This is a genomic window from Pseudomonas sp. B329, from assembly GCF_023127835.1.
Classification (GTDB): domain Bacteria; phylum Pseudomonadota; class Gammaproteobacteria; order Pseudomonadales; family Pseudomonadaceae; genus Aquipseudomonas; species Aquipseudomonas synxantha_A.
On sequence record NZ_SPKP01000046.1, the window covers coordinates 19,436 to 61,999 of the forward strand.

A 42,564-nucleotide genomic window follows, 5' to 3' on the forward strand; every position below is an offset into this window, starting at 1 on the left:
TGGAACGAAAAAAGGGCCTAAAGGCCCTGATTTCAATCACTTACAGAATTCAATGGAACTCTGCAGCGCAATATTTGGAGCGGGAAACGAGACTCGAACTCGCGACCCCGACCTTGGCAAGGTCGTGCTCTACCAACTGAGCTATTCCCGCTTGGTGATGCGCATTCTATAGAATCCTCAGCACCCGTCAACCCCTTGATTCAAAAAAGTTTTATTTCTTTTCAACCGTGGTTCGCAGATGAGGCCAGGCGGCGCGCAGGTATTGCAGCATGGACCACAGGGTCAGGCCGGCGGCGATGAGCAGCAAGGCGTAGCCGGTGAGTACCCAGAATGTGAAGTCCGACGGGTTGGCCAGCAGGATGACCAGCGCGAGCATCTGCGCGGCGGTTTTCCATTTGCCCATGTTGGAGACGGCGACGTGGGCGCGGGCGCCGATTTCGGCCATCCACTCGCGCAAGGCCGAGACGACGATCTCGCGGCCGATGATCACGGCGGCTGGCAGGGTCAGCCACAGGTTGCCGTGTTCCTGTACCAGCAGGACCAGGGCAACGGCCACCATGAGTTTATCGGCCACAGGATCGAGGAACGCGCCGAAGGGCGTGCTCTGCTCCAGGCGGCGTGCCAGGTAGCCGTCGAGCCAGTCGGTGGCGGCTGCGAAGGCGAATACCGAGCTGGAGGCGACGTAGCTCCATTCATACGGCAAATAGAACAACAGAATGAAAATCGGGATAAGCAGGACGCGTAGAACGGTAATCAGATTAGGGATATTCATCGGCACAACTGGCTACGAGGTGAGAAGGCATTCTATTCGCTGTGCAGGTTTGCATAAATCAGCTCAGCGAGCTTTTTACTGATACCGGGTGCTTTGGCTATCTCGTCAATGCTGGCACGGGACAGCTCCTGCAAGCCACCAAAATGTTTAAGCAAGTCGCGACGGCGGGTCGGGCCTACCCCCGCAACCCCTTCCAGGGTTGAGGTTCGCCGGGTTTTGCCACGGCGGGCGCGGTGGCCGGTAATGGCAAAACGGTGCGCTTCGTCGCGGATTTGTTGAATCAAGTGCAGTGCGGGTGAGTCGCCCTTCAAAGTGAACTCATGGGCGGCATCATTCAAGTACAACGTTTCAAAACCAGCCTTGCGCGTGGTGCCCTTGGCGACGCCGAGCAGGATCAGGTCGGGCACCGCCAGTTCGTTGAGCACGTCACGGGCCATGGACAACTGGCCCTTGCCGCCGTCTACCAGCAGGATATCGGGCAGCTTGCCCTCCCCGTCCTTCAACTTGCTGAAACGCCGCGTGAGTGCCTGGTGCATGGCGGCGTAGTCATCGCCGGCGGTAACGCCTTCGATGTTGTAGCGCCGGTAGTCGGACTTGATCGGCCCTTCCGGCCCGAATACCACGCAGGAAGCAACCGTGGCCTCACCGCTGGAGTGGCTGATGTCGTAGCACTCCAGGCGCTGGGGCGGCTCGTCCAGGTTGAGGACCTCGGCCAGGGCGTCGAAGCGTGCAGCGACGTGCTGTCGGTTCGCCAGCCGCGCGCCCAGGGCCTGTTCGGCGTTGGTCACGGCCAGTTGCTGCCAGCGGGCACGGGTGCCGCGTACGCGGTGGCTGATGTCCAGCTCGCGGCCGCGCAGCTCGTGAATCGCTTCGATCAAGGTGGGGAAGTCTTCATGCACCACGTTGACGATCAGCTCCGACGGCAGATCGCGCTCAGGGCTGCTGACGTAATAGTGGCCAAGGAACGCAGCCATGACCTCTGCCACGTCTTCGTCGATACCAGTCTGCGGAAAGAAGTTCTTGCTCCCCAACACCCGCCCGCCACGCACGCTGATCAGGTGCACACAGGCGCCGCCCGGGTTGACGAACGCGGCGATAACGTCGACGTCACCGGTGCCGCCTTCCATGCTTTGCTGGTCCTGGACGCGACGCAGCAGAGAGATCTGGTCACGTAGCTCGGCAGCCTTTTCGAAATCCAGGGTGCTGGCCGCCTGCTCCATGGCCCCGGACAGCTCATCAGTGAGCGCATTGCTGCGCCCTTCGAGGAACATCACCGAGTGGCGCACATCCTCGGCGTACTCTGCCGGCTCAACCAGGCCCACACAGGGCGCCTTGCAGCGCTTGATCTGGTATTGCAGGCACGGCCGCGTGCGGTTCTTGTAAAAGCTGTCTTCGCACTGGCGCACAAAAAAGGTTTTTTGCAGCAGGCTCAGGCTTTCACGGATCGCCCCAGCGCTGGGATAAGGCCCGAAGTACTTGCCCTTGAGCTTTTTAGCCCCGCGATGAATGCTCAGGCGCGGGAAGTTGCCATCCGATAAAAACACGTAAGGGTAGGATTTATCGTCACGCAGCAGGATGTTGTAGGGCGGCCGCCATTCCTTGATCAGCGTCTGCTCAAGCAGCAGCGCCTCGGTTTCATTGGCGGTAATGGTGGTTTCGACCTGGGCGATACGCGCCACCAGGGCGGCGGTTTTCGGCGCAAGGCCGGACTTGCGAAAATAACTCGCCAGCCGGTTCTTGAGGTTCTTGGCTTTGCCCACATACAGCAGGCGTGCCTCGCTGTCGAACATGCGGTACACGCCGGGGCGGCCACTGCAGGTCGAGAGAAAGGCACTTGGATCAAACGGCGTAGTCATGTCAGGCGCTGGCGTCCACCATGCCGTGGCGCACCGCGAGCAGGGTCAATTCAACATCACTGCTGATGGCGAGCTTCTCGAAGATGCGATAACGGTAGGTATTGACGGTCTTGGGCGACAGGCACAGCTTGTCGGAGATCGACTGCACTTTCTGGCAACCGACGATCATCAAGGCGATCTGGATTTCCCGCTCCGACAGCGTATCAAACGGCGAATCGCTGGTGGGCTGGAAGGATTTGATCGCCAACTGTTGGGCGATCTGCGGGCTGATGTAACGCTGGCCGGCAAAGACCAGGCGAATGGCCTGCACCATCTCCGCCAAGCCCGCGCCTTTGGTCAGGTAGCCCGCAGCACCGGCCTGCAGGAGCCGCGTCGGAAACGGGTCTTCCTCGCACACCGTCACCACCACGACCTTGATGTCCGGGTGGCTGCGCAACAGCTTGGTCGTGGCACCAAGACCGCCGATCCCGGGCATCTTGACGTCCATCAACACCACATCGGGTTTCAATTCCCGAGCCTTGATCAGAGACTCCTCCCCTGACTCAGCCTGGCCGACTACTTGCAGGCCGTCGATGTCAGCCAGCATTCGTGTAATGCCTGTACGAACGAGATCATGATCATCGACTACTAGCACCCTAATCAAGCAGACACCTCGCGATATGGTCTTATAGATTGCTGAACACCTTAGCAAAAAAGCTGGGCGCAGACCTAGCCGCAAGCGTCATATATATGGAGTTTGCCTGCTCGGTAGTCGTCCACCGGCTGGCGGACGACCGGATTTATTGGGCAAAAGGTCAGGAATCCTGGGGCGCACGCCCGCCGTTTTCATATTTGCCTTGAGCGTTGGCTTCAACGCCTCCGATTTCACCAAAAACTTTTTGCGGCAGGCCGAGTCGCTCTCTTTCTTGCCTTAAACGCGAACCGATTCCACTCATTTGGATGCATGATCCCATTTTGCACACATCAAGAGGTGACACACTCATCTCTTCGTTGAACGAACTTGAGCGGTTTTGAACCATGCCCGGAATCCGCACCGCTGCACAAGCCAAGGCCTGGCTGGAACATCAAGGGAAGTCGGTTCCTGAATCAGTATGCGCTTATTAGGATTTTGTACAGGGTTTAGCGTACGCGACAGACACGCTCCATCCGCCAGAAACCATCCTCCTCGCCAACAATGCTGAACCCCATGCGTTGATAGAGCCTTCTGGCCGGATTGGTCTTGAACACGGTCAACCGCAACAGCCCAAGCGCCTGCGCCTTCAGCGCTATTTGCTCCAGCACCCAGGTGCCTGCGCCCTGCCCGCGATACGCCTGGAGCAAATGCAACTCGCGGATGTATAGAGCGCCACCGTCACGGCTCAGGCTGATAAACCCCAACGTGTCGTCATCTCGGCAAATCAGCCAGTTTTCCCGACCGGCCCAGGCCGTGTCGAAGCCGGCATTGGACCAAATCAGCTGGTTTTGCACGTAGTAGCGGTTCATCGCCTGGTGGGTCAGGGCTCGCGCAAACGACAGGTCCTGTTCTGTGGCGGCACGCAGGTGAAAAGCCATTTACACGGCCACCACTTGGCCCACCCAATGCTCGTCGTCGCGGCGGGCAATCACCAGCGCTTCGCCGACACCGGGCACCGCTGCAAGCAAACGGCCATCCGCGGCCCAGATCGCACTGCGACCTGCACAGGCCCAGCCACCCGAGGGGCCACCGTGGTTAGCCATCAGCACCAGCAGACGATGCTCCGCGGCATAGCCCTGCAGCAGCGCGCTGTCTTTTGCGTAGCCGCCTTCGCTGATCAGTACGCCTGCTGCGTAGACATTGGCGCCCGCTTGCGCCGCATGACGTGGATGACTGGCGTGGGAGAAGTCGGCGCAAACCGCCAGGGCAATACGGTCATTGCCCCATTGGAGTGCCTCACCACCCTGCCCGGCCGCAAACGCCACGTCTTCGCCTGGATGCAGATGCTGCTTGGTGTACACCGCCAGTGAGCCGTCGGCCCCCAGCACCAGGGCGCCAATCAAAACATCCGCTTGCGGGGCCAGTCGGATCGGCATACCCACCACTGCCGTCAGCTGCAACTCGCGCGCCATCTCGCGCAGGGGCGCCAACACTGGCGCATCGGGAGCGATGGCCAAGTCAGCGGCCAGCGCAGGTTCATAACCGGTCAAAGACAGCTCCGGAAACACCAGCAATTGCACACCCTGCTCTGCCGCAGCCTGCATGAACACCCGGTGCCGTGCGATATTGGCTTCAACATCGCCAGCAATGGAAAGGGTTTGCGCCGCAGCAAGGGTCAAGGCAGTCATGGTCGCGTCCTGGCAATCATCGTTTATGAGCCACCAGCATAGCGACACTCACCCCATAGCCGTAAGTACCCTCAAGCAATAGAAATTACTGATTGAATCCACCCGTGCGCCTCTAGTAAGCTCCCCCCATCATTTGGAGAGCCACCATGTTGCAACTCACCCACACTCAGGTTTGCCCTGCTGCCAGCGCCTTGCGCTTGGTGTCGGCTACCCGCGTGAACGGTTCGAGCGCACTGGCCGGCTTTTATTTTGGGTATTGGTTTAGCCACTGGCGCGCCTGATACCTGAAATCGGCGCCCACTACTCAAGGGGTCGCCTACCAGAGAAATCTAAACCCCCGGTCGGCTCCCCGACCGGGGGTTTTGTTTTTCAGCCGCTAACCATTTTGTTTGTTCAAGAACACTTAAAGGAATCACGCCATGAACTACGCCACTTATTACCGCTTCGACACTTGCACTGCATGGCGATTTAGCCAGCTCCGTTCGGGACAGCCTGCCGCCTCCGATCGGTCACCTATTGGTGGCAAACCAACACACCTCGCCAGTACGGCCAATTGTCGAACACCCCAGTAGGCCAAGCGCGCGGGAACAACCCGCCGCTTGCCCAGGAAGCCTTGAATATGAACTCCTCCGTCGCCGCTTTGCCCGTCTGCACCCTCAACAGCGCCAATGAAGCCCTGACCCAGCGCCTGCCCAGCTCCCTTGAGCTGAAACACCAGCTGCCCCTCAGCCCGTTCCTCCATGAACAGATCCACGCCCATCGCCAGGCCGTGCGTGCCATCCTCAATGGCGAAGACTCGCGCTTACTGGTGATTGTCGGCCCGTGCTCGATCCACGATCCGCAATCGGCCATGGAATACGCACGCAACCTGAAGAAACTCGCGCTTGAAGTCAGCGACCAGATGCTGCTGGTGATCCGCGCCTACGTCGAAAAACCGCGTACCACCATCGGCTGGAAAGGCCTGGCCTACGACCCGCACCTGGACGGCAGCGATGACATGGCCGCCGGCCTGACCCTGTCCCGCGAACTGATGCGTGAAATGCTGCGCCTGGGCCTGCCGGTCGCCACCGAGCTGTTGCAACCCATGGCTGCCGGCTACTTCGATGACCTGCTCAGTTGGGTCGCCATCGGCGCACGCACCACCGAGTCGCAGATCCACCGCGAGATGGCCAGCGGCCTGGGCATGCCCGTAGGGTTCAAGAACGGCACCGACGGCGGCGTCGCGATTGCCTGTGATGCAATGCGCTCAGCGTCCCACCCGCATCGCCATTTCGGTGTCGACAGCCAAGGCCATCCCGCCATCATCCAGACGCCAGGCAACCCCGACACACACCTGGTACTGCGCGGCGGTCACCGTGGGCCAAACTACGATGCACAGAGCGTGGTCCAGGTGAAACATGACCTGGCCAAGGCCAAAGTGGCGGCGCGGATCATGGTCGATTGCAGCCACGCCAACAGCGGCAAGGACCCACTGCGCCAACCGGCAGTGTTCAATGACGTACTGGAGCAGCGCTTGCAGGGTGATACGTCGCTGATCGGCATGATGCTTGAGAGCCACTTGTTCGAAGGCTGTCAGCCGCTGAGCGCGTCAATGCAATACGGCGTGTCGGTAACCGATGGTTGCCTGGGTTGGGACGGAACCGAGCAGTTGCTGCGCAGTGCGGCCGAACGCCTGCGCGCCTCTCACAAAACCAACTGACGGGTGTGGATCAACATGCGGCAGCAGCGTTGAAGCGAAGCTAGGCCCGGGCCACCCGCGCCCGGGACAACTCCCGTAGCCACGGCAGTACCCGCAGGCCATGGGCAGCCTCGGATGGGTCGACGATGTCCATGAAGTGTTCGAGGCTGACGTTGTCTGGCACGCCCGGCAGACGCACCCGCACCGTCGCCCATGAACTGGCAGGCTCGCCCAGGTCGATGTGCTCGTATACCAACACGTGGTGCACTGACTGCTGGAGCCCAATGGCATGGTCCAGCAACCCGGCATTGATGATGAGCGCATCGAAGGGTTCGGCTGGAATGGAGGTCAGAATCTGGACTTCTTCGAGCGTTTGCACCGGCACGATCCGGTAATACCCCAACTGGTTGAGCATTTTCTCGATGTACAGGCGTTGCAGATGCTGTTCATCGGCAATCAGGATGGTCAGTGCTTTGTTTGGCATGGCAAACCCCTGGGGCAGGCAGTGCTCGGCAGTGAGCGTCGCCCATTTTCCAGACATATGCCGACGACAAAATCAGGCATTTTCCCCGTTTACGTAAGAGTTTTCCCAAATCGCCTGAATGGTGATCAACCGCGGTCAAGGCCGATTGCAATACGCGTTCAAGCCTTGCTGCAAAATACCAATCGCTTCACTGACGCCATCAACCGCAGGGCCCAATGCCAGGCGGTCCCGCTGTTCACACACCGCCTCCAATGTTTCACAACACGCGACCAACCCCTGCGCCTTTACCATCCGTGCGCCACCCTTGGCGCGATGGGCCAGGTCGTGCAGCTTGGCAAAGTCGGCCTGGCTTGACAGCTGTGAGAGCAAGGCACGGTCCGTTTCCAGGCTGTCGAGCAACGGCACCAGCAACTCGATAAGCGCGGGGCGATCGTCCCCCGTCAATGCGACCAGGGTGCTCAAGTCAAACGCCTGCATTTGTGGCGGGCCCAACTCGGCTGAACGCGAAGCCAATGCCGAGCGCAAGTCGTCCAGCCCGGTGGGTTTGAACAGGCAGCCGTCCATGCCGGCTTGCCGACAGCGCTCGGTTTCCTCCGGCTGGGCGTTGGCGGTGAACCCCAACAGCAGGCAAGGTGCCTGACCCCGTTCACGTTCTTGCGCACGAATCTCGCGCGCCAACTGGTAGCCATTCTTGAACGGCATATTGCAATCGGTGATCACACCGTCGAATTGTCCCGCCCGCCACTGCTCAAACCCTTGGACGCCATCTTCGGCCGTAGTGATCTGGTGGCCCAGGAAGGTCAACTGGCGCGCCAGCAGCAAGCGGTTGGCCGGGTAGTCATCCACCACCAGGATGCGCAGTGCGCGGCCCTCTGGCACGGCATCAGCAGTGTGTGCGGCATGGGTCGGCAAGCTGTCCGTCAGGGCCAGCGCCAGTGTCACATCCACCCGGGTGCCCTGCCCCAACACGCTGCTCAAGTGCAACTGGCCGCCCATCATTTCGCACAAGCTGCGGCTGATCACCAACCCCAGGCCAGAACCGCTGCGGGCCGACTGCTGGTTATTGCTGCCCTGGATAAACAGGCTGAACAATCGCTGCTGATCTTTGACGCTGATCCCAATGCCGGTGTCTTGCACCCATAGCTGCACATTCAACCGGTCGCCCTCGACTACCGCCCGCGCCCCGAGGCTTACCTGGCCGCTGGCGGTAAACTTGATGGCATTGCTCAACAGGTTCGACACCACCTGTTTGAAGCGTAGCGGGTCGACCAGCACCGTCCGCTCAACCAAGGACTCCAGCTGGACTTGCAGCGCCACCCCCTTGGCTCGCGCCAATCCCTCGAACACGCGCGCCACCGATGCCAGCAGCTCACGCAGATTGGCCGGCTCCAGGGTCAGCGACAAATGCCCGGACTCGATCCGCGCGATATCGAGAATGTCGCCAATCAACTCCAGCATGCCGCGCGATGCCACGGATGCCACTTCCAAGGCATCACGGTCGGCCCGCCCCTGTTCGGCATTTTTCAAGGCCAACTCGATCATGCCGATCACGGCGTTCATTGGCGTGCGGATTTCGTGGCTCATGGTCGCCAGGAAGGTAGTCTTGGCGCGGTTAGCGGCGTCGGCATCGTCCTTGGCTTCCTGCAATTGGCCCAGCAAGCGATGACGCTCGCTGACATCCACCCAACCGGCAATCATGCCCACCACCTTCTCGTCGCCGTCGCGATACGGCAACATCCATTGGTAAATGGTCAGCACGTCGCCGTTGGGCACCTTGAGTATCCGGTCATGAATCTGCGGTTCACCGGCGGCCATCAAGCGCAGGTAATCCTCATGAAACGACTGGGCCTGTGGAGGATTGTTGACGTCGGTTTCCATCACCGTCTTGCCGATCACGTCTTCAAGCTTGTAACCAAACACATCGAGGTACGCATTGTTACAGGCCATCAACCGACCCTGGCGGTCGCGTACATAAATCGGATGCGGGGTGCCGTCGATCAATACGCTCATGAACCGCATCTGATCGCTGAGCGCCCGCTCGGCCTGCACGCGCTTACGAATCAGGCTGCGCAAGTAGATGATCCAACCCAGCGTGACCACCAACAACAGTGCGGCCAACCCGAAGCCCTGAATGATCACGTTGCGATAACGCAGCCAGTAGCTGTCCTCGATGATGACTTCGCTGCGCCATTGGCCAATCAATTCATCCATTTCCTGCGGTGTGATGCTCAGCAGTGCCTTGTCCAGGATCGAATACAGCTCCAACTGACTGCGGTTGACCCCGAAGGTCACGCGCGCCGGTTCAGTGCCGACCGTACTGGTGATACGCAAGCGGTCACGGTAATGCCGGGTGATCAGATAGCGCGCACTGATCAGCGAGTTCACGGCGCCCTCGGCGTCGCCATTGGCCACCAGCGCCATGGCTTGCAGCGGGTTTTCCACGTCGATAAACGCAACCCCTGGAAAGTTTTGCGCTATCTCATCATGCAGGCCATTGCCGGTCACCATGGCCAAGCGTTTACCAACCATATCCTCCAGCGTGAGCGGGCTATCAGGGCTGTCGCGGGTCACCAGCACAAACGGGCTGGTCAGGTAGGGCCGGGTAAAGCGCACTTTGTCGGCACGTTCCGTACTGGGGGTAACCACCGCCAGCATATCCGCCGTGCCCGCACTGACAATATTGACCTGGCGCGGCAACGAACTGCCCGGTACCACATCGAACTTCAAACCGGTGCGCAAGCTGATGCGCGACAGCACCTCCGCACTCAGCCCTTCGAATTGCCCCTTGTCACCGATAAAAGACAATGGCAGAAAGTCGTTTAGCACCGCGACTCTGACCCGTGGATTTTTCTGCACCCAGCGTTGTTCATTGGCACTCAAGTGCAGCCGGTCGATGCCCACGATGCCCAGGTTGCCACCGCTCCAGCGGCGCAGGATTTCCATGTGCTCACTGGCGGGAATGGCCTCCAGCGCCGCATTGATGATCTGCAGCAGCCGCGTATTGTCCCGGGTGACAGCAAACGCAAACGGGTTGACCTCCAGGGTGGAAAAATCAGCCATGCGTACATTGTTCAGGTGGTTGCGATTGATCAGGTAATTGCTGCTGATGGCATCGCCCAGGTATACATCGGCGCGACCAAACGCCACGGCGCCAATGGCCTCGAAGGTCGAGGCAAAAAGCTCCAACTGTGCACGGGGGTAAAATGCCCGGACAGCGTCGGGCTGCATATAGTGATACAGCATTGCCACCCGCTTGCCTGCCAGGTCGTCACTCAACGCTTGGCTGTCACCGCTGCGAGTCACCAGGGTCGGTTGATCGTTGGCGTAGGAACGAGACAACTGCAATTGCTTGTCGGCAGCCTCATAGCCATTGGCGGAACCGAGAAAATCCACGTCACCCTGCTTCAGGGCCTGGACCACATCATCACGGGTTTCGTAACGCCGAACCTCGATGGAGATATGCAGGGCCTGGCCAATCAGCGCGGCAAAGTCGGCCGTGATACCTTCGAGTTCGTCGTTGTTATTGGTCAGGTCAAAAGGCACGTAATCGGGGGCAGAAATCCCCATGACCAATGTGCGCCGCTCGCGTAGCCAGCGCCAATCAGCCTCGGTCATCTCTACTTTGGGGATTTCGAGGTGGGAGTGCCCCAACAGTTGCAAAGCCTGGGGCTCTTCAAAGGCCACCGCGATCAGGGGTAATAGGCTCATCCAAAGGATCGCGACGAACCTGGTCAACGCGGTGGTGATCATTTGCAGCTCAGATCAGATGGTTGCGCTGGGCAAACTTGGACAAATGCACCACCGAGGACATACGTAACTTCTCCTTGAGTCGAGTCTTGTAGGTGCTGATGGTCTTGTGGCTCAGCAGCATTTTCGCGGCCACTTCCTTATTGCCCAGCCCCAGGGCCAGCATCTGCAATACGGTCAATTCACGGTCCGACAATGACTCGATCATTTGTCGTTCCGTTTCCTGCAGGTCATCACGGCGTACCGAACTGGTCGGCAAACTGGGGAAGCAGCTGTAGCCCGACCTGATCGCCCTGATGGCTTTGATCAACTCGTCCAACTCCCCGGTCTTGGCCACGAACCCCATCGCTCCGGCACGCATACAGCGGGTAGAAAAGAACACCGCCATGTAAGAGGTGAGCACCAGAATCTTGCACGGCAGGGCCAGTGCCTTGACCCGGCTGATAACCTCCAACCCACCCAGTTTCGGCAGCGCAAGGTCGAGAATGATCAGCTCGGGACGTTGCTCCCTGGCCAACTGCATTGCATCTGCCCCATCCCCTGCTTGGTAGATTTCAGTAAACCCTTCCGATTTCAGAAGGTGTTTGACCGTCGCGCAGATAAATGGATGGTCATCCACAATTAATGCTTTGCTCATAAAACTTCCCTATGTGGACAAAATACCCTTACACATAACACCGGGACTGGATACCTGTGAGAAATGACAGTTCCGACGAGCGGCACTGCATACCCTCATGGCGATAACCAGGCGATGTCTGGCCCCTTCAATTAACTCAGCATAACCACGGACGCCGGACCACAACGACCCAACAGCCGCAAGTGCCCAACCTTACCAACGCCAAGATGTTTCAATTGAAGGGATATTCCGGACTATATGTAGGATTTTTCCACAACTAAGCTTAGCCAATCCTGGCGTGCCCAGAGGGATCAGTCGGTGGTACTCGGGCTCCAGAAGGCCTGTACCACCAGGGTTGACGTGGAGATGCGCGTCACCAGTGCATCCAGCTCATCGCCATCGACCGACGTTGCGGCCAGAGTGGCCTCGATTTCCACTTCTTCACTGCCGAATGGTCGCACGTCGACATCGCTGGCCGGGTAGTTACAGCGTGCCAGCTCGGCTTCCAACAGGACCATCACTGCCTGTTGCTGGCTGCGCCGCGCAATCACGTAAAGGATGTTGGTGACCTCTGCCGATACCACGTCCAGTGGCTGACGGTTGATGTTGTTGACGATCGGTCGCAGCAAGGTATTGGCCGCCAGCACAAACAGCGTGCCCAGCAATGCCTCAAGGATCAGGTCGGCACCGGCACAGGCGCCCACCGCCGCCGAAGCCCACAGGGTGGCCGCCGTATTGAGGCCGCGCACGTTGCCTTCTTCACGCATGATCACACCGGCCCCCAGGAAGCCGATGCCCGACACCACGTAAGCGACTACACGCACAGCGCCTTCCGCACCACCGAGGCGGTTGGCCATGTCGACAAAAATCGCCGCGCCCACCGCCACCAGCACATTGGTACGCAAGCCCGCGGTGCGCTGGCGGTACTGGCGCTCGAAGCCGATCAAACCACCCAGAATAAACGCCGCGCTGAGGCTGACCACGGTATCGATCAGGGAGTTGAGGTTGATGTTGTTGATTGCCTGCATAAAAAATCTCCATGAATACAGCGGCAAATTGGAAGCACCGCAGGTCCCTGTGGGAGCTGGCTTGCCTGCGATAGCGGCGCGCCAGCCAATGAATCAGGCGACTGATACACAGTCATCGCGGGCAAGCCCGGCTCCCACAGGTTTTTGCGGTGTTGCATAAAACGTATTACTGCCAGCCAAACTTGCGGATGTAGTAGCCCTTCACCGCTTGGATCAGCACCATGTACGCCAGCAAAATCGCGGGCAAAAATACGAAGTACAGCGACGCCAGCGCCTGCAATGTGAAGTAGTGCGCCAGGCTGGGCGGTACTTCGCGGCTGACACTGGCGTCAGTCACAGTCTCAAGCATCTCCAGGCGGAGAAAATGGCCCGCCGGCCGTAAAAGGCAGGCGCGTCTGTAGCATCCAGGCGTTACCCCGGTGCTGGTCAGCGTCGATGAGAGGGATTCAGGCAGGCGCCAGGACGGGCCACTGCCGGGATACCGCTTCTCGCTTTGTGAGGCGAGACAACGGCATCTGGAAAATGCGCGTTACCTTGCCAAGTAGATGCCGGTTACCGAAACCGGCCGACGACTGTCACTCGAACAAGTACCCACTGAGGGTCTCCGCTATTAATGAAAACGCGCGAAGCTTACGCCCCGATGGTGGCCGAGTAAACCGTAGGAAGGTGCCCACATGGAGAACACGAAAATTCTTCAGGATGGGTTCAGGAATGCCTTTCTCAACCCCATCTGCCAGCAAATGTGGGAGGGGGCTTGCTCCCGAAGAGGTGTGTCAGCTACGCATTCACTGCCTGACACACTGAATTCGCAGATACGCCCCAGCTATGGGCCAGGTGCTGTGCTTTCATTCATGAGCTTGCCTGCTATCGTCCGGCGCTTGGACACGATCTTCGAGACTGTAATCGCGCACTACCTGAGCAATACGCAGGTGGTAGTCAGCAAAAACCTGCCGACGGCCTGCTGATTGAGCGGCTCGATGTAGCTCAAGGCTGCGCCACTGCTGGATTGCTTCCTCGTCACGCCAGAATGATAGCGACAGCAGTTTTCCAGGTTCACTCAGGCTCTGGAAACGCTCAACTGAAATGAAACCATCGATTTGAGCCAGCAGGGGCTTGAGTTCGGCAGCGAGCTCGAGATAACGCTGGTAGTGCTCCTCGTGCGGCCAGGCTTCAAAAATAACAGCGATCATTGTTGAGTCTCCTCATCACGGCAGAACTGTGGGATACGGCCATTCAGGGAAGGCAAATAACGCCAGCGATAATCACGGGCAGAAGCGTTGGGCTGTCGATGCAAGAATGCCGAAATCACTTCTGAGGCAATAGCCAATGCCAAGGGTTGGCCTGGACATTGATGTCTGCCTGAGCCGAAGCTGAAGGTTCGTCGTCGCGCCCGCTTGAGCAAGAAGCTGTCGGGGTCTGGGTTGGCGCAGGGGTCTCGGTTGGCAGCAGCGAGCAATAATAAAATGGTATCGCCCGCCTCTAAAACGCTGTCGCCAATCTTGCATCGCCTGGCAACAAACCGCCGAGTGTTTTGTACCGGTGAATCGTGGCGCGCGACCTCTGCCGCCCACTCAGCGACAAGCGTCGGTGTGGCTTGCATGCCTTCAAACAGCTCAGGCTTACGTTGGAGCGCTATAAGGGTGTTGCCGATCAGCCCGGCGGTGGCTTCGCAGGTCTGTGACAATAGCCCGATCAGATTCGCGATCAATGCATCATCGTCTTCCCAGGCTGAAGCGTCGTAATCGCTATAAAGACGGCCCAACGCACCACTACCTTTATCATCGTTACTCAGCAGCGTTTGGAACATTTGGCTCAGCCGTGCCGCCGCGCAATGGGCTTTACCGAGTTGAGCCTCGTCACTTAACGGCGACAGACAGGCAACAAAATCCCGTGTCAGCGGCACGACTTCCTTTAGCTGGCTGGATGTGAAACCTATCAAGGATGCAATGACCGAAACCGGCAACGTGAACATCCACTCATTCGGGTTATCGCCCGAGATATCAAATGTCTCGACGACCTGCGCCACGAGGCCTGCGATGTTTTGCGTGCCCATCGAGGCCAGGATGGGCTCGATAACCCTGCGCGGGCACTGATGTTGCGTCCCCTCGTTCATGCGCATCAAACGACCGAAAACATGGCCTGCGGCGCCTTGCGCAAGGGCAGTTGGAATCGGCTCGTGCAGTGGACGTACAAGGCAGTCGGGATGTTCCAGAATGGCCTCGACAACGCCGGCGCCACTGGCAATCCATACACCAAGATCTGCATCGAACAACAGTTCCCTTTGCTGCCTGAGGCATGAGTAATAAACGTAGGGATCGACATGAGTAGCGGCTTCAAACGGCGTCATTTTGGCAGTCCTTTTCACAAAGAACGGCTACTATCGAGCAATCGTCCCCCCCACAATTCGCTCAGGAACGAAATATGGATTCCCAAAGCAATGACACTGCTATTTCCCGTGTCGCAGGCGCCATTGCGGAGCCCGCGAGGACGAAAATGCTTTGTTCGCTGATGGACGGTCACGCCCGTACCAGCACCGAATTGGCAGTCATCGCCGATGTCAGTGCATCCACGGCGAGCGCGCACTTGGCAAGGCTCAAAGAGGACGGTTTGATAAAACTGCACACGCAGGGCAGGCACCGCTACTTCAGCCTGGCAGACGCGCACGTGGCCCAAGCTATTGAAGCTCTCATGGTGATCAGCCGAAACGCGCAGACCCAGTTCGTTTCGACGGCCCCCGGTCGATTGCAGTTGGCGCGGACCTGTTATGACCACATGGCAGGATCCCTGGCTGTACAACTGCACGACTATTTCATCGACGCCGGCTGGTTGAGCATGCCAGTCACTGGTGACGGTACGTATCAGCTCAGCGTGGAGGGCGAAAAAGCGATGACAGGGCTCGGTGTCGAGATAGAAACCGTAAGGGCACAGCGACGTCGTTTCGCTTGCTCATGCCTGGATTGGAGCATGCGCCGCCCTCACCTCGCCGGCGCACTCGCGGCCGCTGTTCTACAAGCCGTTATAAGCCGCAAATGGGTGATCCAGGACCTTGATAGTCGAGCATTGGCCTTGACGCCCAAGGGGCGAAAGGAGCTGTACGGCAGATTTGGGATCACGGTTGAAAGCAAGGAGCTGGAGAAATCAGGCGCCGCCTCCATATGAGGCCATATTCAATCTCTTCAATCATCCCGCGTCAGCACTTCCAGCAATTCAATCTCGAAACGCAGGTTGCTGTTTGGCTTGATATGCACGCCCATCGAGCGTTCGCCATAGGCCAGGTGCGCCGGTACGTACAAGGTGCGCAGGCCGCCAACCTGCATGCCCATCAAGCCCTGGTCCCAACCCTTGATCACGCGACCGGTACCGATAACACACTGGAACGGTTTGCCCCGCTCCCAAGACGAATCGAACACCGTGCCATCTTCCAGGGTGCCGGTGTATTGGGTGGTGATCAGCGCGCCCTTGACCACGGTTTTGCCGGTGCCCAGGCGGATGTCAGTGACTTGCAGTTCGTCGTTGCTCATGGGGGGCTCATTGAAGGGTGAAAGGCTGGGGTTTTCCCAGATTCGGCTGGGTTTGGCAAGCGTAGGAACAGTCGGAACAATGACATTTCCCTTTAACTTGCAGGACGCTTCCGAGAGAATCCCAACCGCTTGCGCCGTTCGAATCACGTGGCTAGTCTTCGTCGGTCACTGCCAATTAGATAGCCGTCCGCTGTCAGGCTGCCAACAGCCTCGCCACAGAACCAGCGCCGTACCGCAATCTACTGTGGGAGGGGGCTTGCCCCCGATGGCGGCGCATCAGCCCCTGCATCATTGACTGACACCCTGCTATCGGGAGCAAGCCCCCTCCCACATATTGATTTGCGTGCAGCCCCGGTTTCTACAACCAATGCCAGAACCGGCTCCAGAAGCCTCGCCCCAACTCATCCTTGCACCCGGCATATTGCCGCGCATACATCTGCGAACGCGCCTGCACCTTGCTCGCCACCGGTAGCAACCAGGCTTTGCTGGCGTAGGTGCGCTGGCGGTAGCCGCCCCAACCTTCGTGGTAGTTCAGGTATTGACCATAGGCGTCGTATTTGTAGACGCCATTGATGGTGTAAGTCTTGTCCATGTACCAGCCGATAAAATCGATGGCGTCGTCGAAGTCTTCGCGATCAGCGCCGCTGCGGCCGGTGGCTTTGCGGTAGTCGTTCCACACTTCATCCTTGGCTTGGGCGTAGCCCGCAGCGGTGGACACTCGGCCCCAGGGGATGATCCACAACAGGTATTTACGCGGGGTCTTGGCGTCGTAGCGAAAGCCCGACTCCTGATACATGATCGCAAACGGCACCTGGATCGGCACGCCCCAGCGCTTTTGCGTGACCTTGGCGGCGTCGTACCAGTCATCTTTTTCGCGAAAGATGCCGCACAGGTCATTGGGCGTGCGTGGCGGCGAGGTGCCACACGCCGCCAACAGAGAAGTGAGTAATAACAGTCCAACGGCTTTGCCTGCGCTCAAGGGGCACCTTTGCGGGATACGGGTAAAAGGCCAGCATTTTACCCGTTCCCACAGACGGCGTCCTTGCCGCAGACAGTTTTACGCCAAAGGCACGCGACGGGTAGTCAACGCGATACGACCAATAAAGAAGCTCAAAGCCGCGCCCAACAGCAGCATGGCCAAGGTGCTCCATGCAGCGCGGGACAATTGCTTGGCGGCCACTTCACCGGCTTCACGGGCTTTTTGTTCAGCCTGTTTTTTCAGCTCATCGACCTTCTGCATGGCTTGCTGATAAGCCTGGGCATAGTTGTCGACAATCTGGGTGGCTTCTTCTTTGCTCTTGCCGGTACGGGCCGCGACGATGTTGACCAGGGCCTCTTTATCCGCTGCATTCAAGGCTGGCTCGCCGGACGCTTTCACGCGCTCGAACCACTGCTTGAGCTCGTCACCGGCCTGGGCAGGGTTGGTCGCTGCATCGGTGGCCGATTGTTTGCCATCGGCAGCCGCCTGGTCGGCTTTTTGCTCAACGTTGGCCGGGTCCAATTCCGCCTTGCCGCTTTGCTTGAGCAAGGTATCGAGTTGGCCTTGCAGGCTGTTCCAGTCCAGCTCGATCCCCTGCTCGTTCAACTGCTGCTTGATGCTGTTGCCGATCCCCGGCGCTGCGGCCGCAATGCCACTTCCGGCAGCAGACAAGCCTTTACCCACGACGTTGCCGGCGGTGCCGACGACGCTGGAAGCCAAGCCTGCCAACAGCCAGGTGGTCAGCAAGGTGGTCAGGGTCCAGGTCAGCACCCCGTGCAGGCCGCCACGATCCGGCGCCGTGCGTCCAGCCACAAACGCACCCAACGCAATGGCGACCAAGGTCGAGACAAACAACCAGATACCCGCACCCGTGCCGAAGCCGCTCAACGGGTTACCTGCTTCCATCGGGTCAACGGCGCTGGCGCCGATAGCCGTACCCAACACACTCAACACCAGGTAGGTCACCAGTGCGATTGCACTACCGGCCAATACCGAGCTCCATGACACACGAAATAGCGATCGATTGGTTTCATAGACAGTGGTCATACAAAGGTCCTTTTCAAATTTAGAAGCAAGGCAATGCGCCTTGTTGAGTGTGAGTGTGGCGAAACGACATACGTTCAGTCCTGGCTCATATGCACCAGGCCGTGTGGTGCATTCGCACTCCTCCCAAGGCAAATTCTCTGCACTATCCTGAAGCCGGGATGTCGTATTCGAATGCACTCAAGCCTCGCCCCTTCGGAGACGTTATGACCCACGATGTTCTCGCCAAAGAAACCAATCGCCGCCAGTTGCAGCAGATCATTTCCGGGTTGTCCGACGGTGTGATTCTGGCCGAGGTCGACCAGACCATCCTCTGGGCCAATGACGCTGCCTTGACCATGCACGGGGTCAGCGCCGTCGAGGACCTGGGCGCCAATACCGAGGCCTACGCCGAGCGTTTCGCCTTGCGCTATCGCAATAACCATCCTTTACAGCTGGACAGCTACCCGTTAAGCCGCGTGGCCGCTGGTGAAGAGTTCAGCGATGTGGTGGTGGAAGTCACCCCTGCCGCCGACGAGAGTCGCTACTGGGTGCACCGCTTGCGTAGCCTGGTGCTGACCGACGCGCAGGGTGAGCCGGAGTTGCTGGTGCTGATCCTCAGCGACGCCACCGAATGGGCGAGCGCCGAGCAACGCTTTGAAAAAACCTTCAACGCCAACCCCGCACCCGCCGTGATCTGCCGCCTCAGCGACCTGCGCTACATCAAGGTCAACCAGGGTTTTCTGGAGATGACCGGCTACAACCGTGACCAGGTCATCGGCAAATCCGTGTATGAACTGGACGTGCTGGAACAGGCCGAGCGCAAGGACCTGGCGATCCAGCGCCTGGGCGAAGGCGCAACTATTCCGCAGATGCAGGCCGAACTGAGATTGCCCGAAGGTGGCAGCAAACTGGTGATCGTCGCCGGCCAACCGTTGGACATGAACGAGGAAGACTGCATGTTGTTTTCCTTCACTGACCTTGAGCCGCGACGCAAAGCGGAAATTGCCTTGCGACAGAGTGAAGAGCGCTTCGCCAAATCCTTCCGCCTGACGCCGGTGCCGACCCTGGTGTGCAGCGCCGACAACCGCCAGGTGGTGGATGTCAACGAAGCCTTCATGACCATCACCGGCTACATCAGCGAGGAGTTGATCGGCAAATCCATCGAAGACATCAACTTTATCGACAGCCCCCAGGCCGGCGCGCAGTTGTTCGCCACCCTGGAAAAAGCCGGCAACCTGGACGGCCAGGACCTCAAGGTGCGCAAGAAGGGCAACGAGGTGATCGACTGCGTGGTGTCAGCCGACACGGTGATCATCCAGGACGTGCCCTGCTACCTGATGGTGCTGATGAACATCACCGAACGCAAACGTTCGGAGCTGGAACTGGTGGCGGCCATCGAGGAAGTCATGCAGGACGCGTCCTGGTTCAGCCAGACCCTGATCGAGAAACTGGCCAACGCCAAGAGCGTCAACAGCCCCAACCTGCCGAATGTCTCATTCACCGACCTGACCGCCCGTGAGCGTGATGTGCTGGGCCTGATCTGCGAGGGCCTGGCAGACAAGGAAATCGCCTCGCGCCTGAAACTGGCGCCCAATACCGTACGCAACCACGTGGCCACGGTGTATTCCAAGCTGGGGGTGCACAGCCGCAGCGCGGCCATCGTGTGGGCCCGTGAACGCGGGCTGTTCGCCGGTGAATTGCGCCTTAAAAACAAACCCTGACCCTTGCAAATGCACTAGTGCACCTAGTGCGAATTCGCCTTATGGCGCGAGGGTGCACGCCATAACCTTCAAGGGATCGTATTTATGCCTTGAAGGAACCTGCATGTTTACCCTCTCTCAACTGCGCAACTGCATCGAAGAAGGCCTGTCACCGCTGACGTGCGAATTCACCCTGTGCCGGGATGCGTCCTTGACCCTCAAGGTCTACGACGCAGAAACCGGCCGTGTCGACCTGGTGGTTACCGGCATCAGCACCAACCGCCTGCAAACCCCGCAGGAAGTGGCGAAGATGGTGGATGAGTTGCGCTACGAACTGCAAAGCAACAACGTCGGCAAGCTCACGCTGGATGATTTGCCTTCATCGCCGCTCCCATGAAATAGAACACCCCGCCGCCAATGATAAACGCCCCCAGCATATAGAACATGTAGTGGGCCGGCAGGCTGGCCAGCACCAGCCCACACAGCACCGGCCCCAGCGCGGCACCGAGATTGGACAGGTTCTGCGCCCCGTAATACATGCCCCGCAGGTGGTCCGGGGCGATTCGGTCGATAAACATGTACTCGGCCGGGAACACGATGATTTCCCCTACGGTAAACACCGCCATTGCCAATACCCACCACAACACGCTGGTGGACAGCGCGAAACCGATCAACCCCAGCATGAACATGCTCAAGCCCGCGATCAGCCATTGGCTGAGATAGCGATGCGAAATGCGCCGACCAATCAGGTACTGCAAGGCAATCACCAGCACGGCGTTGGTGGTCAGCACTGCGCTGATCACGGTGTAGGTGTATTCGGCGGTGGTGGTGGTTACCAGGTATTGAGACAGGTAGGCCGTGAACTGGCCGAACACCACCGCACTGAGCAAACCGCCGAGGGTGAAACACACCAGGCGACGATCTTGCAGCAGCACACGGGCGACGGCCAGAAACGGCACCGGTTTTTGCGTGGCATCCACAGTGGCCAAGGTGCGGTCGCCCCACCGCCAATACAGCAGGAAAAAACCGAGCCCCAACAGCGCCGACAGAATAAACGGCAGGCTGATATCCAGCTTGGCCACCATCGCCCCGAAGGCCGGCCCCACGGCATAACCGATATTGGTGAGGGTATATTTGATTGAAAACACTTCACTGCGTGCGTCTTCGGGCAACAGGCTGGCGAAGCCGGCTTTCACCGCAATGTCGATGACCGCGTAGGCCAGGTTGATCAGGATCAGGCAGCCATAGAACGCCCAGATATCCTGCGCCAACAGCGTGCCGATAAACCCCAGTACAAACACCAGGCTCAATGCGAGCAACAGCCGATAGCTGTTGATGCGGTCGACCAGGAAGCCGCCGTACACGCTGAGCAGCGAGCCGACGATCAGCGAACTGCCGATCACCAGGCCAACCTGGGTAATGTCCAGGGCGAAGTGGCTGGTGAGGTAGATCACCAGGTAGGGAAAGGTGATGGCCTTGGCCAACGTCAGCAGCAAGGTGGCGCACAGCAGCAGATTCACCGTGCGGGGGTAGGTTCTTATTGTGGCAAGCATCCTGCTTCTTTCCTGTGAAGGTAACGCGACCATTGCGGTCGGTTACCTTAACGCATGAACCACGAAACGAGCAGGTGACCCGGCAGAATTATTTCTTGACCGGCGTAATTTCAAGGATGGTGCCGTTGGTGGTTTTGAGCAGGACGTACTTGTCACCTACACGCGCCCATTGGCTCTCATCCTCAGGCTGTTTGAGGCCGCGCTTTTTCCAGTCTTTAATCGCTGATTCCTCGCGCATCAACATGTCCGGGGCGCGATCACCTTCTTTCAAATCACGGGCGTTGATGTTTGAAGGTTGCACGGTTTCCTGAGGGGTATCGCCGGCCTGCACTACAGCGCTGGCGGTGGAAAAGCTGGCAGCGACCAGCAGGCAAGCGGCTAAGGTTTTCGACTTCATGGGTGCTCCTTCAATTAATGGTGCGTACCCAGGTTCCGACCGCGGCGGCGCAGAATCATTCAGCCCGCTCAGTTTCCCCTGTGGCCAGCTCGGCCTTGCTGACCCATAAAGTCCGGCCAACAATTGTCCAACCCGATCCGCATCCGATCGCGTGCTACACCCCTGCAGCTCCTGTTCCAGCAAGAATAAATACGCTTCAAACTCCCTCCCGATTGCCTCCATGAAATTAATCATGTAATTTTTCATGAAATTATTCGAACTAAATTTCATGAACCAGCAACAAGAACTCGCCACTCTCGCGACCCTGATCCACGACCTGCGCAAGCACAAGAAACTCACCCTGGCGCAATTGGCGCAAAAGATCGAGCGCTCGGTGGGTTTTCTGTCCCAAGTGGAACGCGGGTTGTCGCAACCCACCGTCGCCGACCTGACCGCCATCAGCCACGCCCTCGATGTGCCCACCACCTATTTCTACAGCCTGCCCAAACCCAAGGCGGTGGACTGGGTGACACGCCCCAACGAGCGGCGCACGGTGTATTACGCCAATGGCATCACCGACATCCTGGTGTCGCCGAGCATGAACGGTGCTTTCTCGATGCTCGACAGCTTGTTGGCCCCCGGTGCCAACAGCGGCGAGCAGAGCATGAGCGATCGCGCCGAGCAGGCTGGCTTTGTGCTGGAGGGCGAGCTGACCCTGTGGGTTGAGGGTGAGCCCGATGCAGTCACCCTCTACGAAGGCGACAGTTTCCACTTGGCCAGTTTCGCCCACTGCCGCTACGCCAACCTGACCGACCTGCCCGCCCGCGTCCTGTGGGTTTACAACTAGGAGCTGCACCCGTGAAAAGCCCATCTGCAACGTTGCTGGCCGAAGTACGGACCTTTCGCCAGAACCACCCCGACGTGCGTTATGTCGACCTGATCGCCCTGGACATTCCCGGGCATTTCTACGGCAAGCGCTACCCGGTGGAGATGCTTGAAAAAGTCGCCGCCGGCAGCCCGTTGAAGTTGCCGCAGAACGCGGTATTGCTGGGGGCTCAGGGCGGGTTGTTCAAGATTGGCGACTACTGCTTCAACGACGGTGACCCGGATGCCAATCGCCGCCTGGTGCCCGGCACATTGAAGCCGGTGAGCTGGGAATCGCAGCCCTTGGGGCAAATGCTCATCACCTCGGACGGCACCGCAGCGCCGATCGAATTCGAGCCCCGCGAAGTATTGGCCAAGGTGCTGGAACGCTTGCAGCACAAGGGCATCCACCCGGTGGTAGCGTTTGAGCTGGAGTTCTATCTGTTCGATAAGAAGCTCGACAACGGCCTGCCGCAATTTGCCCGGGACCCGCTCAGTGGTGACGCCGACGACCAGCCCAACCTGCATATCGAGCGGCTCTCGCGCTTCAGCGAAGTGCTCGACGACATGGCGCAAACCGCCCAGGAACAGGGTATCGACATCACCGTGATCACGGCCGAGATTGGTCCCGGCCAGTTCGAGATCAACTTTGGCCACTGCGACGACGGCTTGCGCGCCGCCGACTGGGCCGCGCTGTTCTGCCGCAGCACCCGGGGCGTGGCACTCAAGCACGGTTACCGCGCCAGTTTCATGGCCAAGCCCTACCTGCAATTTCCCGGCAGCGGCATGCATGTGCATGTCAGCCTCTACGACGCGGCGGGCAATAACCTGCTTGCCGCCCATCAACAGCAACCGCTGCGCCACGCCGTGGCCGGTTGCCTGGAGCTGCTGCCGCATTGCATGCCGATCTTCGCGCCCAACCACAATGCCTTGCGCCGCCTGGGTGGCACCGTCAACGCCGCCACCCGCGCCAGTTGGGGCTTTGAAGACCGTGACGCGTGCGTGCGCATCCCCGAGTCCGACCCGCGCAACCTGCGGATCGAGCACCGCCTGGCCAGCGCCGACGCCAACCCCTACCTGGTGCTGGCGGCGATCCTGATGGGCCTGGAGCATGGGCTTGAGGCCAAGCGCGAGCCGATCACATCGCTGAACGAAGACCGTAACAGCGGTACCGATTTCCCGGTGGAGATGCTCGACGCCGTGCGCGCCATGCAGCAGCAACCGGTAGTGCGCGACAAGCTGGGCGCGGAATTTGTCGATGTATATTGCGAGAACAAGCGCCAGGATCACTTGGCTTTCCAGCAAGAGATTCATGCGCGGGAATATCGCTGGTTTCTTTAAAAACTACCGAAACTGACTTGCCCAAAACCTGACTTAAATCAAAGAAAGGCTCTAGCACGGGCCTTTCAGACGGATAAATTGTCGAACAATCCTGGCTTTTGCCGTTGAGACCCATTATCATCCGGCGCCTTCTCGCTACCCGCCGGGTAGCTGTTTCAATGTGTCACCCGAGGCGCCCATGTACCGTTTTTCGTTTCACCGCCCTTTGATTGCCATCAGTCTGGGGCTTGTTTCCCATTCCGTCAGCGCTGCCCTGCAACCTATTGCCGAAGCGCCGTTGGCCAACGACACCGAATTGCACTGCCACTTCAACCGCGACGCCAGTACCGACTGCACCACCACTTACCGCTACACGATCCTCAAGCCCAACGGCCGCGAAATGCTTTCGCGCATCGACTTCGATTACTCCGAAGGCGATACCTTTGAGGTGATCAGCGCACAGTCCACCCAGCCTGGCGCCAAGCCGGTCCCCCTGGCGGCCACTCAAATCGACACGCGCAGCGCGCCCAACCCGGACCAGGGCTTCAGCCGCGACAAACAAACCTCCCTGGCCTTCCCCAACTTGCGCGTGGGCACAAAGATCCGCTACACCGTACGCCAGCACTACCCGGCCAAACCGCTGATGACCCAGTTCCATTACGTGCTCAAGTTCGGCCCCGGCGCGGCCCGCCGTGATCGCTTCAAGGCGCGCTTTACCGCCGAACGCCCGATCCAGTGGCGCAGTGAAATGTTCGACGCGTTCAACGTGACCCCTTCGAGCAACGGCAAGACCCTGGACGTGGCGCTTAAAGCCCCGATCTACCTCAACTACATCAATGAATCCTCCGCTGCCGCCCTGCTGCGCATCCCACGCCTGGAAGTCGGTAGCGCCGTGGAACGCCAGGCTTACTTCGGTGATTTCGCCCAGCGTTACAACCAGATTCTCGGCGCCAACCTGCCGGCGCAAGCCGCCGCCGCCGTGGCCGCCGCACGCAGCCTGGCACCGGCCGAGCAAGTGGCTGCGCTGATGCAGCACATCAATGATCACTACCGCTACCTGGGTGACTGGCGGGCCAGCGAGCGTGGTTATGTACCATTCAGCCTGGCGGAAATCGAGCAGCATGGCTACGGCGACTGCAAGGACCTGGCGACGCTGCTGACGGCCATGCTCAAGGCCAGTGGCATCAAGGCCGAGACCGCGTGGGTGAGCCGTGGCGATGTGGTCGACTCCTTGCTGATTCCGGGTACCCAGGCGCCTAACCACGCCATCGTGCGTGCCGAAGTGAATGACCAGGTGTGGTGGCTTGACCCGACCAATCCGGTCTTCGCCCCGGGCCAGATCATGCCCGACATTCAGGACCGCTGGGTGCTGGTCAACGACGCCCAGGGCCAGGTGCGCGAAGAGCGCATCCCGCTGGAGCGGCCCGAAGTTTCGATCCGCCTGGACAAACAAGTGCAGTACGGCAAAGAGGGAGATGGCGCGGTGAAGGCGACTATCACCTTCAGCCGCCTGCCACTGATGCAAATGAGCGTCGCCGACCGCCAGCAAGGCACCACCGCCACCGACCAGAATATCTGCGCCAACTTCGGCAACGACATCAGCGACTGCCAGATCACCCGTGAACCTACCGGCTTTGTGGTGCATGACGGTTATAGCGTCACCGCGCGCATGAATGATCAGCGCGCCCTGGAAAAACTGGCCAATGACTATGTCTACACCGACCCGTCGTTGAAAGACCGGTGGGAGGGCTACATCAACTATCGCCGCCAGGGGCAACAGGCCGACCTTTACCTGGGCAACCCGGAAACCTACGACTACACCTACACCCTGACAGGCGGGAAGATGGAAAAAGCCATCCCCGGCTGCACAGTGCGCTCGCCCTGGTACGACCTGGACCTGGACGGAAAACTGCAGGATGGCTCGCTGCGCTACCACTATCGCCTGAGCCAGAAGAAACGCTGGCTGACCCATGCTGAAGTGGCCAGTGATGCGTTCGGCAAGATGATTGACGAGGCTCGGGCGTGTGCCGAGCAGGTGCATCAGGTAGTTAAGCTCTAAAATCAAACTCAGATCAAATGTGGGAGCTGGCTTGCCTGCGATGGCGGCGGGTCAGCTTGCACATGAGTGACTGATACACCGCCATCGCAGGCAAGCCAGCTCGCACCTTTTAGTCCGTGTGTGTCAGCGGGATTCGCCGAGTAGTAAATGCTGCTCCCGTGCACACAACTCCACCACATAATCCCACAACACCCGCAACCGCACAGACTTGTGCAGCTCTCGGCGCGAGCTGATCCAGTAGCTGCGCTGGATGCTCTCTGCCGGCAGCAACGGCACCAAATCCTTGTCGCCCGCCGCCATAAAGCATGGCAACACGGCAATGCCCAACCCCGAACGCGCCGCCTGGTGCTGGGCGATCACGCTGGTGCTGTGGAACACCACCTTGGGGTTGCGACAGAAGCTGTTGAGGAACTTCAGTTCCTGGCTGAACAGCAGGTCATCGACGTAATCGATCCAGGCATGGGCGGCGAGGTCTTCGCGCTTTTCGATCGGCGGGTTGCGCGCAAGATAAGCGCGGCTGGCATACAGCGCCAGACGGTAGTCGGTGAGTTTGCGTGTCACCAATTGATCGACGCTGGGGCGTTCCAGGTGGATGCTGATCTCCGCTTCGCGATTGAGGATGCTGACAAAACGCGGTACGGCCACCAGCTCCACTTCCAGACCTGGGTAACGCTCGAACAACCCGCCCATGCGCCCGGCGAGGAACATCACGCCCAGACCTTCGGCCACCCCCAGACGTATCTTGCCCAAGGGCGCGGCTGAGTGGGTGAGTTCGTCTTCGGCCAGCAGCGCCACGTTCTCCATGACTTCGGCATGTTTGAGCAGCGCCTCGCCCGCGGGTGTCAATTCGTAGCCTTGGGCGTGTTGCACAAACAGCGCGGTGCCGAGGCTTTTCTCGATGGCCTCGATATGCCGGGCCACGGTGGCATGCGTGGTTTTCAAGCGTTGCGCGGCGGTGAGCAGGCGGCCACTGCGCTGCAACTCGAGAAAAAACCGCAGGTCATTCCAGTCGAACATATCGCCTCCATTGCCTGAGCCCGGACCGCGCTGTTTAAAAACGCACAGCAGCTGGGTAAAAACTAACATTTTTAAGACGAAAACTAACAACTAGGATGGGGCCAACAAGAAAAACAAGCGAGCCCCCAGATGCCCATTGCAACTGCTGAATACGATTACATCGTGGTCGGCGCCGGCCCCGCCGGTTGCCTGCTGGCCAATCGTTTGTCCGCCAACCCGGCCCACCGCGTCCTGCTGCTCGAAGCCGGTGGCCGCGACAATTACCCCTGGATCCATATCCCCGTCGGCTACCTGTTCTGCATCGGCAACCCGCGCACCGACTGGTGCTTCAAAACCGAGGCGCAAGCCGGCCTGCAAGGTCGCGCCCTGAGCTACCCACGGGGCAAAGTGCTCGGCGGCTGCTCGTCCATCAACGGCATGATCTACATGCGCGGCCAAGCCCAGGACTACGACGGCTGGGCGGCAGCAGGCAACCCGGGCTGGGCCTGGAAGGATGTGTTGCCGCTGTTCAAACACAGCGAAAACCACTTTGCCGGTGGCTCGGAATTCCACAGCGATGGTGGCGAGTGGCGCGTCGAGCAGCAGCGCCTGTCGTGGCCAATCCTCGATGCGTTTCGTGAGGCGGCAGCCCAGAGCGGCATCGCCAACATCAACGATTTCAACCAGGGCGACAACGAAGGCTGCGGCTACTTCCAGGTCAACCAGAAGGCCGGGGTGCGCTGGAACGCGGCGAAGGCGTTCCTCAAGCCGATCCGCCAACGCCCCAACCTGACTGTGTTGACGGAGGTGGAGGTCGACCGTGTGCTGCTGGAAAACGGCCGAGCCTCCCAGGTTGTCGGGCGCCAACACGGCCGACAGCTCAGCTGGAAAGCGCGCAAGGAGATCATATTGTGCGCCGGTGCCGTGGGCTCACCGGGCATTCTGCAGCGTTCCGGGATCGGCCCCACCAACGTGCTCAAACCGTTGGGCATTGATGTGGTGCATGAACTGCCGGGCGTGGGCGGCAACCTGCAAGATCACCTGCAACTGCGTCTGATCTACAAACTGGAAAATGCGCGCACCCTGAACCAGATCGCCGGCACGCTGTGGGGCAAGATGGGCATGGGCCTGCGCTACCTGTACGACCGCAGCGGTCCGCTGTCGATGGCGCCCAGCCAGCTTGGCGCATTTGCCCGCTCCGGGCCGGAGCAGACGTCGGCCAACCTTGAATACCATGTGCAGCCGCTGTCCCTGGAGCGCTTTGGCGAACCGTTGCACGGCTTCCCGGCGTTTACCGCATCGGTCTGCGACCTGCGCCCGCAAAGCCGCGGCCGCGTGGATATTCGCTCGGCCAACCCGGCAGATGCCCCGCTGATACAACCCAACTACCTCAGCCACCCCGAGGACTTGCGCGTGGCCGCCGACGCCATCCGCCTGACCCGGCGCATCGTCGCCGCGCCCGCCTTGAGCCAATTCAAACCGGTGGAATACCTGCCTGGCGATGCGTTGCAAACCGAAGCACAACTGCACGAAGCCGCGGCACGCATTGGCACCACCATTTTCCACCCGGTGGGAACCTGCCGCATGGGCGATGACAAGGACGCCGTGGTCGACAGCCAACTGCGTGTGCATGGCATTCCCGGGCTGCGCATTGCCGATGCGTCGATCATGCCGCGCATCACCTCCGGCAATACCTGCTCACCGACGCTGATGATCGCCGAGAAGGCTGCGCAGTTGATCCTTTCACCGAACACTGTAGGCGCGAGCTTGCTGGCGAAAAACCCACCCGCACCGCGCACCGCAGGGCACCCCGCGTAATCGTTGACGATATATGAAGAAAAACAGCGGCGCCGAAGTTGGCGCCGACAGTGGGACAACAATAAATAATCACTGTGAGGGACACCCAATGTCAGAACATGCTCAACCCCTGGGCTCGGCGGCCAGTGCAAGCACTGCCAACGAATCAAGAAAAGTCATCTTCGCCTCGTCCCTGGGGACGGTGTTCGAGTGGTATGACTTTTTCCTCTACGGCGCCCTGGCAGCGGTGATCAGCAAGCAGTTCTTTGCCGGGGTCAACGACACCACTGCGTTTATCTTTGCCTTGATGGCCTTCGCCGCAGGCTTCGTGGTGCGCCCGTTCGGAGCATTGGTGTTCGGCCGCCTGGGCGACATGATCGGGCGCAAGTACACCTTCCTGGTCACCATCATTTTGATGGGCGTGGCAACCTTCTGCGTCGGGCTGCTGCCGACCTACGCCAGCATCGGCATCGCCGCACCGATCATCCTGATCGTACTGCGTATGTTGCAGGGCCTGGCGCTGGGCGGCGAGTACGGCGGCGCGGCCACCTATGTGGCCGAACATGCGCCACCCGGCAAGCGCGGCCTGCATACCAGCTGGATTCAATCCACCGCCACCCTCGGCCTGCTGCTATCGTTGCTGGTGGTGCTGGCCTGCCGTTACTTCACTGGCGATCAGTTCGAAGTGTGGGGCTGGCGCATCCCGTTCCTGTTTTCCATCGTGCTGCTGGGCATCTCGACCTGGATCCGCATGAGCCTGCACGAGTCGCCGTCCTTCCTGAAAATGAAAGAAGAAGGCAAGGCCTGCAAGGCGCCGATCCGCGAGTCGTTCGGTAAATGGGAAAACCTCAAGGTCGTACTGATTGCCCTGTTCAGTATCAACGGCGGGCAGGCCGTGACTTTTTACGCGGCGCAGTTCTATGTGCTGTTCTTCCTGACCCAGTTCCTGCGCATGGACCCGGCTCTGGCCAATATGTTGCTGATCATCAGCGTGGTGATTGGCGCGCCGTTCTTTATCCTGTTTGGCTGGCTGTCGGACAAGGTCGGGCGCAAGCCGGTGCTGATGCTCGGCCTGCTGCTGGCGACCGCGCTGTACTTTCCGATCTTCAAGGGCCTGGCGCACTACACCAACCCAGCGATGGACCAGGCCAGCCGACAGGCGCCGATTACCGTGCTGGCCGACCCGGCCACCTGTACTTTCCAGTTCGACCCGGTGGGCAAGGCGCGTTTTGACAGCCCATGCGACAAGGTCAAGACCTTCCTGGTCAAGCAGGGCCTGCCCTACAGCAGTGCCGCCGCTCCGGCAGGCAGCCCGGTGCAGGTGAGCGTGGGCGATGTGCGCATCGACGGCTTTGACGAGGCGGCACTGCGTGGCGCCGTGACCCTGGCCGGCTACCCGTCTTCGGCGGACGTGGCCCAGGTCAACAAGGTGATGGTGGTGGTGCTGATCGTCGTGCTGATCCTGATCGCTGCCATGTGCTACGGGCCATTGGCGGCGCTGATGGTGGAGCTGTTTCCGACGCGTATCCGCTACACCTCGATGTCCCTGCCCTACCATATCGGCAACGGCTGGTTTGGCGGGTTCCTGCCGACCGTATCCTTTGCCCTGGTGGTGTACACCGGCGATATCTTCTATGGCCTGTGGTATCCGGTGGTGGTGACTGGGGTGAGCTTGATCGTCGGGTTGTTCTGCCTCAAAGAAACCCGGCATGTGGATATCGATAACAACTGAGTTCGTTTGAACACCGAAGATCCCTTGTGGGAGGGAGCAAGCCCCCCTCCCACATTTTGGTTGTTGTTGCTCACACAAATTGCTGTACATCCATACAGATAATGGTTGCTCAAATCCTTCTGACTAAGCATCCTGCAAGGCATCAACCCGATCTGATGTGATGACCATGCGGCTGTACCTCTGTGAAAAACCCTCCCAGGCCAAGGATATCGCGGCCGTGCTCGGCGCCACGCGCCGCGGCGACGGCTGCTGGCTGGGCAATGGGGTTACTGTCACCTGGTGCATCGGGCACCTGTTGGAAACCGCCCCGCCCGACGCCTACGACGCCAAATACAAACGCTGGGTGCTGGCCGACCTGCCGATCGTTCCGGAAAAATGGAAGATGCTGGTCAAGCCCAAGACCGCCAGCCAGTACAAGGCGGTCAAGCGCTTGCTGGGGGAAGCCCAGGAGCTGGTGATCGCCACCGATGCTGACCGTGAGGGCGAGATGATTGCCCGTGAACTGGTGGAGCATTGCCGCTACCGTGGGCCGATCCAGCGGCTGTGGCTGTCGGCACTGGACGAGGCCTCCATTCGCAAGGCCCTGGCGGCGCTCAAGCCGGGCGCCGAAACCTTCAGCCTGTATCACTCGGCCCTGGGCCGCTCCCGCGCCGACTGGCTGATCGGTATGAACATGAGCCGCCTGTTTACCCTACTGGGGCGCCAATCCGGCTATCAGGGCGTATTGCCGGTAGGCCGGGTGCAAACCCCGACCCTGCGCCTGGTGGTGGACCGTGATCGCAGCATCGCCGATTTCGTACCGGTGGCGTATTGGGCCATTGATGTCGACCTGCGTCACGAAAGCATGACCTTCACCGCCCAGTGGCGCGCCAATGAAGATGCCTGCGATGATCAGGGCCGTTGCCTCAACCCGCAACTGGCGCGGGACGCTGCCGACGCCATGGGCAACGCGAACACGGCGCGGCTGGTAAAGCTGCGCACCGAACGCATGCGCGAAGTTGCCCCCCTGCCCTTTGACCTCGGCACACTGCAGGAAATCTGTTCCAAAAAGCTCGGCCTGGGCGCCCAGGAAACCCTGGATATTGCCCAATCCCTCTACGAAACTCATAAGGTCATCACCTACCCGCGCAGCGATTGCGGCTACCTGCCGTTGAGCCAGCACAGTGAGGCGCCAAAGATCCTCTCGGCGCTGGGCCGTGCGGATGCGGCGGTCAACGAATTGATGCCGCACATCGACCCTCAACGCCGCTCGCGGGCCTGGAATGACGCCAAGGTCAGCGCCCACCACGGCATCATCCCCACGGGCGCCGGCAAGGATGTCAGCCAACTGACCGGCAAACACCGTGCGGTCTACACCTTGATACGCGCGCGCTACCTGGCGCAGTTCCTGCCCAACCATGAATACGACCGCACCCAGGCAGATTTCGACTGTGCCGGCCAGGCATTGCGTGCGGTGGGCAAGGTCATCATCGAAGCCGGCTGGAAACGCGCCTTGCCCGAATCACTGGCACCCGCCAAAGGCCGTGAAGCGCCCGTGCCCCAGGCCTTGCCGACGCTGGTGCAGGGCCAGGACTACGCCGTGGCCAAGGTCAACCTCAAGGACCTGTGGACCCAACCGCCCAAGCCCTTTACCGAAGGCGACCTGATCAAGGCGATGAAAAACGTCGCCAAACTGGTGCAAGACCCGCTGCTCAAGCAAAAGCTCAAGGACACCACCGGCATCGGCACCGAAGCCACTCGCGCCGGGATCATCCAGGGCTTGCTGGACCGCGGTTACCTGGTGAAAAACGGCAAAGCCCTGTCGGCAACCCCAGCCGCGTTCAGCCTGATTGACGCGGTGCCCCGCGCCATTGCCGACCCAGGCACCACCGCCATCTGGGAACAAGCGCTGGACATGGTGCAAAGCGGCGAAATGAGCCTGGAAGAATTCGTTGCCAAGCAGGCGGCGTGGATGAGCAAGCAGGTGGCGCGCTGTAACGGTATGCGCATGACCATCACCGGCCCCGCCAGCCTGGCAGGTCGAGGTGCCACGCCCTGGAAGAAGAAACGCAAGAGCGGTCCACGCAAGGCTGCGGCCAGTCCAAAGCGCACAAAGAAACCGACAACGGCGGGCTAGAACGCGTAAAAATCCGGCAAATGACGTTTTTCGACAGGTTTAACGCCGCTTTGGGTCTTGCCCTGCCGCAGGCCGTCTAGGATTCTTTAGGGGACCCTGACTACCTAAGAACAACACCGGAGTGGCCGCCATGAAAACCGTCGCACAATTGCTCAAAGCCAAGGATCAGAAAAACCAGGACGTTCACACCATTCAATGGGACCACACGGTGTTCGAAGCGCTGGTGCGGATGTCTGAGAAAAACGTCGGTGCCTTGCCAGTCGTCAAGGAAGGTGTGGTCGTAGGGATCATCAGCGAGCGTGATTACGCACGTAAACTCATTCTCAAAGGCCTGTCGTCGGTGACCACTCGGGTCGACGATGTTATGAGCTCTCCCGTCATCACCGTCGACACCCATAAAAGTGTCGAGGAATGCATGAACATCATGACCGACAGTCACCTGCGCCACCTACCGGTGGTCGAAGACGGCAAACTGTTGGGCCTGCTGTCCATCGGCGACTTGGTGAAGGAAGCCATTGCCGAACAGGCTGATCTGATCAAACAGCTGGAGCAATACATCCGCGGCGAATAGGAGACACCATGCTCGACACGCTGGAACATCAGGCAGACCACCTCGAAATCCTGCACCGGGCTATGGCTGAACGACGCTTTTTAGTCTTGACCGGCGCAGGCATCAGCACCTCGTCGGGCATCCCGGATTACCGCGACAGTGAAGGTGTACGCCGGGGCAAAGCACCGATGATGTACCAGGAATTTCTTGCCACCCCGGATGCGCGACGCCGTTACTGGGCGCGGGCGATGCTGGGTTGGCCGCGTGTGCGCATTGCGCAGCCGAACAAGGCTCACCTGGCACTGGCGACACTGCAACACCATGGCCATATCAGCGGGCTGATCACGCAGAACGTCGACACCCTGCATGACCAGGCCGGCAGCCATGACGTGATCGAGTTGCACGGCAGCTTGCATCGGGTGCTGTGCCTGGATTGCCAACTGCGCAGCGAGCGCGATGTGATCCAGCGGCAAATGGAAGTTGATAACCCGCATATGGCGCAGGTTCACGCCGTGCAAGCGCCGGATGGCGACACCTTGCTCGATCCGGCGTTTGAACAACACTTCCAGGTGCCCCACTGCCCCCATTGCAACGGCGAGCGGCTCAAACCTGACGTGGTGTTCTTTGGCGAGAATGTCGCACCGGCGACGGCGCTGAAGGCGATGGCGGCGGTAGAACACGCTGAGGGCCTGCTGGTGGTGGGGTCGTCACTGATGGCCTATTCGGCGTTCCGATTGTGCAAGGCCATGGTCGAGCAGCGTAAGCCGGTGATTGCGATCAATCTGGGCAAGACACGCGGGGATGAGCTGCTGCAGGTTAAAATCCAGGCCTCCTGCGAGCAGCTACTGCCGTTGCTCGTCGACCGGCTCCTACAGGAGGGTTGAAACGCCCGACCTGCACCTCCAAAAAATGACGCCCAAGTCACGTTTTCCCGCATTCCCCCGCCCCCACAACAAATTATGTAGTGATCAAAAATAATCACTACATAATCGTTGACGTAACCTTTTTGTCCTTGCATGATCTAGACGTCTCCCGGATCGGGAGCGTTGGTAACAAGCGTTTTGAACAGGCTCGTCTGACCGCCGAGCTGTTTTTCCGGATGTGCACTGCCCACAAGGCAGATTGATGAAGCTGACCAGCCCCGAAAGGGTCCGGTACAAGGAGCTAAAACGCTGCTTGTCTTCGTTATGAAAGCGTTGCGTAGCAGTTCATCAGCAAGACTACATGCATCAGGTTCAAGACCCTGCCCGTATTCGGCAGACCGTCACTGACGCCCGGTTTTCGGAACCGGAGACAACTACGCAGTTTTAACGAATCAATTGATAGATCGCCAACTGGTCAAGGGGCTTACACATGAATCTGAACAACCAACCAACTATCGATGAATTGGCTGAGATGTTCGCAGCGCAGAAAGACACACTCGACGACCATATCCTGTGGATTGGCAAATCGGGCGAAGTGCAAATTGACTGCCTGGCGCCCCATACCGAAGAAGCCGAGTTCGACCGCAATAACCGTGAACTGGCGGCGCGCCTGAAGATGTACCGCCGTGGCCAGGGCTATGTCGGAAAGAAGGCTGCGGCTGATCGAAACTTTATCGAGCAGGTGTTCGATACACTCAACAATGCCTGGGCATCTTTCAAAGACAGCTCGCAAGTTAAAGTGATCGACCGCTACTACTAAGTATTACTCAATCAATGCGGGAGCTGGCTTGCCAGCTCCCGCATTTTTTATAACGTTAGAAAGTTGGAAACCTGCCCTTCCCCGCCTCATCCCGAAAAATATCGAACAACACTTGCGCCGCCGCCGACAACTCATGGCCCGGTTTGGTCAACACGCCAATTGGCCGCTCGATCACCGGGCCGGTCAAGGTAATGCAATGAGCACCCGCCTCCTCCATCTGCCGGGCACATAACGCTGGCACGGCGCTGACGCCCAGCCCGCTGGCGACCATCTTCCCCACGGTCGCCAGTTGATGGCTTTCCAACGCTACGGGCAATTTCATCTGCAAGGCACCAAGGTGTTCTTCCAACATCACCCGTACCGTGGAGGGGCGTTGCAACGTGATAAACGGTTGCTCCAGCAAGGTTTTCCAATCGATCTCGGCACGCTGAGCCAACGGCGAATCCCCTGGCACCACGGCGATAAAGCGATCCAGATATAACGGCGTAAATGCCAACGATGACCCCTCGGACGGCTCGAATGCCACGCCCAACTCCACCTGACGGTCGCGCACCATCTCCAGCACTTGCTCGTTGATCAGGTCATGCACCGTCACGTTCACCTGAGGGTAACGTGCGCGGAAGATCTTCAGGATCGGCGGCAACAGGTTACCGGCAAACGACGGCATGGCCGCCACCGTCACGCGCCCGCGTTGCAGGGTAAAACGCTGGCGCAGTTCGTCCTCGGCGTTGTCCCAGTCGGCAATCAACCGGCGCGCCAGGGGCAACAGCGATTCGCCCTCCGGGGTCAACGCGACGTTACGGGTATTGCGGCTGAACAGGCGCCCGCCCAACCCTTCTTCCAACCCCTTGATGGTCAAGCTCAGTGCCGACTGAGAAAGGTGCAGGCGCTCGCAAGCAGCAGCAAAACTCAGACTCTGAGCAACGGCGAGAAAGGCACGCATCTGTTTGACGGTCATGAGGCAGCTCCAGACAGCAGTTGGACTATGCTGTTTTCTAAATCAATCAACCTTAAAAAACAACTTAACAAATCAATCCACTGGCGCAACACTCAACGCACTGGCTGGACCACAAACAATAAAAGAGGTGCATATGGCAGGTTTCGATAAACGCGTGGCGTCCTATGAAGAAGCACTGGCAGGCCTGGAAGACGGCATGACCGTGCTCTCCGGCGGTTTTGGCCTGTGTGGCATTCCGGAAAACCTCATTGCCGAGATCAAGCGCAAAGGCACCCGCGACCTGACGGTGGTTTCCAACAACTGCGGCGTCGATGGCTTCGGCCTGGGCGTGCTGCTCGAAGAAAAACAGATCAGCAAGGTGATCGCCTCTTATGTGGGTGAAAACGCCTTGTTCGAGAAGCAGCTGCTCAGCGGCGAAATCGAAGTAGTCCTCACCCCCCAGGGCACCCTGGCGGAAAAAATGCGCGCAGGCGGCGCCGGCATCCCGGCCTTCTTCACCGCCACCGGCGTCGGCACCCCAGTTGCCGAAGGCAAGGAGACCCGCGAATTCAACGGCCGCCCGTATTTGATGGAAGAGTCCATCACCGGCGATTTCGCCATCGTCAAAGGCTGGAAAGCCGACCACTTCGGCAACGTCATCTACCGCCACACCGCCCAGAACTTCAACCCGCTGGCGGCCACCGCGGGCAAGATCACCGTGGTCGAAGTCGAGGAAATCGTCGAACCGGGCGAGCTGGACCCGGCGCAGATCCACACCCCTGGCATCTACGTCGACCGGATCATCTGCGGCACCTTCGAGAAGCGCATCGAACAGCGCACCGTCCGCAAATAATCCACGTCCAGAACAATAAGAGGAAACAACCATGGCTCTTACCCGCGAACAAATGGCTCAACGCGTCGCCCGCGAAATGCAGGACGGTTACTACGTGAACCTGGGCATCGGCATTCCGACCCTGGTAGCCAATTACATCCCCGACGGCATGGAGGTGATGCTGCAATCGGAAAACGGCCTGCTCGGCATGGGACCGTTTCCTACCGAAGAAACCATTGATGCCGACATGATCAACGCCGGCAAGCAAACCGTCACCGCACGCATTGGCGCCTCGATCTTCTCGTCCGCCGAATCCTTCGCGATGATTCGCGGCGGGCATGTCGACCTCACCGTGCTCGGCGCGTTTGAAGTGGACGTACAAGGCAACATTGCCTCGTGGATGATCCCCGGCAAGCTGGTCAAGGGCATGGGCGGTGCGATGGACCTGGTGGCCGGTGCGGAAAATATCATCGTGATCATGACCCACGCGTCCAAAGACGGTGAGTCCAAATTGCTCAGCCAATGCAGCCTGCCGCTGACCGGCGCCAACTGCATCAAGCGTGTGCTCACGGACCTTGCGTACCTGGAAATCGAAAATGGCGCTTTTGTCCTCAAGGAACGCGCACCTGGCGTCAGTGTTGAAGAGATTGTGAGCAAGACCGCCGGTAAACTGATCGTCCCGGACCACGTTCCAGAAATGCACTTCCAGTGAGGACAGATTCCATGCAAGACGTCGTGATTGTTGCTGCCACCCGCACCGCCGTGGGCAGCTTCCAAGGTTCGCTGGCGAACATCCCGGCCCCGGAACTGGGTGCCGCCGTGATCCGTCGCCTGCTGGAGCAGACCGGCCTGGACCCGGCCCAAGTCGATGAAGTGATCCTCGGCCAGGTGCTCACTGCAGGCAGCGGCCAGAACCCGGCGCGCCAGGCTTCGATCCTCGCCGGCCTGCCCCACGCCGTGCCGAGCCTGACCCTGAACAAGGTTTGCGGCTCGGGCCTCAAGGCCCTGCACCTGGGCGCACAGGCCATTCGTTGCGGCGACGCCGAGGTGATCATTGCCGGCGGCATGGAAAACATGAGCCTGGCACCCTACGTACTACCCGCCGCGCGCACCGGTTTGCGCATGGGCCACGCGAAGATGATCGACAGCATGATCACCGACGGCCTGTGGGACGCATTCAACGACTACCACATGGGCATCACCGCCGAGAACCTGGTAGACAAGTACGGCATCAGCCGTGAAGCCCAGGATGCGTTCGCCGCCGCCTCCCAGCAAAAAGCCGCCGCTGCCATTGAGGCCGGACGTTTTGCCGACGAGATCACCCCGATCCTGATTCCCCAGCGCAAAGGCGACCCGGTGGCTTTCGCGGTGGACGAACAACCCCGCGCCGGTACCACGGCCGAGTCCCTGGCCAAGCTCAAGCCGGCGTTCAAGAAAGACGGCAGCGTCACCGCCGGCAACGCCTCCAGCCTCAACGACGGCGCCGCCGCCGTGCTGCTGATGAGCGCCGACAAAGCCCGCGCCCTCGGCTTGCCTGTACTTGCGCGTATCGCCAGCTACGCCAATGCGGGCGTAGACCCGGCCATCATGGGCATCGGTCCGGTATCGGCCACTCGCCGCTGCCTGGACAAGGCCGGCTGGCAGTTGGCAGACCTGGACCTGATCGAAGCCAACGAAGCCTTCGCTGCGCAATCTTTGGCAGTGGGCAAAGAGCTGGAATGGGACGCCGATAAAGTCAACGTCAACGGCGGCGCGATCGCCATCGGCCACCCGATTGGCGCCTCAGGCTGCCGCGTGCTGGTGACCCTGCTGCATGAAATGATCAAGCGCGACGCCAAAAAAGGTTTGGCGACGCTGTGCATTGGCGGCGGCCAAGGCGTGGCCCTGGCACTCGAACGCGGCTGAATCGGATCGCTATTGTGGCGAGGGAGCTTGCTCCCGTTGGGCTGCGTAGTAGCCCCATGCCAATAAGAGCAACACAGAAAAGGCCCGGTTCCACGAAAAGCCAGGCCTTTTCTTTTATCGATTCCCTACCTGTAAGCACTCGGTCAGACGGTGGGAGCTGGCTTGCCTGCGATAGCGGTGTGTCAGTCAAATTATTGCTGACTGATACACCGCTATCGCAGGCAAGCCAGCTCCCACATTTGATCTCATTGCCTGTCACCCTGTGGCACCGCAAACACCGCACTCGCACGCAGCACAATGCGCTCCTGCACTTGCAAACTCAGCGTCGCAAACGCCATCTGCCGCCCGCGCTTGTGGCTTTCCAAACGTACCACCATCCACTCCCCCACCTGCACGGCGCCCAGGTAGTCCAAGGTCATGCTGGCAGTAATCAACGGCAGCGGTGGCTCACTGGAAAACGCCATGGCGTATCCCATGCCAATATCGGCCAGGCAAATCCCCGGCAATGCTTTGCGTTAATGGACCAGACCGGCTTTAATCGCGATCAATTTCTCCTGCACATTTCAAGGAAACGTAATGCGCCACCTGGACGGCAATTCCCACCCGCTTCGCGCGCCGCTGTTGATTTTGCTCGCTGGCCTGGCCTTGGCCGGTTGCTCACCCAAGGACCACTCTCGCGCCACGGTCATCAATGGCGAACAGGGCAAGGCCGGGGCGCAACTGGCCTATGAGCATGAACTGACCCTGGCCCTGCCCGGCGCTCTGCTCGCGCCGCGTATGCAGGCCACCCGCGAGGCGTGTGAAACGGCACGCTTTGGTGCCTGCAATATCCTTGGCATTACCGAAGACAGCAACGGCGGCCAGATCATCCTGCGGATCGCACCCACGGGTGTGGAACCGATGGTCGCCCTCGCGGCTGAAGGCGGCAAACTCGGCCAGCGCATCACTACCGCCGAAGACCTGGCCGATGCGATCGACGATGTGCGCCGCCGCCAGCAGCGCCTGCAAGCCCAGCAGCAACGCCTCGACGAACTGGCCAAGCGCAAGGATATCAACGTCAGTGACTTGATCGTTCTGAGCAAGGAGCAAGCAAGTATTGAAAATGAGTTGCAGGCATTGGCCCAGGTTGCCGCCGGCCAGCAACGCCGCCTCGATACCAATCGCGTGACCCTGAATTTCCGCTCTTCTGACGGTGCGAACCAAGCGTCACGTTTCAGCCGGATGTTCAGCCACCTGGGAGACAACCTGGTGAACGGCACGGCAGACGCCCTGGAGCGTGCCAGCTATGTGCTGCCGTTTGTGATCCTGGCGTTCCCGGTGGTGTGGCTGTGGGTTGGGTTGTGGCGCCGGTTCGTCAAGCGTCGCAGCTGATCAGCGCTTGATACAGCGCTGATAGCGCTCATCCACACGCTTGGCAAACCAGGCCGTGGTCAGGTTGCGGGTGATCTTCGGGCTCTTGAGCACAATGCCCGGCAGGATCGCCCGTGGCAGCGGTTTGCCGGCCGCCTGGTCGGCCAGGCTGAAGACGCGCTTGTACAGCGTGGTGTCCTCGAAATCCAACTGGTCGCCCTGCTCCAACTGGCTGCGGATGCTCGGGTTGCGCATGTCCAGCTTCGCCCCCAGTGAGCGCACTGCCAGTTCGGTGGTGCCGGGCAGCAGGGAGCCATAGCGGATCAAGTCCCCATCCAGCGCCAGCTCTTTGCCCGTCACGCGGCTGACCGCGGCCTGGAACGCAGCATTGCGGCTGGCGTACCAACCGGCATTGAAATCGGCAAAGCGGTACAGCGGCTGGTCGTAGCTCACCGGGTAGCCGAGCAAATGGGCGATGCCGAAGTACATACCGCCGCGACGGGTGAACACTTCACGGCGAATCGTACCGTCCACCGTGTAGGGATAACCCCGCGCCTGTTTTTGTGCAAAGTCGATACTGACCTGCATCGGGCCTGCGGTGTGCACCGGGTTGAAGCCGCCAAACAAGGTATTACCCAGGGGCACCATGCTGATGAAGTCATCGAAGATCGCGCTCAAGTCCTTCTCCGTGCGTGCGGCATTCAAGCGGTCGGCGTAGGTTTTGCCGGTGGGCGAACGCAATTGCAGGGCGCTGCGTACCACGAACGCGGGCACATGCACCTTGCCGGCGCGACGCAGGATTTCATCCTGGGCGATCTTGCCCATGCCCGGCACAGGCGGGTCGACCTGATAGGTAGACTCCTGCTCGGTCACCGCCAGCACGGCGCAGATGTTTTCGGTGCTGGGGTAGATTTTCTGGGTGTCGAAGGCGGTGTAGATGTCCTGGGCCCAACCGTTGCGGTCCGACACCTTGGCCGGCAGCAGGCGCACGATCTGCGCCTTCACCTCGGCCTCACTGCGCTCGGGTTGCTGCGGGCCACGGGAGGTGGAACAGCCGGCCAGCACCAGCAAAGGCATGAGGCAAAAGAACAGACGACTTGGATACATGAGGCTTCCTTGGTTAACGACAGGCCGGGCAGTGCTGATATCGACAGGTAAGTCTAACCGGGGTTCGTCGGTGAGCCGAAGCGGATGCCTGGCTTTAGCTGAAACATCCCACATAACTGCCGGATAAGCGCTACTCCCCTGCCCTGTGAACCGCTGCAAAGTCCCTCGCCTGATTGAACAGTGCGAGGGATTGCAGATGGTTGTTTTCGTTACGCCCCCGGTTGATGGGGTTGGCGCTTGAACCCGGTCATTGGCAGGCTGGCCCTGACCCCAATGAACGTGAAAACGGTCGACGTTGAAGGCGTCTTCCGTGACTTTCGCGATTGCTTGAACACCTTTGACGATTGGGCCAATAGCTTCTGGAGCTTCTCGGCGCTGGAGCTTGAGCAGGTGTTCAAGGTCGGCGATGAGGTAACGCTCGTTGCCCCGATCAATCGCTCCCTGTTTCCCAGCAGCACCGTCGCCACCTGCCGGGCCAACGGTACGTTGACCCTGGTGCATATGTTCCAGAGCACGCGGTTCGTGCCGATCGGCGACACAGCGGTGATGCTGCAACGCGTTGATCCAAACGGCGGTCCGCTGGGCGAGCCCATCCACAAGACCATCGGCCCGAGCGGCATCCTTGAGATCACCGAGTGTGATCGCAACCAGCAATATCGGGTGAGCTTTTACCCCAACGTTTCCCAGGATCACCTCAAGGCGCTGTATGCCTCCTACCAGTCGGTGACCGCAGCGCTGGAAGCCCGGCTGCGCAAAGAGTGGACCGACACTTTCCAAGCCCAGTGGAAAAGTTACGCAGACGCTCGCCCGCTTGAGCGGCGCCGCCTGCTGGAGGCGGCCTTTGCCAGCGGCATGGTCAAGGCGCTTTACAGCCTGTGGGACAACATTGGCGAGCTGTCGGCGCTGCTGGCGGACCTCAAGCCCAACAGCGAAAAACTGCTGCAATACCTTTCTCAAACTGAGCTCGATGAACTGCTGACACTGAGCAGTGACGCGATCGCCCAGGGCTTGCTGGTGCTCAGTGATGAGCCGCTGTTGTTTATCTATCTATCGGCGCTGGTCAGCTGGATGCGCATGCTCCCGCCGCCGGAGATGGCTGAACTGTGGGGCGAAATTACCGGTGAGGTCCTGATCAATCTGCTGCTGATTCGCGTCTTGGGTGCGATGGGCGTAGTGGTGCGATTGGGGGCTGGTGTGCTCAGTCACGTCAAATCCGGGCGCGCACGAGCGTTGTTGGAATTGCTGGCCAAGCAAGTAGTGGGGCCAGGGTTGGGGCCGCATGTCGAGGTCGCCAAGCCGGTGTTACTGAGCAGTGCCGCGACACCGGTCAAGGCCGTGCCGGTGGTGCCGTTGAAGGCAGGCGATACGCTGGTTTCGAACCCGGTGTCGATGGTGCGCAGCAAGACCCAACGCACCACGTTGGTCCGCCAGGAATCGGTGGATGATGCGCCTGCCGTGGCGTCGAATCCGAAGGGAGATGCGGCGGCTCCAGCAGATAAGACGGTCACTCATGGTTGCCCGGTGTCGATGGTCACCGGCGAGGAATTGCTGACCCTTACCGATGGCGCGCTGGACGGGATTTTGCCGTTTGAGTGGACGCGGCTGTATCGCACCAGTGCGGTGGAACTGGATTGCGGGTTGGGGTTTGGCTGGAGTCATGCGCTGGCGCACAGGCTTTG

Annotated in this window: 38 protein-coding genes, 1 tRNA gene and 3 pseudogenes; 19 read left to right on the plus strand and 23 right to left on the minus strand. The window is 59.8% G+C overall.

Annotation, left to right across the window (positions count from 1 at the left end; genetic code table 11):
• Positions 1 to 75: 75 nt before the first annotated feature.
• The 5 genes and pseudogenes from E4P00_RS21310 to E4P00_RS21330 all read right to left on the minus strand — a co-directional run.
• Positions 76 to 151, minus strand: a tRNA-Gly gene (locus E4P00_RS21310).
• A gap of 60 nt (positions 152 to 211) precedes the next feature.
• On the minus strand, positions 212 to 772 hold the full coding sequence (gene pgsA, locus E4P00_RS21315; RefSeq protein WP_044273195.1) for a CDP-diacylglycerol--glycerol-3-phosphate 3-phosphatidyltransferase: 561 nt from the start codon (positions 770 to 772) through the stop codon (positions 212 to 214).
• Between the two features lie 32 nt (positions 773 to 804).
• Complete coding sequence (uvrC, locus tag E4P00_RS21320; protein WP_248132981.1) at positions 805 to 2,628, minus strand: excinuclease ABC subunit UvrC; 1,824 nt, start codon at positions 2,626 to 2,628, stop codon at positions 805 to 807.
• Position 2,629: 1 nt separating this feature from the next.
• On the minus strand, positions 2,630 to 3,271 hold the full coding sequence (gene uvrY / locus E4P00_RS21325; RefSeq protein WP_005786991.1) for a UvrY/SirA/GacA family response regulator transcription factor: 642 nt from the start codon (positions 3,269 to 3,271) through the stop codon (positions 2,630 to 2,632).
• A 160-nt stretch (positions 3,272 to 3,431) separates the two neighbouring features.
• Positions 3,432 to 3,563, minus strand: a pseudogene (locus E4P00_RS21330) (transcriptional regulator); the annotation flags it as partial.
• A gap of 82 nt (positions 3,564 to 3,645) precedes the next feature.
• Between E4P00_RS21330 and E4P00_RS21335 the strand changes: the two are divergent.
• Positions 3,646 to 3,708, plus strand: a pseudogene (locus E4P00_RS21335) (DNA-binding protein); the annotation flags it as partial.
• Positions 3,709 to 3,747: 39 nt separating this feature from the next.
• Here the strand turns inward: E4P00_RS21335 and E4P00_RS21340 are convergent.
• Both E4P00_RS21340 and E4P00_RS21345 read right to left on the minus strand, forming a co-directional pair.
• A complete protein-coding gene (locus E4P00_RS21340; protein WP_078820876.1) occupies positions 3,748 to 4,179 on the minus strand; it encodes a GNAT family N-acetyltransferase in 432 nt (143 codons plus the stop codon).
• Positions 4,180 to 4,929 (minus strand): carbon-nitrogen hydrolase family protein, encoded by a 750-nt coding sequence (locus E4P00_RS21345; protein WP_248132982.1) that lies wholly within the window; start codon positions 4,927 to 4,929, stop codon positions 4,180 to 4,182.
• Positions 4,930 to 5,548: 619 nt separating this feature from the next.
• On the opposite strand from E4P00_RS21345, the gene E4P00_RS21350 reads away from it, so the two are divergent.
• A complete protein-coding gene (locus E4P00_RS21350) occupies positions 5,549 to 6,628 on the plus strand; it encodes a 3-deoxy-7-phosphoheptulonate synthase (RefSeq protein ID WP_248132984.1) in 1,080 nt (359 codons plus the stop codon).
• A 40-nt stretch (positions 6,629 to 6,668) separates the two neighbouring features.
• Here E4P00_RS21350 and E4P00_RS21355 read toward each other — a convergent pair whose 3' ends face one another.
• The 7 genes from E4P00_RS21355 to E4P00_RS21385 form a co-directional block, all read right to left on the minus strand.
• A complete protein-coding gene (locus E4P00_RS21355; protein WP_078820873.1) occupies positions 6,669 to 7,091 on the minus strand; it encodes a chemotaxis protein CheY in 423 nt (140 codons plus the stop codon).
• A gap of 135 nt (positions 7,092 to 7,226) precedes the next feature.
• Positions 7,227 to 10,799, minus strand: a complete 3,573-nt coding sequence (locus E4P00_RS21360; protein WP_248132986.1) for a transporter substrate-binding domain-containing protein — start codon at positions 10,797 to 10,799, stop codon at positions 7,227 to 7,229.
• Between the two features lie 49 nt (positions 10,800 to 10,848).
• Complete coding sequence (locus E4P00_RS21365) at positions 10,849 to 11,475, minus strand: response regulator transcription factor (protein ID WP_032876719.1); 627 nt, start codon at positions 11,473 to 11,475, stop codon at positions 10,849 to 10,851.
• A gap of 290 nt (positions 11,476 to 11,765) precedes the next feature.
• The gene (locus E4P00_RS21370) at positions 11,766 to 12,482 is read right to left on the minus strand and encodes an MgtC/SapB family protein (RefSeq protein ID WP_005786976.1); all 717 of its coding nucleotides are present in this window, start codon (positions 12,480 to 12,482) and stop codon (positions 11,766 to 11,768) included.
• Positions 12,483 to 12,648: 166 nt separating this feature from the next.
• A complete protein-coding gene (locus E4P00_RS21375) occupies positions 12,649 to 12,819 on the minus strand; it encodes a hypothetical protein (RefSeq protein WP_158254351.1) in 171 nt (56 codons plus the stop codon).
• Between the two features lie 508 nt (positions 12,820 to 13,327).
• Positions 13,328 to 13,672 carry an antibiotic biosynthesis monooxygenase gene (locus tag E4P00_RS21380; RefSeq protein ID WP_248132989.1) on the minus strand — a complete coding sequence of 115 codons (345 nt, stop codon included), beginning with the start codon at positions 13,670 to 13,672 and terminating at the stop codon, positions 13,328 to 13,330.
• Positions 13,669 to 14,829: a cytochrome P450 gene (locus E4P00_RS21385; RefSeq protein WP_248132991.1), complete on the minus strand. Its 1,161-nt coding sequence runs from the start codon at positions 14,827 to 14,829 to the stop codon at positions 13,669 to 13,671. The genes E4P00_RS21380 and E4P00_RS21385 overlap by 4 nt, the downstream gene beginning before the upstream one ends.
• A gap of 74 nt (positions 14,830 to 14,903) precedes the next feature.
• Between E4P00_RS21385 and E4P00_RS21390 the strand changes: the two genes are divergently transcribed.
• Positions 14,904 to 15,641: a helix-turn-helix transcriptional regulator gene (locus E4P00_RS21390; protein WP_248132993.1), complete on the plus strand. Its 738-nt coding sequence runs from the start codon at positions 14,904 to 14,906 to the stop codon at positions 15,639 to 15,641.
• 17 nt (positions 15,642 to 15,658) lie between these two features.
• Here E4P00_RS21390 and E4P00_RS21395 read toward each other — a convergent pair whose 3' ends face one another.
• The 3 genes from E4P00_RS21395 to E4P00_RS21405 form a co-directional block, all read right to left on the minus strand.
• Positions 15,659 to 16,003 carry an FKBP-type peptidyl-prolyl cis-trans isomerase gene (locus tag E4P00_RS21395; RefSeq protein WP_078820869.1) on the minus strand — a complete coding sequence of 115 codons (345 nt, stop codon included), beginning with the start codon at positions 16,001 to 16,003 and terminating at the stop codon, positions 15,659 to 15,661.
• 358 nt (positions 16,004 to 16,361) lie between these two features.
• The gene (locus tag E4P00_RS21400; protein ID WP_032876738.1) at positions 16,362 to 16,982 is read right to left on the minus strand and encodes a lipoprotein; all 621 of its coding nucleotides are present in this window, start codon (positions 16,980 to 16,982) and stop codon (positions 16,362 to 16,364) included.
• Between the two features lie 78 nt (positions 16,983 to 17,060).
• Complete coding sequence (locus E4P00_RS21405) at positions 17,061 to 18,029, minus strand: hypothetical protein (protein WP_019821429.1); 969 nt, start codon at positions 18,027 to 18,029, stop codon at positions 17,061 to 17,063.
• Between the two features lie 203 nt (positions 18,030 to 18,232).
• Between E4P00_RS21405 and E4P00_RS21410 the strand changes: the two genes are divergently transcribed.
• Complete coding sequence (locus tag E4P00_RS21410; protein ID WP_032876741.1) at positions 18,233 to 19,729, plus strand: helix-turn-helix transcriptional regulator; 1,497 nt, start codon at positions 18,233 to 18,235, stop codon at positions 19,727 to 19,729.
• 103 nt (positions 19,730 to 19,832) lie between these two features.
• On the plus strand, positions 19,833 to 20,105 hold the full coding sequence (locus E4P00_RS21415; RefSeq protein WP_005786957.1) for a DUF1652 domain-containing protein: 273 nt from the start codon (positions 19,833 to 19,835) through the stop codon (positions 20,103 to 20,105).
• Here the strand turns inward: E4P00_RS21415 and E4P00_RS21420 are convergent.
• Together E4P00_RS21420 and E4P00_RS21425 are read right to left on the minus strand one after the other, a co-directional pair.
• Positions 20,068 to 21,261, minus strand: coding sequence for an MFS transporter (locus E4P00_RS21420; protein ID WP_032876744.1), 1,194 nt, complete (start codon positions 21,259 to 21,261; stop codon positions 20,068 to 20,070). The genes E4P00_RS21415 and E4P00_RS21420 overlap by 38 nt on opposite strands.
• Positions 21,262 to 21,349: 88 nt before the next feature.
• Positions 21,350 to 21,658, minus strand: coding sequence for an RcnB family protein (locus E4P00_RS21425; protein WP_005786954.1), 309 nt, complete (start codon positions 21,656 to 21,658; stop codon positions 21,350 to 21,352).
• A gap of 268 nt (positions 21,659 to 21,926) precedes the next feature.
• Between E4P00_RS21425 and E4P00_RS21430 the strand changes: the two genes are divergently transcribed.
• From E4P00_RS21430 to E4P00_RS21440, 3 genes are all read left to right on the plus strand, one after another.
• Complete coding sequence (locus E4P00_RS21430; protein ID WP_032803410.1) at positions 21,927 to 22,484, plus strand: XRE family transcriptional regulator; 558 nt, start codon at positions 21,927 to 21,929, stop codon at positions 22,482 to 22,484.
• An 11-nt stretch (positions 22,485 to 22,495) separates the two neighbouring features.
• Positions 22,496 to 23,842 carry a glutamine synthetase family protein gene (locus E4P00_RS21435; protein ID WP_032876747.1) on the plus strand — a complete coding sequence of 449 codons (1,347 nt, stop codon included), beginning with the start codon at positions 22,496 to 22,498 and terminating at the stop codon, positions 23,840 to 23,842.
• A gap of 178 nt (positions 23,843 to 24,020) precedes the next feature.
• The gene (locus E4P00_RS21440; RefSeq protein ID WP_216091033.1) at positions 24,021 to 25,880 is read left to right on the plus strand and encodes a DUF3857 domain-containing transglutaminase family protein; all 1,860 of its coding nucleotides are present in this window, start codon (positions 24,021 to 24,023) and stop codon (positions 25,878 to 25,880) included.
• Between the two features lie 123 nt (positions 25,881 to 26,003).
• Here the strand turns inward: E4P00_RS21440 and E4P00_RS21445 are convergent, their stop codons facing one another.
• Positions 26,004 to 26,897, minus strand: a complete 894-nt coding sequence (locus E4P00_RS21445) for a LysR family transcriptional regulator (protein WP_032876753.1) — start codon at positions 26,895 to 26,897, stop codon at positions 26,004 to 26,006.
• A gap of 129 nt (positions 26,898 to 27,026) precedes the next feature.
• Here E4P00_RS21445 and E4P00_RS21450 point away from each other — a divergent pair, with 129 nt between their 5' ends.
• The 6 genes from E4P00_RS21450 to E4P00_RS21475 all read left to right on the plus strand — a co-directional run bounded on the left by E4P00_RS21450 (position 27,027) and on the right by E4P00_RS21475 (position 34,754).
• Positions 27,027 to 28,694 carry a GMC family oxidoreductase N-terminal domain-containing protein gene (locus E4P00_RS21450; protein ID WP_103735349.1) on the plus strand — a complete coding sequence of 556 codons (1,668 nt, stop codon included), beginning with the start codon at positions 27,027 to 27,029 and terminating at the stop codon, positions 28,692 to 28,694.
• 88 nt (positions 28,695 to 28,782) lie between these two features.
• A complete protein-coding gene (locus E4P00_RS21455) occupies positions 28,783 to 30,405 on the plus strand; it encodes an MFS transporter (protein ID WP_078820865.1) in 1,623 nt (540 codons plus the stop codon).
• 166 nt (positions 30,406 to 30,571) lie between these two features.
• Complete coding sequence (locus tag E4P00_RS21460) at positions 30,572 to 32,521, plus strand: DNA topoisomerase III (protein WP_248132995.1); 1,950 nt, start codon at positions 30,572 to 30,574, stop codon at positions 32,519 to 32,521.
• 130 nt (positions 32,522 to 32,651) lie between these two features.
• The gene (locus E4P00_RS21465; RefSeq protein WP_228309687.1) at positions 32,652 to 33,092 is read left to right on the plus strand and encodes a CBS domain-containing protein; all 441 of its coding nucleotides are present in this window, start codon (positions 32,652 to 32,654) and stop codon (positions 33,090 to 33,092) included.
• 8 nt (positions 33,093 to 33,100) lie between these two features.
• Entirely contained in the window at positions 33,101 to 33,955 is an 855-nt protein-coding gene (locus E4P00_RS21470) for an NAD-dependent protein deacetylase (protein WP_248132997.1), read from the plus strand.
• Positions 33,956 to 34,424: 469 nt separating this feature from the next.
• Entirely contained in the window at positions 34,425 to 34,754 is a 330-nt protein-coding gene (locus E4P00_RS21475; RefSeq protein ID WP_003190335.1) for a hypothetical protein, read from the plus strand.
• Between the two features lie 55 nt (positions 34,755 to 34,809).
• On the opposite strand, the gene E4P00_RS21480 is transcribed toward E4P00_RS21475, so the two are convergent.
• Positions 34,810 to 35,712: a LysR family transcriptional regulator gene (locus tag E4P00_RS21480; protein ID WP_032876764.1), complete on the minus strand. Its 903-nt coding sequence runs from the start codon at positions 35,710 to 35,712 to the stop codon at positions 34,810 to 34,812.
• A 133-nt stretch (positions 35,713 to 35,845) separates the two neighbouring features.
• Here E4P00_RS21480 and E4P00_RS21485 point away from each other — a divergent pair, with 133 nt between their 5' ends.
• The 3 genes from E4P00_RS21485 to E4P00_RS21495 are packed head-to-tail and all read left to right on the plus strand — an operon-like array spanning position 35,846 to position 38,428.
• Positions 35,846 to 36,544 carry a CoA transferase subunit A gene (locus tag E4P00_RS21485; RefSeq protein ID WP_010211319.1) on the plus strand — a complete coding sequence of 233 codons (699 nt, stop codon included), beginning with the start codon at positions 35,846 to 35,848 and terminating at the stop codon, positions 36,542 to 36,544.
• A gap of 31 nt (positions 36,545 to 36,575) precedes the next feature.
• Positions 36,576 to 37,235: a CoA transferase subunit B gene (locus E4P00_RS21490; protein WP_005786928.1), complete on the plus strand. Its 660-nt coding sequence runs from the start codon at positions 36,576 to 36,578 to the stop codon at positions 37,233 to 37,235.
• Positions 37,236 to 37,246: 11 nt separating this feature from the next.
• Entirely contained in the window at positions 37,247 to 38,428 is a 1,182-nt protein-coding gene (locus tag E4P00_RS21495) for an acetyl-CoA C-acetyltransferase (RefSeq protein WP_248132999.1), read from the plus strand.
• A gap of 245 nt (positions 38,429 to 38,673) precedes the next feature.
• Here E4P00_RS21495 and E4P00_RS21500 read toward each other — a convergent pair.
• Positions 38,674 to 38,919: pseudogene (locus E4P00_RS21500) on the minus strand (acyl-CoA thioesterase domain-containing protein); the annotation flags it as partial.
• A gap of 85 nt (positions 38,920 to 39,004) precedes the next feature.
• On the opposite strand from E4P00_RS21500, the gene E4P00_RS21505 reads away from it, so the two are divergent.
• Positions 39,005 to 39,799 (plus strand): DUF4349 domain-containing protein, encoded by a 795-nt coding sequence (locus tag E4P00_RS21505; RefSeq protein ID WP_148854151.1) that lies wholly within the window; start codon positions 39,005 to 39,007, stop codon positions 39,797 to 39,799.
• On the opposite strand, the gene E4P00_RS21510 is transcribed toward E4P00_RS21505, so the two are convergent.
• On the minus strand, positions 39,800 to 40,885 hold the full coding sequence (locus E4P00_RS21510; RefSeq protein WP_078820862.1) for a DUF1615 domain-containing protein: 1,086 nt from the start codon (positions 40,883 to 40,885) through the stop codon (positions 39,800 to 39,802).
• A gap of 273 nt (positions 40,886 to 41,158) precedes the next feature.
• Between E4P00_RS21510 and E4P00_RS21515 the strand changes: the two genes are divergently transcribed.
• On the plus strand, positions 41,159 to 42,564 hold a 1,406-nt coding region (locus E4P00_RS21515; RefSeq protein ID WP_248133001.1), incomplete at its 3' end, for a DUF6531 domain-containing protein.

What these genes read in the sequence shown, in the direction of transcription:
- pgsA (WP_044273195.1), bottom strand. Translation starts at nt 772, where the DNA reads ATGAATATCCCTAATCTGATTACCGTTCTACGCGTCCTGCTTATCCCG.
- uvrC (WP_248132981.1), bottom strand. Translation starts at nt 2,628, where the DNA reads ATGACTACGCCGTTTGATCCAAGTGCCTTTCTCTCGACCTGCAGTGGC.
- E4P00_RS21340 (WP_078820876.1), bottom strand. Translation starts at nt 4,179, where the DNA reads ATGGCTTTTCACCTGCGTGCCGCCACAGAACAGGACCTGTCGTTTGCG.
- E4P00_RS21345 (WP_248132982.1), bottom strand. Translation starts at nt 4,929, where the DNA reads ATGACTGCCTTGACCCTTGCTGCGGCGCAAACCCTTTCCATTGCTGGC.
- E4P00_RS21350 (WP_248132984.1), top strand. Translation starts at nt 5,549, where the DNA reads ATGAACTCCTCCGTCGCCGCTTTGCCCGTCTGCACCCTCAACAGCGCC.
- E4P00_RS21355 (WP_078820873.1), bottom strand. Translation starts at nt 7,091, where the DNA reads ATGCCAAACAAAGCACTGACCATCCTGATTGCCGATGAACAGCATCTG.
- E4P00_RS21360 (WP_248132986.1), bottom strand. Translation starts at nt 10,799, where the DNA reads ATGAGCCTATTACCCCTGATCGCGGTGGCCTTTGAAGAGCCCCAGGCT.
- E4P00_RS21365 (WP_032876719.1), bottom strand. Translation starts at nt 11,475, where the DNA reads ATGAGCAAAGCATTAATTGTGGATGACCATCCATTTATCTGCGCGACG.
- E4P00_RS21370 (WP_005786976.1), bottom strand. Translation starts at nt 12,482, where the DNA reads ATGCAGGCAATCAACAACATCAACCTCAACTCCCTGATCGATACCGTG.
- E4P00_RS21380 (WP_248132989.1), bottom strand. Translation starts at nt 13,672, where the DNA reads ATGATCGCTGTTATTTTTGAAGCCTGGCCGCACGAGGAGCACTACCAG.
- E4P00_RS21385 (WP_248132991.1), bottom strand. Translation starts at nt 14,829, where the DNA reads ATGACGCCGTTTGAAGCCGCTACTCATGTCGATCCCTACGTTTATTAC.
- E4P00_RS21390 (WP_248132993.1), top strand. Translation starts at nt 14,904, where the DNA reads ATGGATTCCCAAAGCAATGACACTGCTATTTCCCGTGTCGCAGGCGCC.
- E4P00_RS21395 (WP_078820869.1), bottom strand. Translation starts at nt 16,003, where the DNA reads ATGAGCAACGACGAACTGCAAGTCACTGACATCCGCCTGGGCACCGGC.
- E4P00_RS21405 (WP_019821429.1), bottom strand. Translation starts at nt 18,029, where the DNA reads ATGACCACTGTCTATGAAACCAATCGATCGCTATTTCGTGTGTCATGG.
- E4P00_RS21410 (WP_032876741.1), top strand. Translation starts at nt 18,233, where the DNA reads ATGACCCACGATGTTCTCGCCAAAGAAACCAATCGCCGCCAGTTGCAG.
- E4P00_RS21415 (WP_005786957.1), top strand. Translation starts at nt 19,833, where the DNA reads ATGTTTACCCTCTCTCAACTGCGCAACTGCATCGAAGAAGGCCTGTCA.
- E4P00_RS21420 (WP_032876744.1), bottom strand. Translation starts at nt 21,261, where the DNA reads ATGCTTGCCACAATAAGAACCTACCCCCGCACGGTGAATCTGCTGCTG.
- E4P00_RS21425 (WP_005786954.1), bottom strand. Translation starts at nt 21,658, where the DNA reads ATGAAGTCGAAAACCTTAGCCGCTTGCCTGCTGGTCGCTGCCAGCTTT.
- E4P00_RS21430 (WP_032803410.1), top strand. Translation starts at nt 21,927, where the DNA reads ATGAACCAGCAACAAGAACTCGCCACTCTCGCGACCCTGATCCACGAC.
- E4P00_RS21440 (WP_216091033.1), top strand. Translation starts at nt 24,021, where the DNA reads ATGTACCGTTTTTCGTTTCACCGCCCTTTGATTGCCATCAGTCTGGGG.
- E4P00_RS21445 (WP_032876753.1), bottom strand. Translation starts at nt 26,897, where the DNA reads ATGTTCGACTGGAATGACCTGCGGTTTTTTCTCGAGTTGCAGCGCAGT.
- E4P00_RS21450 (WP_103735349.1), top strand. Translation starts at nt 27,027, where the DNA reads ATGCCCATTGCAACTGCTGAATACGATTACATCGTGGTCGGCGCCGGC.
- E4P00_RS21455 (WP_078820865.1), top strand. Translation starts at nt 28,783, where the DNA reads ATGTCAGAACATGCTCAACCCCTGGGCTCGGCGGCCAGTGCAAGCACT.
- E4P00_RS21460 (WP_248132995.1), top strand. Translation starts at nt 30,572, where the DNA reads ATGCGGCTGTACCTCTGTGAAAAACCCTCCCAGGCCAAGGATATCGCG.
- E4P00_RS21465 (WP_228309687.1), top strand. Translation starts at nt 32,652, where the DNA reads ATGAAAACCGTCGCACAATTGCTCAAAGCCAAGGATCAGAAAAACCAG.
- E4P00_RS21470 (WP_248132997.1), top strand. Translation starts at nt 33,101, where the DNA reads ATGCTCGACACGCTGGAACATCAGGCAGACCACCTCGAAATCCTGCAC.
- E4P00_RS21475 (WP_003190335.1), top strand. Translation starts at nt 34,425, where the DNA reads ATGAATCTGAACAACCAACCAACTATCGATGAATTGGCTGAGATGTTC.
- E4P00_RS21480 (WP_032876764.1), bottom strand. Translation starts at nt 35,712, where the DNA reads ATGACCGTCAAACAGATGCGTGCCTTTCTCGCCGTTGCTCAGAGTCTG.
- E4P00_RS21485 (WP_010211319.1), top strand. Translation starts at nt 35,846, where the DNA reads ATGGCAGGTTTCGATAAACGCGTGGCGTCCTATGAAGAAGCACTGGCA.
- E4P00_RS21490 (WP_005786928.1), top strand. Translation starts at nt 36,576, where the DNA reads ATGGCTCTTACCCGCGAACAAATGGCTCAACGCGTCGCCCGCGAAATG.
- E4P00_RS21495 (WP_248132999.1), top strand. Translation starts at nt 37,247, where the DNA reads ATGCAAGACGTCGTGATTGTTGCTGCCACCCGCACCGCCGTGGGCAGC.
- E4P00_RS21505 (WP_148854151.1), top strand. Translation starts at nt 39,005, where the DNA reads ATGCGCCACCTGGACGGCAATTCCCACCCGCTTCGCGCGCCGCTGTTG.
- E4P00_RS21510 (WP_078820862.1), bottom strand. Translation starts at nt 40,885, where the DNA reads ATGTATCCAAGTCGTCTGTTCTTTTGCCTCATGCCTTTGCTGGTGCTG.